Origin of the sequence: Enterobacter wuhouensis (assembly GCF_004331265.1) — a bacterium.
In the GTDB taxonomy this organism is placed as follows: domain Bacteria; phylum Pseudomonadota; class Gammaproteobacteria; order Enterobacterales; family Enterobacteriaceae; genus Enterobacter; species Enterobacter wuhouensis.
Genome location: NZ_SJOO01000012.1, coordinates 55954 through 113624, shown reverse-complemented (window position 1 = coordinate 113624; position 57671 = coordinate 55954). Strand labels below are relative to the sequence as shown.

47 protein-coding genes (2 of these 47 only partly in view) are annotated in these 57671 nt (G+C 55.3%); 31 read left to right on the top strand and 16 right to left on the bottom strand.

Going from position 1 to position 57671, the window contains the following annotated elements; translation table 11 throughout:
- Nucleotides 1-1597 carry the 5' portion of a 30S ribosomal protein S12 methylthiotransferase accessory factor YcaO gene (gene ycaO, locus E0L20_RS20515; RefSeq protein ID WP_207389461.1) on the bottom strand. 164 nt of this gene lie to the left of the window's left edge, so only the first 1597 of its 1761 coding nucleotides appear in the window; the start codon lies at nt 1595-1597; its stop codon lies off the left edge, out of view.
- A gap of 127 nt (nt 1598-1724) precedes the next feature.
- Between ycaO and E0L20_RS20510 the strand changes: the two genes are divergently transcribed.
- The 13 genes from E0L20_RS20510 to E0L20_RS20450 all read left to right on the top strand — a co-directional run bounded on the left by E0L20_RS20510 (nt 1725) and on the right by E0L20_RS20450 (nt 16653).
- The gene (locus E0L20_RS20510; protein ID WP_131635560.1) at nt 1725-2417 is read left to right on the top strand and encodes a DUF421 domain-containing protein; all 693 of its coding nucleotides are present in this window, start codon (nt 1725-1727) and stop codon (nt 2415-2417) included.
- A 162-nt stretch (nt 2418-2579) separates the two neighbouring features.
- Entirely contained in the window at nt 2580-3668 is a 1089-nt protein-coding gene (gene serC / locus E0L20_RS20505; protein ID WP_131635559.1) for a 3-phosphoserine/phosphohydroxythreonine transaminase, read from the top strand.
- Nucleotides 3669-3738: 70 nt separating this feature from the next.
- Nucleotides 3739-5022, top strand: coding sequence for a 3-phosphoshikimate 1-carboxyvinyltransferase (aroA, locus tag E0L20_RS20500; RefSeq protein WP_131635558.1), 1284 nt, complete (start codon nt 3739-3741; stop codon nt 5020-5022).
- Nucleotides 5023-5207: 185 nt separating this feature from the next.
- The gene (gene cmk, locus E0L20_RS20495) at nt 5208-5891 is read left to right on the top strand and encodes a (d)CMP kinase (RefSeq protein WP_119934853.1); all 684 of its coding nucleotides are present in this window, start codon (nt 5208-5210) and stop codon (nt 5889-5891) included.
- Nucleotides 5892-6002: 111 nt separating this feature from the next.
- Nucleotides 6003-7676: a 30S ribosomal protein S1 gene (gene rpsA / locus E0L20_RS20490; protein ID WP_010429251.1), complete on the top strand. Its 1674-nt coding sequence runs from the start codon at nt 6003-6005 to the stop codon at nt 7674-7676.
- A 170-nt stretch (nt 7677-7846) separates the two neighbouring features.
- Nucleotides 7847-8134 (top strand): integration host factor subunit beta, encoded by a 288-nt coding sequence (gene ihfB, locus E0L20_RS20485; protein ID WP_014069584.1) that lies wholly within the window; start codon nt 7847-7849, stop codon nt 8132-8134.
- A 211-nt stretch (nt 8135-8345) separates the two neighbouring features.
- Nucleotides 8346-10610 (top strand): ComEC family protein, encoded by a 2265-nt coding sequence (locus E0L20_RS20480; protein WP_131635557.1) that lies wholly within the window; start codon nt 8346-8348, stop codon nt 10608-10610.
- Nucleotides 10611-10646: 36 nt separating this feature from the next.
- A complete protein-coding gene (msbA, locus tag E0L20_RS20475; protein WP_131635556.1) occupies nt 10647-12395 on the top strand; it encodes a lipid A ABC transporter ATP-binding protein/permease MsbA in 1749 nt (582 codons plus the stop codon).
- Nucleotides 12392-13369, top strand: a complete 978-nt coding sequence (gene lpxK, locus E0L20_RS20470; RefSeq protein ID WP_131635555.1) for a tetraacyldisaccharide 4'-kinase — start codon at nt 12392-12394, stop codon at nt 13367-13369. Before msbA ends, lpxK begins: the two co-directional genes overlap by 4 nt.
- A gap of 44 nt (nt 13370-13413) precedes the next feature.
- A complete protein-coding gene (locus E0L20_RS20465; protein WP_131635554.1) occupies nt 13414-14643 on the top strand; it encodes a winged helix-turn-helix domain-containing protein in 1230 nt (409 codons plus the stop codon).
- Nucleotides 14644-14688: 45 nt separating this feature from the next.
- Nucleotides 14689-14871 carry a protein YcaR gene (ycaR, locus tag E0L20_RS20460; protein WP_006174474.1) on the top strand — a complete coding sequence of 61 codons (183 nt, stop codon included), beginning with the start codon at nt 14689-14691 and terminating at the stop codon, nt 14869-14871.
- Nucleotides 14868-15614, top strand: coding sequence for a 3-deoxy-manno-octulosonate cytidylyltransferase (kdsB, locus tag E0L20_RS20455; RefSeq protein ID WP_131635553.1), 747 nt, complete (start codon nt 14868-14870; stop codon nt 15612-15614). The genes ycaR and kdsB overlap by 4 nt, the downstream gene beginning before the upstream one ends.
- A 145-nt stretch (nt 15615-15759) precedes the next feature.
- Nucleotides 15760-16653 (top strand): YcbJ family phosphotransferase, encoded by an 894-nt coding sequence (locus tag E0L20_RS20450; protein ID WP_131635552.1) that lies wholly within the window; start codon nt 15760-15762, stop codon nt 16651-16653.
- Here the strand turns inward: E0L20_RS20450 and elyC are convergent.
- A complete protein-coding gene (gene elyC, locus E0L20_RS20445; protein ID WP_131635551.1) occupies nt 16630-17409 on the bottom strand; it encodes an envelope biogenesis factor ElyC in 780 nt (259 codons plus the stop codon). The two genes, E0L20_RS20450 and elyC, sit on opposite strands and share 24 nt — an antisense overlap.
- A gap of 124 nt (nt 17410-17533) precedes the next feature.
- Between elyC and cmoM the strand changes: the two genes are divergently transcribed.
- The 7 genes from cmoM to E0L20_RS20410 all read left to right on the top strand — a co-directional run bounded on the left by cmoM (nt 17534) and on the right by E0L20_RS20410 (nt 28171).
- A complete protein-coding gene (gene cmoM, locus E0L20_RS20440; RefSeq protein ID WP_131635550.1) occupies nt 17534-18313 on the top strand; it encodes a tRNA uridine 5-oxyacetic acid(34) methyltransferase CmoM in 780 nt (259 codons plus the stop codon).
- 3 nt (nt 18314-18316) lie between these two features.
- Nucleotides 18317-19639, top strand: coding sequence for a chromosome partition protein MukF (mukF, locus tag E0L20_RS20435; RefSeq protein WP_131635549.1), 1323 nt, complete (start codon nt 18317-18319; stop codon nt 19637-19639).
- On the top strand, nt 19620-20324 hold the full coding sequence (gene mukE, locus E0L20_RS20430; protein WP_131635548.1) for a chromosome partition protein MukE: 705 nt from the start codon (nt 19620-19622) through the stop codon (nt 20322-20324). Before mukF ends, mukE begins: the two co-directional genes overlap by 20 nt.
- Nucleotides 20324-24772, top strand: coding sequence for a chromosome partition protein MukB (gene mukB / locus E0L20_RS20425; protein WP_131635547.1), 4449 nt, complete (start codon nt 20324-20326; stop codon nt 24770-24772). The genes mukE and mukB overlap by 1 nt, the downstream gene beginning before the upstream one ends.
- A gap of 180 nt (nt 24773-24952) precedes the next feature.
- Nucleotides 24953-26776 (top strand): L,D-transpeptidase, encoded by a 1824-nt coding sequence (gene ldtD, locus E0L20_RS20420; RefSeq protein ID WP_131635546.1) that lies wholly within the window; start codon nt 24953-24955, stop codon nt 26774-26776.
- 175 nt (nt 26777-26951) lie between these two features.
- Nucleotides 26952-27503, top strand: a complete 552-nt coding sequence (mepK, locus tag E0L20_RS20415; RefSeq protein WP_100165162.1) for a peptidoglycan L,D-endopeptidase MepK — start codon at nt 26952-26954, stop codon at nt 27501-27503.
- Between the two features lie 20 nt (nt 27504-27523).
- Nucleotides 27524-28171: an MBL fold metallo-hydrolase gene (locus E0L20_RS20410; protein ID WP_131635545.1), complete on the top strand. Its 648-nt coding sequence runs from the start codon at nt 27524-27526 to the stop codon at nt 28169-28171.
- A gap of 53 nt (nt 28172-28224) precedes the next feature.
- On the opposite strand, the gene E0L20_RS20405 is transcribed toward E0L20_RS20410, so the two are convergent.
- The 4 genes from E0L20_RS20405 to pncB form a co-directional block, all read right to left on the bottom strand.
- Entirely contained in the window at nt 28225-29415 is a 1191-nt protein-coding gene (locus tag E0L20_RS20405) for an amino acid aminotransferase (RefSeq protein WP_131635544.1), read from the bottom strand.
- A 184-nt stretch (nt 29416-29599) separates the two neighbouring features.
- On the bottom strand, nt 29600-30679 hold the full coding sequence (locus E0L20_RS20400; RefSeq protein ID WP_131635543.1) for a porin: 1080 nt from the start codon (nt 30677-30679) through the stop codon (nt 29600-29602).
- A gap of 605 nt (nt 30680-31284) precedes the next feature.
- A complete protein-coding gene (asnS, locus tag E0L20_RS20395; RefSeq protein ID WP_042319454.1) occupies nt 31285-32685 on the bottom strand; it encodes an asparagine--tRNA ligase in 1401 nt (466 codons plus the stop codon).
- 168 nt (nt 32686-32853) lie between these two features.
- Nucleotides 32854-34056 carry a nicotinate phosphoribosyltransferase gene (pncB, locus tag E0L20_RS20390; protein ID WP_131635542.1) on the bottom strand — a complete coding sequence of 401 codons (1203 nt, stop codon included), beginning with the start codon at nt 34054-34056 and terminating at the stop codon, nt 32854-32856.
- Nucleotides 34057-34310: 254 nt separating this feature from the next.
- Here pncB and pepN point away from each other — a divergent pair, with 254 nt between their 5' ends.
- A complete protein-coding gene (pepN, locus tag E0L20_RS20385) occupies nt 34311-36923 on the top strand; it encodes an aminopeptidase N (RefSeq protein WP_131635541.1) in 2613 nt (870 codons plus the stop codon).
- A 51-nt stretch (nt 36924-36974) separates the two neighbouring features.
- On the opposite strand, the gene ssuB is transcribed toward pepN, so the two are convergent.
- Genes ssuB through ssuE form a run of 5 tightly spaced genes read right to left on the bottom strand, consistent with a single transcriptional unit; the run spans nt 36975 to nt 41215 of the window.
- The gene (gene ssuB, locus E0L20_RS20380) at nt 36975-37745 is read right to left on the bottom strand and encodes an aliphatic sulfonates ABC transporter ATP-binding protein (RefSeq protein ID WP_131635540.1); all 771 of its coding nucleotides are present in this window, start codon (nt 37743-37745) and stop codon (nt 36975-36977) included.
- Nucleotides 37742-38533, bottom strand: coding sequence for an aliphatic sulfonate ABC transporter permease SsuC (ssuC, locus tag E0L20_RS20375; protein WP_131635539.1), 792 nt, complete (start codon nt 38531-38533; stop codon nt 37742-37744). The genes ssuB and ssuC overlap by 4 nt, the downstream gene beginning before the upstream one ends.
- A 9-nt stretch (nt 38534-38542) precedes the next feature.
- On the bottom strand, nt 38543-39688 hold the full coding sequence (ssuD, locus tag E0L20_RS20370) for an FMNH2-dependent alkanesulfonate monooxygenase (RefSeq protein WP_131635538.1): 1146 nt from the start codon (nt 39686-39688) through the stop codon (nt 38543-38545).
- A complete protein-coding gene (locus tag E0L20_RS20365) occupies nt 39685-40647 on the bottom strand; it encodes a sulfonate ABC transporter substrate-binding protein (RefSeq protein ID WP_131635537.1) in 963 nt (320 codons plus the stop codon). Before E0L20_RS20365 ends, ssuD begins: the two co-directional genes overlap by 4 nt.
- Entirely contained in the window at nt 40640-41215 is a 576-nt protein-coding gene (gene ssuE, locus E0L20_RS20360) for an NADPH-dependent FMN reductase (protein WP_131635536.1), read from the bottom strand. Before ssuE ends, E0L20_RS20365 begins: the two co-directional genes overlap by 8 nt.
- 249 nt (nt 41216-41464) lie before the next feature.
- On the opposite strand from ssuE, the gene pyrD reads away from it, so the two are divergent.
- Nucleotides 41465-42475: a quinone-dependent dihydroorotate dehydrogenase gene (gene pyrD / locus E0L20_RS20355; protein ID WP_131635535.1), complete on the top strand. Its 1011-nt coding sequence runs from the start codon at nt 41465-41467 to the stop codon at nt 42473-42475.
- 166 nt (nt 42476-42641) lie between these two features.
- Nucleotides 42642-43184: a cell division protein ZapC gene (zapC, locus tag E0L20_RS20350; protein ID WP_131635534.1), complete on the top strand. Its 543-nt coding sequence runs from the start codon at nt 42642-42644 to the stop codon at nt 43182-43184.
- Here zapC and E0L20_RS20345 read toward each other — a convergent pair.
- Nucleotides 43181-44290, bottom strand: coding sequence for a YcbX family protein (locus tag E0L20_RS20345; protein ID WP_131635533.1), 1110 nt, complete (start codon nt 44288-44290; stop codon nt 43181-43183). The genes zapC and E0L20_RS20345 overlap by 4 nt on opposite strands.
- A 99-nt stretch (nt 44291-44389) precedes the next feature.
- On the opposite strand from E0L20_RS20345, the gene rlmKL reads away from it, so the two are divergent.
- From rlmKL to rmf, 6 genes are all read left to right on the top strand, one after another.
- A complete protein-coding gene (gene rlmKL, locus E0L20_RS20340) occupies nt 44390-46498 on the top strand; it encodes a bifunctional 23S rRNA (guanine(2069)-N(7))-methyltransferase RlmK/23S rRNA (guanine(2445)-N(2))-methyltransferase RlmL (RefSeq protein WP_131635532.1) in 2109 nt (702 codons plus the stop codon).
- Nucleotides 46499-46510: 12 nt separating this feature from the next.
- The gene (locus E0L20_RS20335; protein ID WP_131635531.1) at nt 46511-48418 is read left to right on the top strand and encodes an ABC transporter ATP-binding protein; all 1908 of its coding nucleotides are present in this window, start codon (nt 46511-46513) and stop codon (nt 48416-48418) included.
- Between the two features lie 13 nt (nt 48419-48431).
- Nucleotides 48432-49685: a membrane integrity-associated transporter subunit PqiA gene (pqiA, locus tag E0L20_RS20330; RefSeq protein WP_131635530.1), complete on the top strand. Its 1254-nt coding sequence runs from the start codon at nt 48432-48434 to the stop codon at nt 49683-49685.
- A gap of 4 nt (nt 49686-49689) precedes the next feature.
- The gene (gene pqiB / locus E0L20_RS20325) at nt 49690-51330 is read left to right on the top strand and encodes an intermembrane transport protein PqiB (protein ID WP_131635529.1); all 1641 of its coding nucleotides are present in this window, start codon (nt 49690-49692) and stop codon (nt 51328-51330) included.
- The gene (gene pqiC / locus E0L20_RS20320) at nt 51327-51893 is read left to right on the top strand and encodes a membrane integrity-associated transporter subunit PqiC (protein ID WP_131635528.1); all 567 of its coding nucleotides are present in this window, start codon (nt 51327-51329) and stop codon (nt 51891-51893) included. The genes pqiB and pqiC overlap by 4 nt, the downstream gene beginning before the upstream one ends.
- 254 nt (nt 51894-52147) lie before the next feature.
- Complete coding sequence (gene rmf / locus E0L20_RS20315; protein WP_010429337.1) at nt 52148-52315, top strand: ribosome modulation factor; 168 nt, start codon at nt 52148-52150, stop codon at nt 52313-52315.
- A gap of 70 nt (nt 52316-52385) precedes the next feature.
- On the opposite strand, the gene fabA is transcribed toward rmf, so the two are convergent.
- Entirely contained in the window at nt 52386-52904 is a 519-nt protein-coding gene (gene fabA / locus E0L20_RS20310; protein WP_131635527.1) for a bifunctional 3-hydroxydecanoyl-ACP dehydratase/trans-2-decenoyl-ACP isomerase, read from the bottom strand.
- Between the two features lie 68 nt (nt 52905-52972).
- Nucleotides 52973-54733, bottom strand: a complete 1761-nt coding sequence (locus E0L20_RS20305) for an AAA family ATPase (RefSeq protein ID WP_131635526.1) — start codon at nt 54731-54733, stop codon at nt 52973-52975.
- Between the two features lie 185 nt (nt 54734-54918).
- Between E0L20_RS20305 and matP the strand changes: the two genes are divergently transcribed.
- A complete protein-coding gene (matP, locus tag E0L20_RS20300; protein ID WP_131635525.1) occupies nt 54919-55371 on the top strand; it encodes a macrodomain Ter protein MatP in 453 nt (150 codons plus the stop codon).
- 64 nt (nt 55372-55435) lie between these two features.
- Here the strand turns inward: matP and ompA are convergent, their stop codons facing one another.
- Nucleotides 55436-56491 (bottom strand): porin OmpA, encoded by a 1056-nt coding sequence (gene ompA / locus E0L20_RS20295; protein ID WP_131635524.1) that lies wholly within the window; start codon nt 56489-56491, stop codon nt 55436-55438.
- Between the two features lie 355 nt (nt 56492-56846).
- Nucleotides 56847-57356 carry an SOS-induced cell division inhibitor SulA gene (gene sulA, locus E0L20_RS20290; protein ID WP_131635571.1) on the bottom strand — a complete coding sequence of 170 codons (510 nt, stop codon included), beginning with the start codon at nt 57354-57356 and terminating at the stop codon, nt 56847-56849.
- A 217-nt stretch (nt 57357-57573) separates the two neighbouring features.
- On the opposite strand from sulA, the gene E0L20_RS20285 reads away from it, so the two are divergent.
- Nucleotides 57574-57671, top strand: partial view of a TfoX/Sxy family DNA transformation protein gene (locus E0L20_RS20285; RefSeq protein WP_131635523.1) — the 5' end (the start) only. It continues 529 nt past the right edge of the window; the window shows 98 of its 627 coding nt (coding positions 1-98); it begins with the start codon at nt 57574-57576; its stop codon lies beyond the right edge, outside the window.

Here is a 57671-nt window from a genome sequence, read left to right as displayed (position 1 = left end):
CATACATACGAACAAACGCATTCAGATACTGCAGCGGCTCGCGGTCGTCTTCCTGTGCGAGCAGTAGCAGGGTTTGCAGACAGCGGTAGTAGTTGGTGCGCTCGGCGGAGAAGACGGACTGGTTGAATTCCATCGTCCACTCGGTCCAGGCCAGAGCCTGATCCAGATCGCCACCCGCAAGGGCCAGCATCGCTTTCAGCTCACCGATACGCAGCGTGTACCAGCCGTTGTCTTTACCGGTTGCCAGGCCCAGCAGCTCACGCACGCGGGTGAAGTCATCGTGGCCCTCTTCGTCCAGCTGGGCGATGAGGTTCAGGTAATCTTCTTTTTCCCACTCGCTGCCCGGTAAGGCCAGCAGGGTTTCACGCAGGTGTGCGCCCATGCTGTTGTTCGCCAGCCACAGATCTTCCGCCGGATAGATGTCGGACATGCCCGGCACAATAATACGGCACGCGTAGACGCCCAGGTGTTCGTAGTCAGCAATATAGACTTCCCGATCTTCCGCGTTGAAGATAGCCATCAGCGTGGCGAACTCTTCTTCGGTGGTGCCTGCAAAGCTCCAGTCAACGAACGGATAGTCCGCGTCCTGCTTGAACATATCCCAGGAGATCGAGCCGCTGGAGTCGATGAAGTGGGTTTCCAGGTTGGTGTGCTCGGCCACTTCTTCGTCGTCGAAGGTTGGCGGGGTGAACACGTCCAGATCCTTCAGGCTACGACCCTGCAGCAGTTCGGTCACGGTACGTTCCAGCGCCACGCCGAAGTCCGGGTGTGCGCCGAAGGAGGCGAAGCAGGTGCCGTTAGCCGGGTTGAACAGCACGACGCAGATAACCGGATATTTACCGCCCAGCGAGCCGTCGTAGGCAAAGATTGGAAAACCTTCCGCTTCCAGTTTGGCGATGGATTCTACCACGCCAGGGTAGCGCGCCAGCACGTCGGCCGGAATTTCAGGCAGGCTGATTGATTCGGCGATGATGCGGTTTTTGATGTGGCGTTCGAAGACTTCGGACAGACCCTGCACGCGCGCTTCGTTGCGGGTGTTACCGGCAGACATGCCGTTGGACACATACAGGTTGCCAACGATGTTCATCGGGATATACACGGTCTGCTCATCAGACTGACGGGTGAACGGCAGGGCGCAAATACCGCGGTCTTCGTTACCAGACTGCAGGTCAATCAGCATGCTGGCGGTCAGTTCGTTTTCCGGATCGTAGAACGCGCGCAGACGTCCATCGAGAATGCCTTCCGGCAGTTCATCGTCTTCGGTCAGCGGGAACCATTTTTCATTCGGGTAGTGAACGAAGGGGCCGTTGGCGATGGTTTCACCCAGCCAGAAGTCGGCGAAGAAATAGTTGGTCGACAGACGTTCAAAATACTCACCCAGCGCAGAGGCCAGCGCCGCTTTTTTCGTCGCGCCTTTACCGTTGGTGAAGCACAGCGCACAGTCTTTGTCGCGAATATGCACGGACCAGACGTGAGGCACCGGATTCAGCCAGGAGGCCTCTTCGATATTAAAGCCGAGGTCGGTCAGTTTCTGCTGGAAGCGAGCGATGGAATCTTCCAGAGCGGCGTCTTTGCCGGGGATAAACGTTTGGGTCATGGCGTTCACTTTTATCGTACGTAAAGCGCGCAATGATACGGGTTTTGCGTGACGGGTGCTATCTTCGGCGAAAATAAATGGCTGGGCTATGCTTAGTGACAGTAACCTACTGTTAAGGCATAGAAAAATGAAAGCTTTCGATCTCCAGCGGATGGCGTTTGACAAAGTTCCCCCCGAGTTTCTGTGGGAAGTGGCGCTGCGCAGCCTGTATACCTTTGTTCTCGTCTTCCTGTTTCTCAAAATCACCGGGCGGCGCGGCGTTCGGCAGATGTCACTGTTTGAAGTGCTCATCATCCTGACGCTGGGCTCGGCGGCGGGGGACGTGGCGTTTTATGACGATGTGCCGATGGTGCCGGTGTTTATCGTCTTCGTCTCGCTGGCATTGCTGTACCGGCTGGTGATGTGGCTAATGTCGAAAAGCGAAAAACTGGAAGATCTTCTCGAAGGCAAACCGGTGGTGATTGTAGAAGACGGGCAGCTGGCCTGGCAGAATGTTAAAAGTGCCAACATGACCGAGTTTGAGTTCTTTATGGAGCTGCGCCTGAGCAGCGTGGAACAGCTGGGACAGGTGCGGCTGGCGATAATGGAAACCAATGGGCAAATCAGCGTCTATTACTATGCTGACGACGACGTTAAGCCCGGCCTGTGTATCCTGCCGGATATGCTGATTGAGCGGTTCAGGGTCGTACCTGAAACCGGGGAGTATGCCTGTATAAAATGCAGCCATGTCGTGGGGATGCATGCGGGCGATCATCAATTATGCCCTCGCTGTGCAAATCCCGAATGGACGAAGGTTAGCCGGGCTAAACGTCTTACCTGACAGCCAATTTGTCGGTTTTGTGACACCGAGATGGCAGATTGTTTTGTGTGACGTGCGCCACATTTTACGGGTCATAAGTTTTAGACATTGCGGCGCGTGTCACTGAATGATAAAACCGATATCCACAGTTATAACTTATGGCTTTTAGCGTGGTGAGGGGAAATGGCTCAAGTCTTTAATTTCAGTTCAGGTCCGGCAATGTTACCGGCGGATGTACTTAAACAGGCTCAGCAGGAGCTGTGTGACTGGAACGGTCTGGGTACGTCGGTGATGGAAATCAGCCACCGTGGTAAAGAGTTTATTAAGGTGGCGGAAGAGGCAGAAAAGGATTTTCGCGATCTGCTGAACATTCCCTCGAACTACAAAGTATTGTTCTGCCACGGCGGCGGGCGCGGTCAGTTTGCCGGGATCCCGCTGAACATTCTGGGCGATAAAACGACGGCTGACTACGTTGACGCGGGCTACTGGGCGGCCAGTGCGATTAAAGAAGCGCACAAGTACTGCACACCGAACGTTATCGATGCCAAAGTGACCGTTGACGGCCTGCGTGGCGTTAAGCCGATGAGCGAGTGGCAGCTTTCCGGTGACGCGGCATATCTGCATTACTGCCCGAACGAAACCATCGACGGTATCGCTATTCATGAAGAGCCAAACTTTGGCGAGAATGTGGTGGTAACGGCAGATCTCTCATCGACCATTCTGTCCACGCCGCTGGACGTCAGCCGTTACGGCGTAATCTACGCCGGTGCACAGAAAAACATCGGCCCGGCGGGCCTGACCATCGTTATCGTACGTGAAGATCTGCTGGGCAAAGCGCATAAGTCTTGTCCGTCGATTCTCGATTATACCGTGCTGAACGACAATGATTCGATGTTCAACACCCCACCAACCTTTGCCTGGTATCTCTCTGGCCTGGTCTTCAAATGGCTGAAGCAAAAGGGCGGCGTTGCGCAGATGGACAAGATTAACCAGCAGAAGGCTGAACTGCTGTATGGCGTGATTGATAAAAGCGATTTCTACCGCAACGACGTGGCGAAAGCCAACCGTTCCCGCATGAACGTGCCGTTCCAGCTGGCAGACAGCAGCCTGGATAGCGTATTCCTGGAAGAGTCGTTCGCTGCGGGCCTGCACGCGCTGAAAGGCCACCGCGTGGTGGGGGGCATGCGTGCTTCAATCTACAACGCGATGCCGCTGGAAGGCGTTAAGGCCCTGACCGATTTCATGATCGACTTTGAACGTCGCCACGGTTAATCGCGCTGTTTTCACCCCCGCAGCCGCTGCTGCGGGGTTTTTATTATGTTGAGTTGAGAGTTTAGTTTTCATGGAATCCCTGACGTTACAACCTATCGCGCGGGTAGATGGCACCATCAATCTGCCTGGTTCAAAAAGTGTCTCGAACCGCGCTCTGCTGCTGGCAGCTCTGGCACACGGCACCACCGTCCTGACAAACCTGCTGGACAGCGATGACGTTCGCCATATGCTCAATGCGCTGAAAGCGTTGGGAGTTCACTACACGCTGTCTGCTGACCGTACCCGTTGTGAAGTGATCGGCAACGGTGGTGCATTGCAGTGTACGGAAGCGCTTGAGCTGTTCCTGGGCAACGCGGGGACCGCGATGCGTCCGCTGGCGGCGGCCCTGTGTCTGGGAAGCAATAACATCGTGCTGACCGGCGAACCGCGTATGAAAGAGCGCCCGATTGGCCATCTGGTTGACGCCCTGCGTCAGGGCGGCGCGCAGATTGAGTACCTGGAGCAGGAAAACTATCCGCCACTTCGCCTGCGCGGCGGTTTCACCGGCGGCAGCGTTGAGGTTGACGGCAGCGTCTCCAGCCAGTTCCTGACCGCGCTGCTGATGACCGCACCGCTGGCCCCGCAGGATACGGTTATCAGCATCAAGGGCGATCTGGTTTCTAAACCGTATATCGATATCACGCTGCACCTGATGAAAACTTTCGGCGTTGAGGTTGAAAACCAGTCTTACCAACGCTTCGTGGTTCGCGGCGCGCAGCGGTACCAGTCTCCGGGCAACTACCTGGTTGAGGGCGATGCCTCCTCGGCATCCTACTTCCTCGCCGCGGGCGCCATTAAAGGCGGCACGGTAAAAGTGACCGGTATCGGTCGTAACAGCGTGCAGGGTGATATCCGCTTTGCTGACGTGCTGGAAAAAATGGGCGCGGTTGTCACCTGGGGCGATGACTTCATCTCCTGCACCCACGGCGAGCTGAACGCCATCGATATGGACATGAACCATATCCCTGATGCGGCGATGACCATTGCCACGGCGGCGCTGTTTGCCAAAGGCACGACGACGCTGCGTAACATCTACAACTGGCGCGTGAAGGAAACTGACCGTCTGTTCGCAATGGCGACCGAGCTGCGTAAGGTCGGGGCAGAGGTAGAAGAGGGTGAAGATTATATTCGCGTGACCCCGCCGGCAAAACTGCAGTTTGCCGAAATCGGCACTTATAACGATCACCGTATGGCAATGTGCTTCTCGCTGGTGGCGCTGTCCGATACGCCTGTCACTATCCTCGATCCAAAGTGTACCGCCAAGACTTTCCCGGACTACTTCGAGCAGCTGGCGCGCATCAGTACGCTGGCCTGATAACATCATGCCGCATCATCGGGTGCGGCATTTCCTTACGCTTCCTGACGTTCATTCCTGCCCATTTCTTCTACACTCAGCTTCAATCATTCCGTAATTTGCACGCAAAGGTAACAGTTGCGCACGTTGGCGCGTATAATGCGCGGCGTTCATGTTAACGGTATGCCTTAATTAAGGAGAAAACGATGACGGCAGTTGCCCCGGTAATCACCATTGATGGGCCTAGTGGCGCAGGGAAAGGTACTCTGTGTAAAGCGATGGCGGAAGCATTGCAATGGCATCTTTTAGATTCGGGAGCAATCTATCGCGTGCTGGCTCTGGCTGCGCTGCACCACCACGTGGATGTTGCGTCAGAAGAGGCGCTGGTACCGCTGGCTGCGCATCTTGATGTGCGTTTTGTCTCCACCGACGGCAACCTCGAAGTGATCCTTGAAGGGGAAGACGTTAGCGGTGAAATCCGTACTCAGGACGTCGCTAACGCGGCCTCCCAGGTTGCCGCATTCCCACGCGTTCGCGAAGCGCTGCTGCGTCGCCAGCGTGGCTTCCGTGAGGCCCCGGGTCTGATTGCCGATGGGCGCGATATGGGAACCGTCGTTTTCCCTGATGCGCCAGTAAAAATTTTCCTTGACGCTTCCTCGGAAGAACGTGCTCAACGCCGCATGCTTCAGTTGCAGGAGAAAGGGTTTAGTGTTAACTTTGATCGCCTTTTATCCGAGATAAAAGAGCGCGATGACCGCGATCGTAACCGCGCCGTCGCCCCACTTGTTCCTGCAGAAGATGCATTAGTTCTGGATTCAACCAGTTTAACTATTGAGCAAGTGATTGAAAAAGCGCTACAATATGCGCGCCAAAAACTGGCACTCGCGTAATCGCGACCGATTTAGCAGTACCCCCGCTGCAATGGATTGACGGCGGGTATGTGAAACAACCCCATCCGGCACGGAGCCAGGTGGACGTTAATATTAACCTGAAGATTAAACATGACTGAATCTTTTGCTCAACTATTTGAAGAATCCTTAAAAACAATCGAAACCCGTCCGGGTTCCATCGTTCGTGGTGTTGTTGTTGCTATCGACAAAGACGTAGTACTGGTTGACGCCGGTCTGAAATCTGAGTCCGCCATTCCGGCAGAGCAGTTCAAAAACGCCCAGGGCGAGCTGGAAATCCAGGTTGGTGACGAAGTTGACGTTGCTCTGGATGCAGTAGAAGACGGCTTCGGTGAAACCCTGCTGTCCCGTGAGAAAGCTAAACGTCACGAAGCTTGGATCACGCTGGAAAAAGCTTACGAAGAAGCTGAAACTGTGGTCGGTGTTATCAACGGCAAAGTTAAAGGCGGCTTCACTGTTGAGCTGAATGGTATTCGTGCGTTCCTGCCAGGTTCACTGGTAGACGTTCGTCCAGTCCGTGACACCCTGCACCTCGAAGGCAAAGAGCTTGAGTTCAAAGTAATCAAGCTGGACCAGAAGCGTAACAACGTTGTTGTATCCCGTCGTGCCGTTATCGAATCCGAAAACAGCGCAGAACGCGATCAGCTGCTGGAAAACCTGCAGGAAGGCATGGAAGTCAAAGGTATCGTTAAGAACCTCACTGACTACGGCGCATTCGTTGACCTGGGCGGCGTTGATGGCCTGCTGCACATCACCGACATGGCGTGGAAACGCGTTAAGCACCCAAGCGAAATCGTGAACGTTGGCGACGAAATCACTGTTAAAGTGCTGAAGTTCGACCGCGAACGTACTCGTGTATCCCTCGGCCTGAAACAGCTGGGCGAAGATCCATGGGTAGCTATCGCTAAGCGTTACCCAGAAGGTACTAAACTGACTGGTCGCGTTACCAACCTGACCGACTACGGCTGCTTCGTTGAAATCGAAGAAGGCGTTGAAGGCCTGGTGCACGTTTCCGAAATGGACTGGACCAACAAAAACATCCACCCATCCAAAGTTGTTAACGTTGGTGATGTAGTGGAAGTGATGGTTCTGGATATCGACGAAGAACGTCGTCGTATCTCCCTGGGCCTGAAACAGTGCAAAAACAACCCATGGCAGCAGTTCGCGGAAACCCACAACAAGGGCGACCGTGTTGAAGGTAAAATCAAGTCTATCACTGACTTCGGTATCTTCATCGGCCTGGACGGCGGCATCGATGGCCTGGTTCACCTGTCTGACATCTCCTGGAACGTTGCAGGCGAAGAAGCAGTACGTGAATACAAAAAAGGCGACGAAATCGCTGCAGTTGTTCTGCAGGTTGACGCAGAGCGTGAGCGTATCTCCCTGGGCGTTAAGCAGCTTGCAGAAGATCCGTTCAACAACTGGGTTGCACTGAACAAGAAAGGCGCAATCGTAAACGGTAAAGTGACTGCAGTTGACGCTAAAGGCGCAACCGTAGAACTGGCTGACGGCGTTGAAGGTTACCTGCGCGCTTCCGAAGCTTCACGTGACCGCGTTGAAGATGCAACTCTGGTTCTGAGCGTTGGCGACGACGTTGAAGCTAAGTTCACCGGTGTTGACCGTAAGAACCGTGCAATCAGCCTGTCTGTTCGTGCTAAAGACGAAGCTGATGAGAAAGATGCAATCGCAACTGTTAACAAACAGGAAGATGCAAACTTCTCTAACAACGCAATGGCTGAAGCTTTCAAAGCAGCTAAAGGCGAGTAAGATCAAGTTCTCAGCATCATTTGAGCTGTAACGCATTTACAGCGATAAGGATGAGGAGCAGACTTGACAGATTACAGGATTCGTCCTGTAATCAATAACAAAGGGCGGCTACGGCCGCCCTTGTTTAATGAGCTGTTCAGCTAATTGGTTTGAAAGGAACCGGAGGAATCATGACCAAGTCAGAATTGATTGAAAGACTTGCCAGTCAGCAGCCGCATGTCCCAGCGAAGGCTGTGGAAGATGCTGTTAAAGAGATGCTGGAGCATATGGCCACCACTCTTGCCCAGGGCGAGCGCATTGAAATCCGCGGTTTCGGAAGTTTTTCTCTGCACTATCGTGCTCCACGTACCGGGCGTAACCCGAAAACTGGCGATAAAGTCGAGCTGGAAGGCAAGTACGTTCCACACTTTAAGCCGGGTAAAGAACTGCGCGATCGCGCCAACATTTACGGCAACTGAGTTTAGCCATTAGGTTAAACTGGGTTTAAAAGAAAGCACCTGCGGGTGCTTTTTTTGTTTTTCTCCCGGCGCTTTCTGAATCCGTGCCGCACTTCTTGTGTTGTTTTTCTGCAAGCGGTGAAATAGCGCTCAGCCTTTATCGTAACCTTTCGTTTTTCCGTCTGACGACCCGCTTTGCTATCCGCATACTTCCCAAAAATGGGAGGAAAACATGGGGATACCCGTCATTAGCGCTTGTGCCATTCTGGCAATTATTCCGTTGTATTGGTTACCCGTTTTGCCGGGTCTGCAGACTGTGTGGACGATGATGGCTGCTGGGGTAGTCTTTGCCATTCACAAAAAAAGAGCGCTGCGTTGTGCAGGCGTTGGAATACTCTTTTTTTGCTGGGGTATGCTGGCTGCACATGAAGGCGTCTGGCCGATGCAACACCTAACGGCCGGGCCGCAGAAAGCCGAGGTGATAATTACCGCCACCGATGGCGCAACGACGCATCAGGCAAAAATTGTTGCACTCAATGGCAAGCGCTGGTGGGCGTCTACGGGGGTGACGCTCTACGGCAATTATCTGCCGCAAAAAGTGTGCGCCGGGCAGCGCTGGGCCATGACGCTTCGGCTCAGGGCTGCGCATGGCGAACTGAATGACGGTGGTTACGATCCCCAGCAAAGCGCTTTTGCACGCCATCAAACGCTGAGCGGGCGGTTTACCCAGGCGGAGGTGATTGACGGTCGCTGTAGCATGCGCGCCCAATATCTGCTGTCGCTGCAGAATACGCTCTCTGCATACCCGTGGGGAGGCGTGATCCTGGGGCTTGGAATGGGGGAGCGTCTGGATGTACCGCGGGAAATAAAAAACCTGATGCGTGAAACCGGTACGCTGCACCTGATGGCGATTTCGGGTTTGCATATCGCGCTCGCGGCATCCCTGGTCTGGCTAATTGCCCGCGGGGTCCAGTTTTTAATGCCATGCCGCTGGATCGGCTGGCAGATGCCGGTCCTCGCCGGGCTACTCTTTGCCGTTTTCTACGCGTGGCTAACCGGACTACAGCCTCCCGCCTTGCGCACGGTAATCTCCCTTGCCGCGCTGGCTGCGCTGCGAATGAGTGCTCGACAGTGGTCTCCATGGCAGGTCTGGCTATGCTGTGTTGCGGCGATCCTGATATGCGATCCTCTCTCTGTGCTTTCTCAGAGCCTGGCTTTGTCGGCGTTTGCCGTGGCCGCGTTGATTTTCTGGTTTCAGTGGCTGCCTTTCCCAAACAGGCAATGGGCTCGTCGACTGCGGCCGCTGGTGAACCTTGTCTATCTGCAGATCGGAATGTTGCTGCTGCTGATGCCCCTTCAGGTGCTGATTTTCCATGGATTTAGCCTCTCTTCACTGGTAGCGAATCTCTTTGCCGTTCCCCTTGTCACGTTCATCTCCGTACCGCTGATATTGTCCGGCATGCTGTTACATTTGTTCCCGCTGGTATCTCTGGAAACGTCCATCTGGTTTATGGCAGAAAGATCCCTTGCCGCACTGTTCTGGCTGCTGATGCGTTTGCCGGATGGCTGGCAGAGCGTTGATCAACGCTGGCAATATCTGACGCTGCTGCCCTGGTTTGCAATTATCGGTTGGCGCTTTCGCGCATGGAAAATGCTACCGGCAGCGTGCATTGCCGGTAGCGTTGTTCTGGCATTCCCTGTCTGGAATACGGCAAAAAACGATAGCTGGACGTTGCACATGCTGGATGTGGGGCAGGGGCTGGCGATGGTTATTGAACGCCACGGCAAGGCAATTTTATATGACACCGGCCTGGCGTGGCCTGGGGGAGACAGTGCACAGCAACTCATTATCCCCTGGCTTCGCTGGCATCATCTCCAGCCAGAGGGCGTCATTCTGAGTCACGAGCACCTCGATCACGCGGGGGGATTGACGTCACTTCAGAGGGCCTGGCCAGAAATGTGGATAAGAAGCCCGCTGCGCTGGGCGGGCCATCTTCCCTGCTTTCGAGGGCAGACGTGGCAATGGCAAGGATTAACTTTTACCGCCCACTGGCCACCGGAAGCCTATGCTGCAAAGGGCAATAATCGTTCCTGCGTGGTGAAAATTGATGATGGTGAGCAGAGTGTTTTACTCACAGGGGACATTGAAGCCCAGGCCGAACACGCTATGCTTAGCCATTACTGGCGATTTCTGGCCTCCACGCTTATTCAGGTTCCCCATCATGGGAGCAATACGTCATCGTCAACGCCGCTGGTGCAGCGCGTGGAAGGAAAAATTGCGTTAGCTTCAGCTGCGCGTTACAACGCGTGGCGATTCCCGTCAGTTAAAGTGGTCAGACGTTACAGAAAAGAGGGCTATATCTGGCATGATACCCCCCGCTCTGGACAAATATCGGTGACGTTTTCACGCCATAACTGGCAAATCCGACGTCTGCGAGATCAATATTTACCTCGTTGGTATCATCAGTGGTTTGGCGCGCCAGTAGATAACGGGTAGAATATGCGGCTATTTCAACAAATGCTGGTTTTTTGAATGCATAACGACAAAGATCTCTCCACGTGGCAAACATTCCGCCGACTATGGCCGATGATTGCGCCCTTTAAACCAGGCTTGATCGTGGCGGGCATAGCGTTAATCCTCAACGCAGCCAGCGATACTTTTATGCTATCGCTTCTCAAACCGTTACTGGACGACGGTTTTGGTAAAACGGATCGCTCAGTGTTGCTATGGATGCCTCTGGTGGTTATCGGACTGATGGTCTTACGCGGTATCACCAGCTATATTTCCAGCTACTGCATTTCCTGGGTTTCAGGGAAAGTGGTGATGACCATGCGCCGCCGTCTGTTTAGTCACATGATGGGGATGCCGGTCTCGTTTTTTGACAAGCAATCTACCGGCACGCTGCTGTCTCGTATTACCTATGACTCAGAGCAGGTGGCTTCCTCATCCTCCAGCGCGCTCATTACGGTCGTGCGTGAAGGCGCGTCCATCATTGGCCTGTTCGCGATGATGTTCTACTACAGCTGGCAGCTGTCGATCATCCTTATCGTTCTGGCACCGATTGTGTCTATTGCTATTCGCGTGGTGTCTAAGCGCTTCCGCAATATCAGCAAGAACATGCAGAATACGATGGGGCAGGTGACGACCAGCGCAGAACAGATGCTGAAAGGGCATAAGGAAGTGTTGATCTTCGGCGGTCAGAAAGTCGAAACCAAACGCTTTGATAAGGTCAGCAACAAAATGCGCCTGCAGGGGATGAAAATGGTTTCGGCCTCTTCCATCTCCGACCCGGTGATTCAGCTGATTGCTTCCCTGGCGCTGGCATTTGTGCTGTATGCCGCAAGCTTCCCAAGCGTTATGGAAACACTGACGGCGGGTACTATCACCGTCGTCTTCTCCTCCATGATTGCGCTGATGCGTCCGCTGAAATCGCTGACGAACGTTAACGCCCAGTTCCAGCGCGGGATGGCCGCTTGCCAGACGCTGTTCAGCATTCTGGACTCAGAGCAGGAAAAAGATGAAGGGACGCGCGCGATTGAGCGTGCTAAGGGTGACGTTGAGTTCCGCAATGTCACCTTTACCTATCCTGGCCGTGAAACGCCGGCTCTGCGCAATATCAACCTGACCATTCCGGCGGGCAAAACCGTTGCGCTGGTTGGGCGTTCAGGTTCGGGTAAATCCACTATTGCCAGCCTGATTACCCGCTTCTATGACATCAACGAAGGTGAAATCCTGCTGGACGGTCACGACCTGCGGGAATATACCCTGCAGTCGCTGCGTAATCAGGTGGCGCTGGTTTCTCAGAACGTGCATCTGTTTAACGATACGGTCGCGAACAATATTGCCTATGCGCGTACGGAAGAGTACAGCCGCGAGCAGATTGAGAACGCTGCCCGCATGGCGTATGCAATGGACTTCATCAACAAGATGGATAACGGCCTGGATACGATTATCGGTGAAAACGGGGTTCTGCTCTCCGGCGGCCAGCGTCAGCGTATCGCCATCGCCCGTGCGCTGCTGCGTGATAGCCCGATTCTGATTCTGGATGAAGCGACTTCCGCGCTGGATACGGAGTCTGAACGCGCTATTCAGTCCGCACTGGATGAACTGCAGAAAAACCGTACGTCACTGGTGATTGCTCACCGCCTGTCGACCATTGAACAAGCCGATGAAATTGTCGTTGTTGAAGATGGCGTGATCGTGGAGCGCGGAAGCCACGCTGATTTGCTGGCGCATCGCGGTGTGTATGCTCAGCTTCACAAGATGCAGTTCGGCGCATGATCGCACGCATCTGGTCCGGTGAGTCACTGCTGTGGCTGCTGCTTCTCCCGCTCTCCTGGCTCTATGGCCTGGTGAGCGGTGCCATTCGTCTGCTGTATCGACTGGGGCTGAAGCAGGCCTGGCGCGCACCGGTTCCGGTTGTGGTTGTGGGGAACCTCACTGCGGGGGGGAATGGCAAAACGCCGGTCGTTATCTGGCTGGTAGAGCAACTCCAAAAACGCGGTATTCGCCCGGGCGTTGTGTCGCGAGGTTATGGCGGTAAAGCCGCGCAGTACCCGCTGTTATTGAAAGCGGATACAACGACCGCCGAAGCCGGTGATGAACCGGTTTTAATTTATCAGCGCACGGGCGCCCCGGTTGCCGTATCCCCGGTGCGCAGCGACGCCGTTAAAGCGCTTCTATCCGGGCACGGTGTGCAAATTATCATCACCGATGATGGCCTGCAGCATTATGCCCTTGCGCGCGATAAAGAGATTGTGGTCGTTGACGGGGTTCGTCGTTTTGGTAACGGCTGGTGGCTTCCCGCAGGGCCGATGCGCGAACGCGCATCGCGCCTTAAGTCCGTTGATGCGGTGATTGTTAACGGCGGTGCGGCAAAAGCGGGTGAAATTCCTATGCATCTGCAGCCTGGCAACGCGGTCAACCTGCTGACCGGCGAACGCAAGGCCGTTGATCAACTGCCAGCTCTGGTGGCGATGGCGGGCATTGGCCATCCTCCGCGTTTCTTTGCGACGCTCGAACAATGCGGTGCGCGGCTGGAAAAACGCGTTTCGCTGGCCGATCATCAGGCGTTACTGGCGGAGCAGGTTGATGCGCTCACCGCGCCGGGCCAGACCTTGATCATGACGGAAAAAGATGCGGTTAAGTGCCGTGCCTTTGCGAAGGAAAACTGGTGGTACCTGCCGGTTGACGCTGAGCTCAGCGGCGAGCAGCCGGAACAATTGCTCAAGGAACTTATTGCGTTAGTGCGTTAACGGCACACGCGGTTCTGGCGGCGCTTTGACTGACAGGAAAACGCATGTCTTTACCGCAACTCTCGCTTTCAGCTGCACGAAATCTCCACCTTGCCGCGCAGGGGTTGCTCAAAAAGCCCCGCCGCCGCGCGCAGCCCGCCGATATCCTTTCTACCGTGCAACGCATGTCGTTGTTGCAAATCGACACAATCAATATTGTTGCGCGCAGTCCTTACCTGGTGCTGTTCAGCCGCCTGGGGAACTATCAGCCGCAGTGGCTGGATAATGCCCTGAGCAGGGGCGAACTCATGGAGTACTGGGCGCACGAGGCCTGCTTCCTGCCGCGCAGTGATTTTGCACTGGTGCGTCACCGTATGCTTTCCCCGGACAAGATGGGCTGGAAGTATCGCCAGGAATGGATGCAGGAGCACGCTGCGGAAATCGAACGGCTTATTGCGCACATTCAGGAAAACGGTCCGGTACGCTCCGCCGATTTTGAGCACCCGCGAAAAGGGGCAAGCGGCTGGTGGGAGTGGAAGCCGCACAAACGTCATCTTGAAGGGCTGTTTACCTCTGGCAAAGTCATGGTGATAGAGCGGCGTAATTTTCAGCGCGTCTATGACCTGACGCACCGCGTGATGCCTCACTGGGATGACCAGCGCGATCTGCTCACCCAGGACGCGGCAGAAGCCATCATGCTGGAAAATAGCGCCCGCAGCCTGGGGATTTTCCGCCCCCAGTGGCTGGCGGATTATTATCGGCTGCGCCAGCCCGCCTTAAAGCCCCTGCTTGAGAAGTGGCAAGACGAAAAGCGCATCGCTCCCGTGACGGTCGATACTCTGGGTGAAATGTGGCTTCACGCGGATTTACTCCCGCTATTACCTCAGGCTCTGGAAGGGAAACTTCAGGCGACCCACAGCGCAGTGCTGTCACCGTTTGATCCGGTTGTCTGGGACAGAAAACGGGCCGAACAGCTGTTTAATTTTAGCTACCGGCTGGAATGCTATACCCCCGCGCCGAAACGTCAGTTTGGCTATTTCGTTTTACCACTGCTGCATAAAGGGCAGCTGGTCGGGCGCATGGACGCAAAAATGCACCGTAAAACCGGCACGCTTGAAGTCATTGCGCTCTATCTTGAAGCGGGCGTTAAGGTGACGGCGACCCTGGAGAAAGGATTAACCTCCGCAATTAGCGAATTTGCACGCTGGCAGGGAGCACACGGCGTGACGCTGGGCCGTATACCCGAGGGGCTGTTTACATCCTGTCGAAGTGGCTGGGAAACAGGCACTCCCTGAAAAAGGAATGTGTTAAGCTTTAGCGATTACCCATACGGAGGAACTATGGATCACCGTTTACTTGAAATTATTGCCTGCCCGGTGTGCAACGGCAAACTCTACTATAGCCAGGACAAACAAGAGCTGATTTGCAAGCTGGACAGCCTGGCTTTCCCGCTGCGTGACGGTATTCCGGTTCTGCTGGAAAACGAAGCCCGTTCCCTGGTGGCAGAAGAGAGCAAACCATGAGTTTTGTCGTCATTATCCCGGCGCGCTATGCGTCAACGCGCCTGCCGGGTAAACCACTGGTGGACATCAACGGCAAGCCGATGATCGTGCACGTGCTTGAGCGAGCGCGTGAATCCGGTGCAGATCGCGTGATTGTGGCAACCGATCACCCTGACGTGGCGAAAGCGGTTGAAGCCGCGGGGGGGGAAGTCTGCATGACCCGCGCCGACCATCAGTCCGGCACCGAGCGTCTGGCAGAGGTGGTTGAAAAATGCGGATTCAGCGACGATACGGTCATCGTTAACGTGCAGGGCGATGAGCCGATGATCCCGGCGGTCATTATTCGCCAGGTTGCAGAAAATCTCGCGCAGCGTCAGGTTGGAATGGCGACGCTTGCGGTGCCTGTTCATCATGCGGAAGAGGCTTTCAATCCCAATGCCGTGAAGGTGGTGATGGACGCAGAAGGCTACGCGCTGTACTTCTCTCGGGCCACCATTCCATGGGACCGCGATCGCTTTGCGGCGTCAAAAGAGACGATTGGTGATACCATTTTGCGTCACCTCGGCATCTATGGCTACCGCGCGGGCTTTATTCGCCGCTACGTTACCTGGGCACCGAGCCCGCTCGAGCATATCGAAATGCTGGAGCAGCTCCGCGTGCTTTGGTATGGCGAAAAGATCCACGTTGCCGTTGCCGAGGAAGTACCCGGCACGGGTGTTGACACCCCAGAAGATCTTGAGCGCGTTCGCGCAGAGCTGCGTTAACGCTATCCACATCCCTCCATTCGGGGGGATGTTCTCCCGCCGGCGTATTTTTCCTATTTCTTTTCCATAATTGATCTCTTCCGGGTGACATCTGCTCTCTGCACGCTCATTATAAAAGCAGTAGTCTTAATGGGGGTAATCTCATATGGAACAGCTGCGTGCCGAACTTAGCCACCTGCTCGGCGAGAAGTTAAGCCGGGTTGAGTGCGTGAGTGAAAAGGCAGATACCGCACTCTGGTCGTTATACGACAGTCAGGGAAACCCAATGCCGCTCATGGCAAGAAGCTTTACCTCGCCGGGCGTCGCCAGACAGCTCGCGTGGAAAATGTCTTTGCTGGCGCGGGAAGGGACAGTCCGTATGCCAACGGTCTACGGCGTGATGACGCATGAAGAACACCCCGGTCCGGATGTGCTGCTGATTGAACGCCTGCGCGGCGTCTCTGTGGAGGCTCCTGCGCGATCGCCCGAACGGTGGGAGCAGCTTAAAGACCAGATTGTTGAAGCGCTGCTGGCCTGGCATCGGCAGGATAGTCGCGGGCTCGTTGGCCCGGTTGACAGCACGCAGGAAAACCTGTGGCCGCTCTGGTATCGCCAGCGCGTCGAAGTCCTGTGGGGAACGTTGAACCAGTTCAACAACACCGGTTTAACCATGCAGGATAAACGTATTTTATTCCGCACCCGGGAATGCCTACCCGCCCTGTTTGAAGGTTTTAACGACAACTGCGTGCTAATACACGGCAATTTTACCCTACGCAGCATGTTGAAGGATCCCCGAAGCGACCAGCTGCTGGCGATGGTCGGCCCGGGCATCATGCTTTGGGCGCCGCGCGAGTATGAGTTATTCAGGCTTAGCGACAGCGGCTTTGCAGAAGGGCTGCTGTGGCACTATCTGCAGCGCGCCCCCGTCGCGGAAGCATTTCTGTGGCGGCGCTGGCTCTACCTGCTCTGGGATGAAGTGGCGCAGCTGGTGAATACCGGACGGTTCAATCGCGCCAACTTCGATCTCGCCACAAAATCACTCTTGCCCTGGCTCGCCTGACGCTCCCTTAAGCCACTGCCAGACTCTCCCGAGCGTTTCGTAACCGACGCGATCGCTATGCATCAACCATATGGGGGACGGGATCGCCCGTTCCCACGGGTTGAGCGGCGCATCGATGGCTATCTGATTTGCTGGTGCGGGCAGCGGGTGCAAGCCTTGCTTTTCAAAGAAAATCATCGCTCTCGGCAGGTGTGAGGCGGAGGTGACCAGTAAAAACGGCGCATCCCCGATAGCCTGCTTCACCGCCGCGGCCTCCTCTTCCGTATCTTTAGGGCTATCCAGCGTGATGATTGAGGCGCGCGGCACGCCAAGCGACTCCGCGACCCTTGCACCGGCTTCAGCCGTACTGACCGGGTTCGTTTTGGCCGCAGCACCGGTGAAGATCATTTTCGCCCCGGGGTTGGCGAGCCACAGACGAATACCCTCGTTTAACCGTGGAAGGCTATTGTTAATAAGGTTCGAACTGGGCGCCCAGTTTGGGTCCCAGGTGTAGCCACCGCCCAGCACCACGATGTAGTCCACTTTCTGATTTCCCTGCCAGGTCGGGTAGGTCTTTTCGATCGGGCGCAGTAAGCCATCGGCGACCGGTTGCAGGCTTAATAACAAAAGTACAAGCCAACCCAGCGTTACGATCGATTTGCCACTTTTCTGAAAACGGCTGAACCAAACCAGCACCAGGCCCAGCGCGATGAGCAGTAGCAGCAGCGGAAGAGGGAGTAGCATCCCGCCCACGTATTTTTTCAGTGTGAAAAGCATCCTTTTTGGTTCCTTTTTTAACCATACAGCAGGCTATTAGTCGTGATATTACACCAGAGAGGTTCATTCTCCGCGCGGGTGTGACAAAATAGCGGTTTTGCAGTGAATGAGTGGAACCCTCCCAATGCGGGATCGCAATTTTGATGACATCGCGGAAAAGTTTTCGCGCAACATTTATGGCACCACCAAAGGCCAGCTTCGTCAGACGATCCTCTGGCAGGATCTGGACAAGCTGCTTGCCGAATTTGGTGACCGCAGGTTGCGCGTGCTTGATGCCGGTGGCGGGGAAGGTCAGACGGCAATTCTGATGGCGCAGCGGGGCCATCACGTCACACTTTGCGATCTCTCTGCCGAGATGGTTGCGCGCGCCGAGCGAGCAGCAGAAGAGAAAGGTGTGAGCGACAACATGCATTTTATACATTGCGCCGCTCAGGACATTCCCCAGCATTTGGAAACGCAGGTTGATCTGATATTGTTTCATGCTGTGCTCGAATGGGTCGCTGAGCCGCAAGCCATGTTAAAAACGCTGTGGTCGATGCTGTGCCCGGGCGGTGCGCTATCGCTGATGTTCTACAATGCCAACGGCCTGCTGATGCGAAACGTGCTGGTGGGCAATTTTGGCTATGTGCAGCAGGGTATGTACAAAAAGAAACGACGCACGCTTTCACCGGATTTCCCGCGAGAACCGCAGCAGGTCTATGGCTGGCTGGAGGAGATCGGCTGGGAGATCACCGGTAAAACAGGCGTGAGGGTGTTTCATGATTATCTGCGTGATAAACAAAAACAGGATGACTGTTTAGACGCCTTAACAGAAATAGAAACGCGGTATTGCCGCCAGGAGCCTTATCTGAGCCTTGGCCGCTATATACACGTCACCGCGCGCAAGCCGCAGATGCAAGGATAATCTATGAGTGAATTTTCCCAGACAGTCCCCGAACTGGTTGCCTGGGCCAGGAAAAACGATTTCTCCATCTCGCTGCCGGTAGACAGACTCTCTTTCCTGCTGGCGGTTGCCACGCTGAACGGCGAACGGCTCGATGGCGAAATGAGTGAGGGTGAACTGGTGGATGCGTTCCGCCACGTCAGTGATGCGTTTGAGCAAACCAGCGAAACCATTAGCGTGCGTGCCAACAACGCAATCAACGATATGGTGCGTCAACGTCTGCTGAACCGCTTTACCAGCGAGCAGGCGGAAGGAAACGCCATCTATCGTTTGACGCCTCTGGGCATCGGCATTACCGATTACTACATTCGCCAGCGCGAATTTTCGACGCTGCGTCTATCCATGCAGCTGTCTATTGTAGCGGGCGAGCTTAAGCGCGCTGCCGACGCGGCGGATGAAAACGGGGACGAGTTCCACTGGCACCGCAACGTTTATGCGCCGCTGAAATATTCGGTTGCCGAGATTTTCGACAGTATCGATCTGACCCAGCGCCTGATGGACGAACAGCAGCAGCAGGTGAAAGACGATATTGCGCAGCTGCTGAACAAAGACTGGCGCGCGGCCATCTCCAGCTGTGAACTCTTGCTGTCAGAAACCTCCGGTACGCTGCGCGAGCTGCAGGATACGCTGGAGGCGGCGGGGGACAAGCTGCAGGCAAACCTGCTGCGCATCCAGGATGCCACGCTGGCGCATGACGATCTCCATTTTGTCGACCGTCTGGTCTTTGACCTGCAGAGCAAGCTCGATCGCATTATCAGCTGGGGCCAGCAGTCTATCGACCTGTGGATTGGCTACGACCGTCACGTGCACAAATTCATCCGTACCGCGATCGATATGGATAAAAACCGCGTCTTTGCGCAGCGTTTGCGCCAGTCGGTACAGACCTATTTCGATGCGCCGTGGGCGCTGACCTACGCCAACGCCGATCGTCTGCTGGATATGCGCGACGAAGAGATGGCGCTGCGCGATGAAGAGGTCACCGGTGAACTGCCGCCGGATCTGGAATTCGAAGAATTCAACGAAATTCGCGAGCAGCTTGCGGCGATGATCGAAGAACAGCTCGCTGTCTACAAAACCAGACAAGTGCCGCTGGATCTTGGCCTCGTGGTGCGCGACTATCTGGCGCAATATCCGCGTGCGCGCCATTTCGATATCGCCCGCATTGTTGTAGACCAGGCCGTGCGCCTGGGTATCGCGCAAGCAGATTTCACCGGCCTGCCGCCGAAGTGGCAGCCGATTAACGATTACGGAGCCAAGGTACAGGCGCATGTCATTGACAAATATTGAACAAGTGATGCCACTTAAGCTGGCACAGGCGCTGGCGAATCCGTTATTTCCGGCGCTGGACAGCCAGCTGCGTGCCGGTCGTCACATTGGTCTTGACGAGCTGGATAATCACGCCTTTTTGATGGACTTCCAGGAGTATCTGGAAGAGTTTTATGCGCGCTATAACGTTGAGCTTATTCGCGCGCCGGAAGGTTTCTTCTATCTTCGCCCGCGCTCCACGACGCTGATTCCGCGTTCCGTACTCTCCGAGCTGGATATGATGGTCGGCAAAATTCTCTGCTACCTGTATCTCAGCCCGGAACGCCTGGCGAATGAAGGGATCTTCACTCAGCAGGAGCTTTACGATGAACTGCTTGCGCTCGCGGATGAGGGCAAACTGCTCAAGCTGGTGAACAACCGCTCTACGGGGTCGGATCTTGACCGTCAGAAATTACAGGAAAAGGTTCGCTCTTCCCTGAACCGTCTGCGTCGTCTGGGCATGGTCTGGTTTATGGGCCACGACAGCAGCAAATTCCGCATCACGGAATCTGTCTTCCGCTTCGGCGCCGACGTGCGTGCGGGTGACGATGCGCGAGAAGCGCAGCTGCGCATGATCCGCGACGGCGAAGCGATGCCGGTGGAAAACCATTTGCAGCTCAATGACGAGCATGAAGAGAATCAGCCGGATAGCGGGGAGGAAGAGTAATGATTGAACGCGGTAAATTTCGCTCACTAACGCTGATTAACTGGAACGGTTTCTTTGCCCGAACCTTCGATCTGGATGAGCTGGTGACGACGCTCTCCGGCGGTAACGGTGCGGGTAAATCCACCACCATGGCGGCATTTGTTACGGCGTTAATCCCCGATTTGACGCTGCTGCACTTCCGTAACACCACCGAAGCGGGCGCGACAAGCGGCTCTCGCGATAAGGGCCTGCACGGTAAGCTCAAAGCCGGCGTCTGCTATTCGGTGCTGGACGTGATCAACTCGCGTCACCAGCGCGTGGTGGTGGGCGTGCGTCTGCAGCAGGTTGCCGGTCGCGATCGTAAAGTGGATATCAAACCCTTTGCCATTCAGGGGCTGCCGACCTCCATGCAGCCCACGGCGCTGCTGACGGAAACCCTGAACGAACGTCAGGCGCGCGTGCTGACGCTGCAGGAGCTGAAGGATAAGCTTGAAGCCATCGAAGGCGTGCAGTTCAAGCAGTTCAACTCCATTACCGACTACCACTCCCTGATGTTCGACCTGGGCGTGGTGGCGCGTCGTCTGCGTACCGCCTCGGACCGTAGCAAATACTACCGTCTGATCGAAGCCTCCCTGTACGGCGGTATCTCCAGCGCCATTACACGCTCCCTGCGCGACTATTTGTTGCCAGAAAACAGCGGCGTGCGTAAGGCCTTCCAGGACATGGAAGCCGCGCTGCGTGAAAACCGCATGACGCTGGAAGCGATTCGCGTGACCCAGTCCGACCGTGACCTCTTTAAGCACCTGATCAGCGAAGCCACCAACTACGTGGCCGCGGACTATATGCGCCACGCCAACGAGCGTCGCGTACACCTTGATCAGGCCTTAGAGTACCGTCGCGAGCTGTTTACCTCCCGCAAGCAGCTGGTGGCAGAGCAGTACAAGCACGTCGAAATGGCCCGCGAGCTGGGCGAGCAGAACGGTGCAGAAGGGGATCTGGAAGCCGATTACCAGGCCGCCAGCGATCACCTGAACCTGGTGCAGACCGCGCTGCGTCAGCAGGAAAAAATCGAGCGCTACGAAGCGGACCTCGATGAGCTGCAAATTCGTCTTGAAGAACAAAATGAAGTGGTGGCCGAAGCCGCCGACATGCAGGAAGAGAACGAAGCCCGCGCCGAAGCCGCCGAGCTGGAAGTGGACGAGCTGAAAAGCCAGCTTGCCGATTACCAGCAGGCGCTGGACGTGCAGCAGACGCGCGCCATTCAGTACACTCAGGCACTGCAGGCCTTACAGCGTGCGAAAGAGCTGTGCCATCTGCCGGATTTAACGCCTGAGAGCGCGGACGAATGGCTGGACACTTTCCAGGCCAAAGAGCAGGAAGCGACCGAAAAGCTGCTTTCCCTTGAACAGAAAATGAGCGTGGCACAAACGGCGCACAGCCAGTTTGAACAGGCCTACCAGCTGGTGGTGGCGATTAACGGCCCGCTGGCGCGTAATGAAGCCTGGGACGTGGCCCGCGAGCTGCTGCGCGACGGCGTCAACCAGCGCCATCTAGCCGAGCAGGTTCAGCCGCTGCGCATGCGTCTGAACGAGCTGGAACAGCGCCTGCGAGAGCAGCAGGAAGCCGAGCGTCTGCTGGCAGAATTCTGCAAGCGTCAGGGTAAACAGTACGATTTTGACGAGCTTGAGGCGCTGCACCAGGAGCTGGAGGCCCGCATTGCCGCGCTGTCTGACTCGGTATCCAACGCCAGCGAACAGCGCATGACGCTGCGTCAGGAGATGGAGCAGCTCCAGTCCCGTTCGCAAAGGCTGCTGCAGCGTGCCCCGGTCTGGCTTGCAGCGCAAAGTAGCCTGAACCAGCTTAGCGAGCAGTGCGGCGAAGAATTCGAGTCCAGCCAGGACGTCACCGAGTATCTGCAGCAGCTGCTTGAGCGCGAGCGCGAAGCGATTGTAGAACGTGACGAAGTGGGCGCGCGTAAACGTGACGTCGACGATGAAATTGAGCGCTTGAGCCAGCCGGGCGGTGCGGAAGATGCGCGCCTGAACACCCTGGCCGAGCGTTTCGGCGGCGTCCTGCTGTCCGAAATTTACGATGACGTAGGTCTGGATGATGCGCCGTACTTTTCCGCGCTGTACGGCCCGTCGCGTAACGCGATTGTGGTTCCGGACCTGTCGCTGATTTCCGAGCAGCTTGCCGGACTGGAAGATTGCCCGGAAGATCTCTATCTGATCGAAGGCGATCCGCAGTCGTTCGATGACAGCGTGTTCAGCGTTGACGAGCTGGAAAAAGCGGTGGTGGTGAAAATCGCCGATCGTCAATGGCGCTACTCTCGCTTCCCGGAACTGCCCCTGTTTGGCCGCGCCGCGCGTGAAAACCGTATTGAAAGCCTGCACGCCGAGCGTGAAACGCTGTCTGAACGTTTTGCGACGCTGTCGTTTGACGTACAGAAAACCCAGCGCCTGCACCAGGCCTTTAGCCGCTTTATTGGCAGCCATCTTGCGGTCGCTTTTGAAGCCGATCCGGAAGCTGAAATTCGCAAGCTCAATACCCGCCGCGGCGAGCTTGAGCGTGCCATTGCTAATCATGAAAATGATAACCAGCAGAGCCGCGTCCAGTTTGAACAGGCGAAAGAGGGCGTTGCTGCGCTTAACCGCATCCTGCCGCGCCTGAACCTGCTGGCGGATGAGACGCTGGCCGATCGCGTGGATGAGATCCAGGAGCGCCTGGATGAAGCGCAGGAAGCCGCGCGTTTCGTGCAGCAGCACGGCAACCAGCTGGCGAAGCTTGAACCGGTCGTCTCGGTGCTTCAGAGCGACCCGGAGCAGTTTGAGCAGCTTAAAGAAGACTACGCCTGGTCGCAGCAGGTGCAGCGTGAAGCGCGCCAGCAGGCGTTTGCCCTGACGGAGGTGGTGCAGCGTCGCGCCCACTTTGGTTACTCCGATTCAGCAGAAATGCTGAGCGGTAACAGCGATCTGAATGAAAAGCTGCGCCAGCGCCTTGAGCAGGCTGAGGCCGAGCGTACCCGCGCTCGTGAAGCCATGCGTACACACGCTGCACAGCTGAGCCAGTACAGCCAGGTCATGGCCTCGCTGAAAAGCTCCTTCGACACCAAAAAAGAGCTGTTAAACGATCTGCACAAAGAGCTGCAGGATATCGGGGTGCGTGCCGACAGCGGTGCGGAAGAACGCGCGCGCATTCGTCGCGATGAACTGCACAGCCAGCTCAGCAACAACCGCGCCCGCCGCAATCAGCTGGAAAAAGCGCTGACCTTCTGCGAAGCGGAGATGGACAACCTGACGCGTCGCCTGCGCAAGCTGGAGCGCGACTATCACGAAATGCGCGAGCAGGTCGTGACCGCGAAGGCGGGGTGGTGCGCGGTGATGCGCATGGTGAAAGACAATAACGTTGAGCGTCGTCTGCACCGCCGCGAGCTGGCGTACCTTTCCGCCGATGAACTGCGTTCCATGTCGGATAAGGCGCTGGGTGCACTGCGTCTGGCGGTTGCGGATAACGAGCACCTGCGCGACGTGCTGCGCATGTCCGAAGATCCGAAGCGCCCGGAGCGCAAAATTCAGTTCTTCGTAGCCGTTTACCAACATCTGCGCGAGCGTATTCGTCAGGATATCATCCGTACAGACGATCCGGTCGAAGCCATCGAACAGATGGAGATCGAGCTGGGCCGCCTGACGGAAGAGCTGACCTCCCGCGAGCAGAAGCTGGCGATCAGCTCCCGCAGCGTGGCGAACATCATCCGCAAAACCATTCAGCGCGAGCAGAACCGTATCCGCCAGCTGAACCAGGGCCTGCAGAGCGTGTCGTTTGGGCAGGTAAACAGCGTGCGTCTGAACGTGAACGTGCGCGAAGCGCATTCAACCTTGCTGGACGTACTGTCTGAGCAGCATGAACAGCACCAGGATCTGTTTAACAGCAATCGCCTGACCTTCTCCGAAGCGCTGGCGAAGCTGTATCAGCGCCTGAATCCGCAAATCGACATGGGTCAGCGTACTCCGCAGACCATCGGTGAGGAGCTGCTGGATTACCGTAACTACCTGGAAATGGAAGTTGAGGTTAACCGTGGTTCCGACGGCTGGCTGCGCGCTGAGTCTGGCGCACTTTCTACCGGTGAAGCGATCGGTACCGGTATGTCGATTCTGGTGATGGTTGTTCAGAGCTGGGAAGATGAAGCGCGTCGCCTGCGCGGAAAAGATATCTCCCCATGCCGTTTGCTGTTCCTGGATGAGGCGGCTCGTCTTGATGCTCGCTCTATCGCCACGCTGTTCGAACTGTGCGATCGCCTTGATATGCAGCTCATCATCGCGGCACCAGAGAATATCAGCCCGGAAAAAGGAACCACCTATAAGCTGGTGCGTAAAGTGTTCCAGAATAGCGAACACGTTCACGTGGTGGGTTTACGCGGCTTTGCGCCGCAGCCGCCGGAGTCGTTGCAGGGTACGGCTGACGCTTCCTGAGGCGTTTTGTTACAAAGAGCGGCGCAGTAGCGCCGCTTTTTTTTTACACTTCGCTTGTGCTTACGGCTGCGTTATCTTTAAACTTCTTTACATAAGGTAAGGCAACAGATTTTCTGCCTACCTATAATGAAAGAAAGCCCCAATGTGATGGGCATGTCGTGAGAAAACAGGGGGCAAGGGATGTTGCTAATGAAAGATCGTGGTCGTCGGCTGTCAGCTCTGAGTTTTTGCCTGGCAGTGATATTTGCTCCACTGTTCACCGCGCAGGCTGATGAGCCTGAAGTTGTTCCGACCGACAGTTCCGCAACGACGGGTGCGCAGCCTACGTCGTTGTCGCAGCCGCTGGATCAGTCGCCAGCGACGGCCATTATGGCCGGTATTAAGCCGTTGCCAGAAGGTATCGACATCGGGGCGCTGAGCCAGCAGCTCCAGTCCGGACTGCCGTCTGGCTATACGCCTGCGTATATCAATCAGCTTACGCTGCTCTATGCCGCTCGCGATATGAAACCTATGTGGGAAAATCGCGATGCGGTACGCGCCTTCCAGCAGCAGCTGGCAGAAGTGGCGATTGCCGGCATTCAGCCGCAGTTTACGACCTGGGTCGAGCTTCTGACCGACCCGACGGTGACGGGGCAGGCGCGCGATGTGGTCCTTTCTGATGCCATGATGGGCTACCTCCAGTTTGTGGCCGGCATTCCGGTGAATGGCAACCGCTGGTTGTACAGTGAGAAACCCTACAAGCTGGCGACCCCGGCGCTGTCGGTTATTAACCAATGGCAGCTGTCGCTGGATAATGGCGATCTGCCGCGCTTTGTCGCAAGCCTGGCGCCTACGCATTCACAGTACGCCACAATGCATCAATCGCTACTCGCGCTGGTGGCTGATTCTCGCCCGTGGCCGCAAATGCGGGGAACCGCGACGCTTCGTCCGGGGCAGTGGAGCAGCGATGTGCCTGCGCTGCGTGAAATCCTTAAACGTTCTGGCATTCTCGATAACGGGCCAAAGATTGCCCTTCCCGGAGACGACGCGCAGGATGTGGTGGTTAGCCCGTCCACGCCGGTGAAAGAGAAGCGAGCCGTTGCGTTGAATAATAAGCCGGCGGCCTACGACCGCGAGCTGGTCGCGGCGGTCAAGCAGTTTCAGGCCGCTCAGGGGCTGGGAGCCGATGGGGTGATTGGTCAGTCAACGCGCGACTGGTTGAACGTTTCCCCTGCGCAGCGGGCCGGGGTGCTGGCCCTCAATATTCAGCGTTTACGCCTGCTGCCGGGCACAGTATCCACCGGTATCATGGTTAATATTCCGGCCTATTCTCTGGTCTATTATCTGAACGGTAGCGAAGCGCTGGCCTCGCGCGTGATTGTCGGGCGGCCGGATCGTAAAACGCCGATGATGAGCAGCGCGCTGAATAACGTGGTGGTGAACCCGCCGTGGAACGTTCCGCCTACGCTGGCCCGCAAGGATATTCTGCCTAAGGTCTGGAACGATCCGGGGTATCTGGAACGTCACGGCTACACGGTGATGCGCGGCTGGAACAGCAAAGAGGCGATCGACCCGTATATGGTCGACTGGTCGACAATTACCGCATCGAACCTGCCTTTCCGCTTCCAGCAGGCGCCTGGTGCGCACAACTCGCTGGGACGTTACAAGTTCAATATGCCAAGTTCAGATGCGATTTATCTGCACGACACGCCGAACCACAACCTGTTCCAGAAAGATACGCGAGCGCTCAGTTCCGGCTGCGTGCGCGTGAATAAAGCCTCTGAGCTGGCGAATATGCTATTGCAGGATGCGGGCTGGAACGACACGCGTATCTCAGATGCGCTGAAGCAGGGGGATACCCGTTACGTCAACATCCGACACAATATTCCGGTCAATCTTTACTATCTGACCGCGTTTGTAGGCGAAGACGGGCGAACCCAGTATCGTACAGATATTTACAATTATGATCTCACGGCGCGATCCGGCGCACAAATTTTGCCAAAAGCTGAACAATTAATCAGGTAAATGAAGCAGTTCGGGAAAATGTATTGTCGTAAGTTATGGTGAATACGGGGCAATATGGCTGTAGGCCGCGTATTTGCTGGGGGTGGGCGCCTTGACGTACCAGGCTTTGCCAGTTAAGGTGCCCTTCGTGCGCTAAGCATATTGACGATTTCATTGACCTGTAGACCTGATTATCATGGACAAATTTGACGCTAATCGCCGCAAACTGCTGGCGTTAGGTGGCGTTGCGCTGGGCGCAGCCGCCATCCTTCCGACGCCAGCATTTGCCACCCTCTCGACACCACGTCCGCGTATTTTGACGCTCAACAATCTTCACACCGGTGAGTCGCTTAAAGCGGAGTTCTTCGATGGCAGAGGCTATATTCAGGATGAATTAGCAAGGTTAAATCATTTTTTCCGCGACTTCCGCGCGAATAAAATTAAGGCCATCGACCCAGGATTATTCGATCAGTTATTCCGCCTTCAGGGCCTGCTGGGAACCAGCAAGCCTGTGCAGCTCATTTCTGGATACCGTTCTCTGGATACCAATAATGAACTGCGTGCCCACAGCCGTGGGGTAGCGAAAAAAAGCTATCACACCAAGGGGCAGGCAATGGATTTCCATATTGAAGGCGTTTCGTTAGCCAATATTCGCAAAGCTGCGTTATCTATGCGCGCAGGTGGTGTAGGATATTACCCACGTAGCAACTTTGTGCATATTGATACCGGTCCGGTAAGGCACTGGTAATAACGAAACACAGGAGCAGTATGAACTATCGTATTATTCCGGTTACCGCGTTCTCCCAGAATTGTTCATTAATCTGGTGCGAGCAAACCAAACTGGCCGCGCTTGTCGATCCCGGTGGTGACGCCGAAAAAATCAAGCAGGAGGTTGCTGCAAGCGGCGTTACGCTGATGCAGATCCTTCTCACTCATGGTCATCTCGATCATGTGGGCGCAGCGGCTGAACTGGCTGAATACTACGGCGTGCCGACGATCGGCCCGGAAAAAGAAGATGAGTTCTGGCTGCAGGGTTTACCTGCCCAAAGCCGCATGTTTGGCCTTGATGAGTGTCAGCCACTGACGCCCGATCGCTGGCTGAACGAAGGAGAGCGCGTTAACGTAGGGAATGTGACTTTACAGGTGTTGCATTGTCCTGGGCATACGCCAGGCCATATCGTCTTCTTTGACGACCAGTCGCGCCTGCTGATTTCCGGCGATGTGATTTTCAAAGGCGGCGTAGGACGCAGCGATTTCCCACGCGGCGATCACGGTCAGCTGATCCAGTCGATAAAACAGAAGCTATTGCCGCTGGGCGATGACGTGACGTTTATCCCTGGTCATGGGCCAATGTCAACGCTGGGCTACGAGCGGTTGCATAACCCCTTCCTTCAGGATGAGATGCCTGTCTGGTAAATCGGATGAAATAAAAAAGCCTGCATAACGCAGGCTTTTTTTATGAGCGTAAATTACAGTACGGCGACAATCGCTTCGCACAGCGGCGCCATGTTATCAGGGGTCATGCCTGCAACGTTCACGCGGCCAGACGCTACGGCGTACACGCCAAACTCTTCGCGCAGACGCAGAACCTGCTCTTTGGTCAGGCCGCTGAAGGAGAACATGCCGTTCTGCTTGATGATGAAGCTGAAGTCGCGGTCAGCGCCTTTCTCTGCCAGGGTGTTCACAAACAGCAGGCGCATGCGCTGAATGCGCTGGCGCATATCGTTCAGCTCTTGCTCCCAGATCGCGCGCAGGGCATCGTTGCTCAGAATAGTAGCAACAACTGACGCACCGTGTGCCGGTGGGTTAGAGTAGTTAGCGCGGATCACGGACTTCATCTGGCTGAACGCGCGATCAACGGTCTCTTCGTTTGCCGCAACCAGCGTACAGGCACCTACACGCTCGTTGTACAGGCCAAAGTTCTTGGAATAAGAACTCGCAACAATCAGTTCCTGATGCACTGCAGCGAATGCGCGCAGGCCTTCAGCATCTTCTTCCAGACCACGAGCAAAGCCCTGGTACGCAAAGTCGAACAGCGGCAGCCAGCCTTTTTCAACGGAAAGTTTAGCCAGCTGTTCCCACTGCTCAAGCGTTGGATCAATACCGGTTGGGTTATGACAACAGCCGTGGAACAGCACTACGTCACCCGCCTGCGCTTCGCTCAGGCTGGCCAGTAGGCCGTCAAAGTCGAGAGAGTGGTTTGCCGCGTCGTAGTAAGCATATTCGCGCACTTCCAGACCCGCAGAGTTAAACACGCTCTTGTGGTTCGGCCAGCTTGGGTTGCTGACCCATACGCGCTTAACAGAGGTATTTTTTGCAAGGAAATCCGCCGCCACGCGCAGCGCGCCGGTACCGCCAGGGGTTTGTGCTGTGCGAGCGCGCTTGCTGCTCACGATTTCGCTGCCTTTACCGAACAGCAGTTCCTGGGTGCAGCGACCAAACTCAGGGATACCATCGATACCGAGGTAGTTCTTGGTGGTTTCATTTTCCAGCAGATACTGCTCGGCTTTCTTAACGCTGGTCAGTACCGGAGTTTTGCCGGTTTCATCTTTATATACACCAATACCCAGGTTGATTTTGCCAGGGCGGTCGTCGGCACGAAACAGATCGGCCAGGCCCAGAATAGGGTCGGCAGGAGCGGCGGTAATGTTCTCAAACATGACGAAGTTCCATTGTGATTACAGAAGTGAAATCCGCTATCAGGTTAACGGTAGATTTACAAAATGCCAACCGTTTGCGACGAAAAGCGTGCGGCTTTTCAAAAGTCGCCATTATTTTCTGTCAGGCATAAAAAAACAGGGCCGAAGCCCTGTTCATTAAGCATATAACAACGTGGTGTACTGATTAGAACTGGTAGGTTACGCCAACGGTAGCCTGGTTGTCAGAGCCAACCCAGCTGGTGGACGCATCTTTGTCGTCCAGCAGGTTGAAGCGGTAGTCACCGTACACGTTGAAGTTCTTGTTGAAGTAGTAAGTCGCACCGGTGGTGATGTATTTCGCCAGGTCACGGTCGCCGATGCCGTTCAGGTCTTTACCTTTGGACTGAACGTAAGAAACGGAAGGACGCAGGCCGAAGTCGAACTGGTACTGTGCGATAACTTCGAAGTTCTGAGTTTTGTTAGCAACATCGTACACAGTCGCAGTGCTATCGCCCAGGATGCTCATGTTGCGGGTTTCAGCGTAAACGGTCGCCAGGTAGATGTTGTTCGCGTCATATTTCGCGCCAACTGCCCAGGACTCAGCTTTATCGCCTTTACCATCTTCTTTCTGGTCCAGGGTACGGTTTGCAGTGCTGTATGCACCGATCAGACCGAAGCCTTCGCCGAACTCGTAGCCCAGGGACAGACCAACGCCGTCACCGTTCGCTTTACGCAGATCGCTACGGTCGTTTTTACCCTGATACTGAACGCCAAAGTTCAGACCATCAACCAGACCGAAGAAGTTGTTGTTGCGGTAGGTCAGCAGGCCAGTAGAACGGCTGGTCATGTAGTTATCAACATAGCCGCCACCCCAGGTTTCGCCAGAGAAGGACGGAGCCATATCGGTGTAAGATTCTACGTCGTAAACGATACCGTAGTTACGACCGTAGTCCAGAGAACCTGCTTCAGAAACTTTGATACCCGCGAATGCCAGACGAGTTACGTTGGTCTGGTCGCCTTCTGCAGCGCCAGCGCGCGCACGGTATTCCCACTGACCGTAACCGATCAGGTCATCGTTAATCTGAGTTTCGCCTTTGAAGCCGATCTGGCCGTAAGAGGAGTCAGCGTTTTTGTGTTCGCCAGAAGTGGTGAAGCCGTGCTCACCAACAACTTTACCGTAGAAGTCCAGTTTGTTGCCGTTTTTGTTATAGATTTCTGCAGCGTTTGCTGCACCGGCTACCAGCAGGGCAGGGATAACCACTGCCAGGATATTGCGCTTCATCATTATTTATTACCCTCATTGGTTTTTTTATGACACTCGCCACTGCCGTCAATAAATTCTGTCAATAAATATTTCCGGAACTATTGATGAGAGTTTGGTGTCTTTATGTATCTGACAGGCATCTTTCCATTCATAGAACCGTTTCGCTAGCCTGAAAGTGCTACAATCCTCAAGATTCGGTAACAAAAAGAAATTATGTGTAACCAAATGTGTATTTTTGGGAACTTTGTGAACCACCTCAAATTTCAGAACTGATTGGCTAATTTAACGAATAAATCATTCCTATATATATGAATTGCTTATGTTTAATTTGGATAAAGGCAATTCATATCAACAGAAGTTAAACGACAGGTTTTTTCTTATGACCGTAAAAAGACTTCTGGATGGCTAAGAGATTGGCTGAAATTTGTGCTATTGCTTGAGGATGTAATAAACGCAATGAGAGTGCGGTTTATTTTTTGTTCACAGGTGTTTCGTGGAAATAAAACGTAACAGGTAGTGGTTGTAACGGGGTTGTGGTTTAAAAATGCTGACTTTTCGCTGACGAAAACTGACACAGCAGAATAAAATAATGGCCAGCGTCTGCTGGCCATTATTAATTGTGTCGATTAGAAGCTGGCGTTACGCGGGGTACGTGGGAAAGGAATCACGTCGCGTACGTTCTGAACGCCGGTTACATAGGCAATCAGGCGTTCAAAGCCCAGACCAAAACCAGAGTGCGGCACGGTGCCGTAACGGCGGAGATCGCGATACCAGCCGTAGTCAGCCGGATTCAGTCCCATCTCTTCCATGCGGGCATCCAGCACGTCCAGACGCTCTTCACGCTGAGAGCCACCGATGATTTCACCAATGCCCGGAGCCAGTACGTCCATCGCGGCAACGGTTTTACCGTCTTCGTTAAGGCGCATATAGAAGGCCTTAATGTCTTTCGGGTAGTTTTTGACCACAACCGGTGCTTTGAAGTGTTTCTCTGCCAAATAACGTTCGTGCTCGGAAGAGAGATCCACGCCCCAGTAAACCGGGTTCTCAAACTTCTCGCCGCATTTTTCGAGGATAGCGACCGCATCGGTATAGTCTACCTGCGCGAAGTCAGCGGAGACGAAGCGCTCCAGACGAGCAATCGCATCGTTGTCGACGCGCTCGGCGAAGAATTTCATGTCGTCAGCACGTTCTTCAAGAACGGCTTTGAACACGTACTTCAGCATCGCTTCTGCCAGACCGGCAACATCGTTCAGATCGGCAAACGCTACTTCCGGCTCCAGCATCCAGAATTCCGCCAGGTGACGGCTGGTGTTCGAGTTTTCAGCACGGAAGGTTGGGCCGAAGGTGTAGATCTTAGACAGCGCGCAGGCGTAAGTTTCGCCGTTGAGCTGGCCGGAAACCGTCAGGAAGGCCTCTTTACCAAAGAAGTCTTTGTCATAGTCCACTTTGCCTTCCGGCGTGCGCGGCAGGTTTTCCATATCCAGCGTAGAAACGCGGAACATTTCACCGGCACCTTCGGTATCGGAAGCCGTGATCAGCGGGGTGGACACCCAGAAGTAACCCTGCTCATCGAAGAAGCGATGCAGCGCCTGGGCCAGAGTGTGGCGCACGCGGGCAACCGCACCGATCAGGTTGGTACGCGGACGCAGGTGCGCAACTTCACGCAGATACTCGATGCTGTGGCGTTTAGCCGCCATCGGATAGGTATCCGGATCTTCCACCCAGCCGGTCACTTCAATGGCTGATGCCTGAATTTCGAAACTCTGGCCCTGGCCCGGTGAAGCCACGACAACGCCGGTAACGATAACGGAACAGCCCGTTGTCAGGTGCAGAACGTCATCATTGTAATTGGGCAGAGAATTATTAATGACGGCCTGTACAGGATCAAAGCAGGAACCGTCATAGACGGCGAGGAAGGAGATACCAGCTTTAGAATCTCGACGAGTACGCACCCATCCGCGCACGGTGACTTCTTGGTCAACGGCGACGCGGCCCTGGAGTACGTCGGCTACAGGCACAACGCTCATAAATATTCTCTCTGTTAATAGTCGGAAAAAATAACCACTTGTCCGCCCACGTAGGGGGGATATCTATGTTACCTGGCATCTGGCATCAGACAAGCAGATTTCGCAGTCTTAAGAGAAGAAATAAGAAATAAATAAGGGAAGGGGAGCCATAAAGGCTCCCTGAGGCGGTTAACTGGCTTTTTTAACCTGAGGCAGATCGAAGGCTTTGCGTAACGCGCGGACAAACGCTTTGTCATGGCAGATGGTTTTGCCCGGGCTGTCTGAGAGCTTTGCCACCGGCTTGCCGTTACATTCCACCAGCTTAATGACGATATTCAGCGGTTTTACCTGAGGGATGTCGCAGCTCAGGCGCGTACCGATCCCGAAGCTCAGGTTCACCCGCGATGAGAAGTGGCGGTAAAGGTCGACGGCTTTCGCCAGATCGAGGTTATCGGAGAAAACCAGCACCTTGCTCATCGGGTCGATACCCAATTTTTGGTAATGGGCGATGGCTTTTTCACCCCATTCCACCGGGTCCCCGGAGTCATGACGTAATCCCTGGTAGCGCTCGGCGAACTCAGGGCCGAAGTCGCGCAGGAAGGCATCCATCGTAATGCAGTCGGTAAGGGCGATCCCCAGCTTATCCGGGTATTCGTCCAGCCATGCGGCCAGCGCGGCGCGCTGGCTGTTGGCGAGATCGGGGCTGATCTGCTGGTGCGCCTGGAACCACTCGTGCGCCTGTGTGCCCATCGGGGTGAGATGGAGACGACGCGCCAGATCGTAGTTACTGGTGCCAACAAACCACGGCTCCTGTTGCAGGCGTCTGACGATCGCCTCCTGAACCTCGCGGGAGAAGCGGCGGCGCGTGCCAAAATCCATCAGGCGGAAGCGGGACATATCCAGCCCTTCGGTCAACCGGGAAAACTCAACGAGCTTGTTTTCCAGAGAGGCGACCGCCTGCGTCACGCCGGTCTCAGGTGAGCGATAGCGATGCGCCAGCTCGCTGATCACCGCCAGAAGCGGAACTTCCCACATGATCACTTCACGCCACGGCCCCTGAAGGCGAATATCCAGCTTGCCGTTGTCATTGGTAATGGTGACCTGTTCCGGCTTATAGCGGAAATCGCGCAGCCAGTTCAGATAGTCGGCTTTGAAGAAGGGCAGGCCCGAAAGCCACTGGTATTCGTCGTCCTGCAGCGTCAGATGCTGCATAGCATCGACCTGTTCACGAATGGAGTCTGCGTAGATACCCAGCAAGTCGTCGCCCCGGCAGCGAAATTCAGCCGCAACGTGGACGTCATGGTAATGGTGAAAAACGGCTTGCTGCATATGCAGTTTATACGCGTCGGTATCCAGCAACGTATGCAGAACAGGAGAAGCGAATTGAGTCATAGGTGCGCAGTAGCATCCTCTCACGGGAGCGTTTAGTACAATAAACAACTCCGGAGTATACCTGTTTTAGTGATTTATTGAACCCCGATCACAACATAAGCTGCCTTTATGGTCGAGGGCATTTCGTGCCTCGTGTTATATAAATGTAGCGAAAAAGGGGTTTGTAACTGAAAAGATGAACATTCTGCGTAGCGCGTTTTACACAACAGGAATATATTGAAACGTTACTCGACAAACGATGCATAAGGTTTTCTATGACACAACAGCCACAAGCTAAATACCGCCACGACTACCGTGCGCCGGAATACCTGATTAGCGATATCGATCTGACTTTTGACCTGGATGCCACTAAAACCGTTGTGACGGCGGTCAGCCAGGTAGCGCGCCAGAGCGCGACTGCGGTGCCGCTGCGTCTGGATGGTGAAGACCTGACGCTGGTCTCCCTGCATGTTAATGATGAAGCCTGGACCGACTATAAAGAAGAAGGCAACCAGCTGGTGATTAACGGCCTGCCGGAACGCTTTACGCTGCGCATCGTGAATGAAATTAGCCCGGCCGCTAACACCGCGCTGGAAGGGCTTTACCAGTCTGGCGTGGCGCTGTGTACGCAGTGTGAGGCTGAGGGCTTCCGCCACATTACCTGGTATCTGGATCGCCCGGACGTGCTGGCGCGCTTTACCACAAAAATCATCGCCGACAAAACCTTGTATCCGTTCCTGCTCTCCAACGGCAACCGCGTGGGCGAAGGCGAGCTGGAGAATGGCCGTCACTGGGTGCAGTGGCAGGACCCGTTCCCGAAACCGTGCTACCTGTTTGCGCTGGTGGCGGGTGACTTTGACGTGCTGCGCGACACCTTTAAAACCCGTTCAGGCCGCGACGTGGCGCTGGAGCTGTTCGTTGACCGCGGTAATCTCGACCGTGCGCCGTGGGCAATGACGTCCCTTATTAACTCCATGAAGTGGGACGAGGAGCGTTTCGGCCTCGAGTACGATCTCGACATCTATATGATCGTCGCCGTCGACTTCTTCAACATGGGCGCGATGGAAAATAAAGGCCTTAACGTCTTTAACTCCAAATACGTGCTGGCGCGCACCGATACCGCTACCGATAAAGACTATCTCGATATCGAGCGCGTGATTGGTCACGAGTATTTCCATAACTGGACCGGTAACCGCGTGACCTGCCGCGACTGGTTCCAGCTGAGCCTGAAAGAGGGCCTGACCGTCTTCCGCGACCAGGAGTTCAGCTCCGATCTGGGTTCGCGCGCGGTGAACCGCATCAACAACGTGCGCACCATGCGCGGGCTGCAGTTTGCAGAAGATGCCAGCCCGATGGCGCACCCGATTCGCCCGGATAAAGTCATCGAGATGAACAACTTCTATACCCTGACGGTGTACGAGAAGGGCGCTGAAATTATCCGCATGATCCACACCCTGCTGGGCGAAGAGAACTTCCAGAAAGGGATGCAGCTGTACTTCGAACGTCACGACGGCAGCGCCGCCACCTGCGACGACTTTGTGCAGGCGATGGAAGACGCGTCCAATGTCGATCTCTCTCACTTCCGCCGCTGGTACAGCCAGGCCGGTACGCCGATCGTGACCGTCAAAGACGACTACAATCCGGAAACCGAGCAGTACACCCTGACCATCAGCCAGCGCACGCCGCCAACGGCCGAGCAGGAAGAGAAACATCCGCTGCACATTCCGTTCAGCATTGAGCTGTACGATAACGAGGGTAAAGTTATCCCGCTGCAGAAGGGCGGCCACCCGGTGCATCAGGTGCTGAACGTGACCCAGGCAGAGCAGACCTTCATCTTTGATAACGTCTATTTCCAGCCGGTCCCAGCGCTGCTGTGCGAGTTCTCCGCGCCGGTGAAGCTGGAGTATAAGTGGAGCGATCAGCAGCTAACGTTCCTGATGCGCCACGCGCGCAACGATTTCTCCCGCTGGGACGCCGCGCAAAGCCTGCTGGCGACCTACATCAAGCTGAACGTGAACCGTTTCCAGCAGGGCCAGCCGCTGACGCTGCCGGTGCATGTGGCCGATGCGTTCCGCGCGATCCTTCTGGACGAAAACATCGATCCGGCGCTGGCGGCTGAAATTCTGACGTTGCCGTCCGCGACGGAAATTGCCGAGCTGTTTGACATCATCGACCCGATTGCGATCGTAGCGGTGCGTGAAGCGCTGACCCGCACGCTGGCCACCGAGCTGGCGGACGAGTTCCTGGCCATTTACAACGCTAACAGGCTGGATGCGTACCGCGTGGAACATGCGGATATCGGCAAACGTTCCCTGCGCAATACCTGCCTGCGCTATCTTGCCTTCGGTGACGTTGAGCTGGCAAACGCCCTGGTGAGCAAGCAGTATCACGACGCAGACAACATGACCGATGCGCTGGCTGCCCTGGCCGCAAGCGTTGCCGCCGAGCTGCCGTGCCGCGATGCGCTGATGCAGGAGTACGATGACAAGTGGCATCAGGATGGTCTGGTGATGGATAAGTGGTTTATTCTGCAGTCCACCAGCCCGTCTGCCGATGTGCTGAGCACCGTGCGCGGCCTGCTGAAGCACCGCTCGTTCACCATGAGCAACCCGAACCGCGTCCGCTCCCTGATTGGCGCGTTTGCCAGCAGCAACCCGGCCGCTTTCCACGCGGAAGACGGCAGCGGGTATCAGTTCATGGTGGAAATGCTGACCGAGCTGAACAGCCGTAACCCGCAGGTGGCGTCTCGTCTGATTGAGCCGCTGATCCGCCTGAAGCGCTACGACGCGCAGCGTCAGGCGAAGATGCGCGCCGCGCTTGAGCAGCTGAAAGGGCTGGAAAACCTGTCTGGCGATCTTTACGAGAAGATTGCTAAGGCGCTGGCCTGATAGAAAGCTTAACCCTCCCTCTCCCTGTGGGAGAGGGCCGGGGTGAGGGCATCAGGCATTAGCCGTAATCAACGCGCGCTCATTCACGCCGCGCTTCATCACCCGATCCAACACCTCCGCTTCCAGCTCCGCCAGCCTTGCCGAGCCTACGCGACGAGGCCGCGGGATATCTACCGTCAGATCCAACCCGATTTTCCCTTCTTCTATGAGCAGCACCCTGTCCGCCATCGCGACCGCTTCGCTGACGTCGTGCGTCACTAAAAGCACGGTAAACCCATGGTCTTGCCAGAGGGACTCAATCAAATCCTGCATCTCTATTCGCGTCAGGGCATCGAGCGCACCGAGCGGTTCATCGAGCAGCAGCAGGCCCGGACGGTGTATCAGCGCCCGCGCCAGCGCCACGCGCTGTTTTTGTCCGCCCGACAGCGCCGCAGGCCACTCCCCGGCACGGTTTTCCAGCCCGACGGCGGCCAGCGCCTGACGTGCGCTATCCCGCCAGCTTCCTTTCAGCCCCAGGCCAACGTTGTCGATAACCGTTTTCCACGGCAGGAGTCGCGCGTCCTGGAACATCATGCGCGTGTCATCCTGAATCTTCGCCAGCGGCGTTGTTCCTGCCAGGATTTCACCGCCGTTAGGCGCCTCAAGCCCGGCCAAAAGACGCAGCAGGGTGCTCTTGCCGCCGCCGCTGCGGCCAACTACGGCCACAAACTGCCCTGCGGGAATATGCAGATCCAGCCCGTTGAGAATGGTATTTTCGCCGTAGCGTTTGGTGACGCCGTTCAGCAGCAGCGGCGTCCCCTGGTTCAGTCGTGCTGTATTCATGCTTTCGCCTCCTGAAGAGTGTAGGCTGGGTTCCAGCGCAGCCAGCTGCGCTCCAGCCACTGGGCGCTAACGTCGGCAAGTTTGCCGAGCAGGGCATAAAGAATAATGGCAACCACCACCACGTCGGTTTGCAGGAATTCCCGGGCGTTCATCGCCAGATAGCCAATGCCCGAGTTGGCCGAGATGGTCTCCGCCACAATCAGCGTTAGCCACATCAGGCCGAGCGCAAAACGCCCCCCGACCATAATGGAGGGCAGGGCGCCCGGCAGGATCACGTGTATAAAGAGAGAAAAGCCCGATAAGCCGTAGCTGCGCGCCATCTCGACCAGACCGCGATCGATATTGCGGATGCCGTGCCAGGTGTTGATGTAGATCGGGAACAATGTGCCCAGCGCCACGAGGAAGATCTTGGCGCTCTCATCAATACCAAACCACAGGATAACAAGCGGGATCAGCGCCAGATGCGGCACGTTGCGCAGCATCTGAATAGAGGTATCCAGCAGCCGCTCGCCCCAGCGGGAAAGCCCGCTGATCAGGCCCAGCACCAGGCCGATGCTGCCGCCGATGGAGAAGCCAATCAGCGCGCGCCACGAGCTGATCGCCAGATGCTGCCACAGCTCACCGCTCACGCTTAGCGACCAGAACGCCTCTACAACGCCCTCCGGAGAGGGCAGAATGCGGCTCGACAGCCAGCCGGTGGACGACGCAAGCTGCCAGACAGCAATAATGCCGACGGGCAAAAACCACGGCGCGGCGCGCAGCAGCCATTTTTGTGAGGTGGCAGACATGGTCACTCCTTAGCTCTGTGCGGCTTTGCGTGGAATAAACTCGTTCGCCACGGCTTCGCCCTGAAGCTGAAGCCGCTGCGGCTGCGGAATTTCCGGAATGGCAACATCCAGATGCGGGAATAACAGCTCGCCCACCTTGTACGCCTCTTCCAGATGCGGATAACCGGAGAGAATAAAGCTGTCGATGCCCAGGTCGGCGTATTCATTGATACGCGCTGCGACGGTAGGGCCATCGCCTACGAGTGCAGTTCCCGCGCCGCCGCGAACGAGGCCGACGCCCGCCCACAGATTCGGGGCGATCTCCAGGTTTTCGCGCTTGCCGTTATGCAGCGACGCCATCCGGTGCTGTCCAACGGAGTCGGTTTTGGCAAACGCGGCCTGCGCTTTAGAAATTGTCTCATCGTCAAGATGGGAGATTAAACGGTCGGCTGCCCGCCAGGCTTCCTCGTTGGTTTCGCGCACAATCACGTGCAGACGAATGCCAAAGCGTACCTTACGGCCGTGCGCGGCGGCTTTGGCGCGCACCTGCTCAATTTTCTCTTTGACAAGCTCCGGCGGCTCGCCCCAGGTGAGATAGAGGTCAACCTGCTCTGCTGCCAGATCTTGCGCCACATCCGATGACCCGCCGAAATAGAGGGGAGGGCGCGGCTGCTGTACCGGCGGGAAGTAGAGCTTCGCGTCGCGAACGTGAATATGCTTGCCTTCAAAGGTAACGGTTTCACCTTCCAGCAGACGCCGCCAGACGCGGGTGAACTCGGCGGAGGCTTCATAGCGCTCGGTGTGATCGAGGAACACGCCGTCGCCCGCCAGCTCCTGCGGATCGCTGCCGGTGACCAGGTTGAACAGCGCGCGTCCGTTTGACAGCCTGTCCAGCGTTGCCGCCTGACGCGCCGCGACCGTTGGAGAAACCACGCTCGGGCGAAGCGCAACCAGGAACTTCAGACGCTGGGTGACGGGGATCATTGAAGCGGCGACCAGCCAGGCATCTTCACAGGAGCGGCCCGTTGGGATCAGCACTCCGGTAAAGCCGATTCGGTCTGCTGCCTGCGCAATCTGCTGCAGATAGCCGTGGTCAACCGGGCGTGAGCCCTCTTCAGTGCCAAGATAGTGCCCATCACCGTGGGTGGGTAAAAACCAGAATAGATTCAGACTCATGATTTGGCTCCTTCTTTGCCTGCGGGCTGCCAGATGCGGTCGCGAATATCGACCTGCTTTGGCACCAGATGATTTTGATAAAAGAGATCGGCGGTTTGCTGCTGAAGCGCGGCAACGTGCGCGTCCACGGGGGTAATGGTGGTCGGCGGACGGTGGTTGAGGTAGCTCGCAATCACCGGCTCAGGCAAGCCCATGGTTTTCGCCAGCAGGGCAATACTCTCCTGACGCTGGCTTTGGGTCAGCGCATCGGCCTGGGTAAAGGTATCCAGTACGCCCTGAATAAACGCGCCGTTTTTTTCCGCATAAGGACGTGCGGCCAGGTAGAACGAGCCGGTCTGCTTCAGCGTGGTACCGTCTTTCAGCACGCGAACGCCGCCCTGCAGTAATGCGGCGGAGTAGTACGGATCCCAGATGGCCCAGGCATCAACGTTCTTCTGCTGGAATGCGGCGCGCGCGTCGGCAGGCGTCAGGTAAACAGGCTGAATGTCGGTGAACTTAAGCCCGGCTTCTTGCAGGGCACGCAGCAGCAGGTTGTGTGAGCTGGAACCTTTCTGGAAAGCAACTTTATGCCCTTTAAGATCGGCGACGGTTTTGATCTCACTGTTTTCAGGCACCAGAATGACTTCGGCTTTTGGCTTTGCGGGTTCGACGCCCACGTAAACCAGGTCCGCCCCGGCAGCCTGCGCAAAGATAGGCGGTATGTCGCCCGTGCTGCCCAAATCAATACTGCCGACGTTTAATGCCTCCAGCATCTGTGGGCCTGCGGGAAACTCCACCCAGGAGAATTTGGTGTCCGGGTAGCGCTTCTCCAGCAGCTGATGGCTTTTCGCCAGCACCATGCTGACGCTGCCTTTTTGATAGCCGATGCGCAGGCTTTCTGGCGCGGTTTCTGCCGCCTGAGCCAGGGACGAGAGGGCCATCAGCCCGACCAGGCCGATACGGGTTAATGTCTTAAACATGGGCGATTCCTTGCGGTTGACCGTATGCCGGTGCCTGAATGTCTTTGCGGTGCAGCGCCTGCCAGAAGGTTTCCAGCGCGTTATCGAGGCGGGTTTGCAGATTCGGCGTAAAGTGGGGTTTATGCTGGTAGTCGATGACCTGCGAGTCATCAGCAAAGACGCCGTGGAGGATTTCCTGCGCCTTTAACGCATTGAGCACGGGCTTCAGCGCATAATCCACCGCCAGCAGATGGGCTACCGTGCCGCCGGTTGCCAGCGGCAGTACAACCTTGCCGTCCAGGGCTCGCTCGGGAAGCAGATCCAGCAGCGTTTTTAGCGCGCCTGAAAAGGAGGCTTTATATATGGGCGTTGCCACAATAAGCCCGTCAGCGTCGTTGAGCTGCTCAATCAGCGCCTTGAGCGCGGGGCTATCAAAACGGGCGTAGAGCAAATCTTCGGGTTCGAAGTTATGCAGATTCCAGTGGCACACTTCGACATCCAGGGCGTTGAGCTTTTCGCGGGCGTATTCCAGCAGCGCGCTGGAACGAGAGGGAAACCGTGGACTTCCGGCCAGAGTAATGACGCGCATGTTTGCTCCTTATAACCAATTGTTTGCTTTTATCTAACATTCATAACAATTTTCAGGAGTGTGACATTGCAGAGTTATTCCACTAAATGATTTATCTGCAATTAAAATGCAAAAAAGTGCATAAGAAATGGGCAGCGAGGTAAACGATTGCGTTTTACGCTGGTTTTTTTGCCACAGGTCAATTCCCTTTCTGGGCGGGATCGCACATAATCCCCTCCCGGTCTGCACACCGGGAATCCAGGAGAGTTCATGTACTACCCCTTCGTTCGTAAAGCCCTTTTCCAGCTCGATCCTGAGCGCGCTCATGAATTTACATTCCAGCAATTACGTCGTATTACAGGCACGCCTCTGGCCGCGCTGGTACGCCAAAACGTGCCGGAAAAACCCGTCCACTGCATGGGCCTGACGTTTAAGAATCCACTGGGTCTGGCGGCCGGTCTGGATAAAAATGGCGAGTGCATTGATGCCCTGGGCGCGATGGGCTTTGGCTCAATTGAAATCGGTACCGTCACGCCGCGCCCGCAGCCGGGAAATGATAAGCCGCGCCTGTTCCGCCTGGTGGAGGCTGAAGGGCTGATCAACCGCATGGGCTTCAACAACCTCGGCGTGGATCATCTGGTTGAGAACGTCAAAAAATCTCATTTTGACGGTGTCTTGGGTATCAATATTGGCAAAAATAAAGACACGCCCGTCGAGCAGGGTAAAGATGACTATCTGATTTGTATGGAAAAAGTCTATGCCTACGCAGGCTATATTGCGGTGAATATTTCTTCACCCAATACCCCGGGTCTGCGCTCTTTGCAATATGGTGACGCGCTGGACGATCTTCTGAGCGCCATTAAAAATAAACAAAATGCGCTGCAGGCGATCCACCATAAATATGTTCCCGTGGCGGTTAAGATCGCGCCGGATCTTTCTTTAGAAGAATTGATCCAGGTCGCCGATAGTTTAGTACGCCATAATATTGATGGCGTCATCGCAACCAATACGACTCTCGATCGCTCCCTGGTTCAGGGAATGAAAAATTGCGATGAAGCGGGTGGCTTAAGCGGACGTCCGGTACAATTAAAAAGCACTGAAATTATTCGTGCCCTGTCTGCCGAATTAAATGGTCGCCTGCCGATTATTGGCGTGGGCGGAATCGACTCCGTGATAGCTGCGCGTGAGAAGATGGCGGCTGGCGCCTCGCTGGTGCAAATTTATTCTGGTTTTATTTTCAAAGGCCCGCCGCTCATTAAAGAAATCGTCACTCATATCTAAACTTTTACCTTAATCAGACAACCAGGGCTTTATTTCCGGCCCTGGTTGTTTTATATTCCGTCATTGTTGCTTATTTAGACATTATGGTCTTTTATTAATGTTGATATAAACGAGGCGGCAAACAGGACATTTTTAGAACAGGGTGTTTGGGGGACGGGAGAGACACATGCGAATTAAACCTGACGATAACTGGCGCTGGTATTTTTGCGACGAGCACGATCGAATGATGCTCGATTTAGCCAATGGCATGTTGTTCCGCTCTCGTTTTGCGCGCCGAATGTTGACCCCGGATGCCTTCTCGCCTTCGGGTTTTTGCGTTGAAGACGCTGCCCTTTATTTCTCCTTTGAAGAAAAATGCCGCGACCTGATGCTTTCCAAAGAGCAGCGCGCCGAGCTGGTATTAAATGCGCTGGTGGCGATCCGTTTCCTGAAGCCGCAGATGCCAAAAAGCTGGCACTTTCAGGCACACGGCCTCTGCTGGTCGCCTGTCACGGGTGATGCAGCCAGCGTTAACCTGAGTGATACCGCAGAAGAGGTGAATTTGCTGGTGGTTGAGCCTGGCGAAAATGCGGCGCTCTGTCTGCTGGCGCAGCCCGGCGTGACCATTGCCGGGCGCATGATGCAGCTTGGTGATGCCATTAAGGTCATGAACGACAGGCTGAAACCGCAGCTTCGCGTTGATGCATTCAGCCTGGAGCAGGCCGTTTAAGCTTTCAGCTGCACGGAGGTTTTCGGAACGCAGCTGCAGCACAGGATTGTACCATCCTCGCCAATAGCTGATTTCTTCAGCGCGCTGACTTCGCCTTCGACCAGCGTAATACGACAGCAACCGCAGATACCCGCACGACAGGAATACGGCACGCGGATCCCCGCCTGCTCCAGCTGCTCAAGTAAAACCTGCTGATTGTTTCCTCGGATGAGCTGACCCTGCCAGTGAATGTCCACTGCCGAGCTGACCTCAGTCACAACGTCTACGGACTCTTCTTCCTGACCTGCGCCATAAACGCGTGCGGGCCCGCGGGCGAGTATTTCCACCTCGTCCCCGACGCGGATCGCTCCGCTTGAGCGCGGAATGAGGTTCTGACCGAAATCCACATCCCCATTGTCCTGCGCGGTGCGGAATGACTGCAGGGTTTTCAGCGGTTCGCCAGACGGATGTTTTTGTCCCTTCTCGGGGCTTACCGTTGTGAAAATGCAGCGGCTGCACGGCTTCACGACGTCGAAAATGACGCTGCCAATGCGGATCACTTTCCAGGTATCTTCTTCCCAGGCGTCAACGCCCGTCACGACCAGGTTTGGGCGAAACTGCTCTATCTGGACGCTGGCCTTACAGCGGTTTTGCAGATCGCGCAGCGAGGCTTCGTTGGTAAGCAGAAACGGGAAGCCATCGGCAAAGGAGAGGGGAACGGCGTCATGACGCTTCACGCGACGCGTCAGTTCGGGACCAACCCAGCGCAGCTGTACGTCGCGGGAGAAGAAACCGCTCAGCCAGCGGTTAATATCATCCGGGGCGATGCGCGCGGTAAAATGATTGCCCCAGACTTCCGTTGGCGCATCGACAGGCGCAAAATCAGCAAAGCGAATCACCGCGCTGGAACCGTCCGGCGCGGTAAGGTGCAAACCGTCATGAAGCGGGGAAGGGGTGAAGCGCACCATCTGTGGAAACTGACGGGCCGTAATAAACGTACCGTCGGGCTCGGTGACCATAAAGATACGATCGAAGGCAAATCCGCTCATGTCGGCCAGCGCGTGCGAAACGCCAATACCGCGCATTGATTTCACCGGATGGATAAAAAGCCTGGATAAGGTCGCCACTGCACACTCCCACAAATGAAAATAAGCCTTCAACTTTATGACATACACGCCATATTAGCTATAATGCGCGACAATTTTCTAAGAGTTAAAAGTGACGATATGAATTCTCTGTTTGCCAGTACGGCCCGTGGGCTGGAAGAGCTGTTAAAAACTGAACTGGAAGGCCTGGGCGCGCAAGAGTGCCAGGTGGTTCAGGGTGGTGTCCATTTTGAGGGCGACACGCGGCTTATTTACCAGAGCCTGATGTGGAGCCGTCTGGCGTCGCGCATCATGCTGCCGATGAAGGAGTGCAAGGTCTATAGCGACCTGGACCTCTATACCGGCGTACAGATGATCGACTGGACAGAGATCTTCACGCCAAACGCCACCTTTGCGGTGCATTTCAACGGCGTGAACGACGAGATCCGCAACAGCCAGTACGGCGCGCTGCGCGTAAAAGATGCCATCGTGGACTGCTTCACGCGTAAAAATAAGGAACGCCCGAACGTCGATCGCGAAAATCCGGATCTGCGTATTAACGTCTGGCTGAACGGCGACACGGCGAGTATATCTCTCGATCTGAGCGGTGCGGGCCTGCACCTTCGCGGCTACCGCGATCGTACCGGTATGGCACCCATCAAAGAAACCCTGGCCGCCGCGATTGTCATGCGCTCAGGCTGGCAGCCGGGCACCCCGCTGCTCGACCCAATGTGCGGTTCCGGTACGCTGCTGATTGAAGCCGCGATGCTGGCAACCGACCGCGCGCCGGGGCTGCACCGCGGCCACTGGGGCTTTAAAGGCTGGGCGCAGCATGATGAAGCGCTCTGGAAAGAGGTCAAAGACGAGGCTCAGACCCGCGCCCGTAAAGGCCTGGCGGAGTACACGTCCCATTTCTACGGTTCGGACAGCGATGCACGCGTGATTGAACGCGCGCGCAGCAACGCCCGTCGCGCAGGTATTGGGGAGCTGGTCACCTTTGAGGTGAAAGACGTAGCGAACCTGACCAATCCGCTGCCAAAAGGCCCGTACGGCACGGTGATCAGCAACCCGCCGTACGGCGAGCGTCTGGACAGCGAGCCTGCGCTGATTGCCCTGCACAGCCTGCTGAGCCGCAATATGAAGGACTACTTCGGCGGCTGGAATCTCTCCCTGTTTAGCGCCTCGCCGGAGCTGCTGAGCTGCCTGCAGCTGCGCGCCGATCGCCAGTTTAAGGCGAAGAACGGCCCGCTGGACTGCGTGCAGAAAAACTACCATCTTGCAGAAAAAGCGGCGGACAGCAAGCCGTCCGGGGTGGCGGAAGATTACGCCAACCGCCTGCGCAAGAACCTGAAGAAATATGAAAAATGGGCGAAGCAGGAAGGCATTGAGTGTTATCGCCTGTATGACGCCGACCTGCCGGAGTACAACGTGGCGGTTGACCGCTACGCCGACTGGGTTGTGATTCAGGAATATGCCCCACCGAAAACCATCGATGCGCAAAAAGCGCGTCAGCGTATGTTGGACGTGATTGCTGCCACCATCGCCGTGCTCGGCATCACGCCGAACAAGCTGGTGCTGAAAACTCGTGAACGGCAGAAGGGCAAAAACCAGTATCAGAAGATGAATGAGAAGGGCGACTTTATCGAAGTGGGCGAGTACAACGCTCGCCTGTGGGTTAACCTGACCGACTATCTGGATACCGGCCTGTTCCTGGACCACCGTATCGCCCGCCGCATGCTGGGCCAGATGAGCAAGGGTAAAGACTTCCTCAACCTGTTCTCCTATACCGGCAGCGCGAGCGTTCACGCCGGTCTCGGCGGCGCGCGCAGCACCACTACCGTGGATATGTCCCGCACCTACCTGGAGTGGGCGGAGCGTAACCTGCGCCTGAACGGCCTGACCGGCCGCCAGCATCGTCTGATGCAGGCCGACGTGCTGGGCTGGCTGCGCGATACCGACGAGCAGTTCGACCTGATCTTCATCGATCCGCCGACCTTCTCCAACTCCAAGCGCATGGAGGACAGCTTTGACGTTCAACGCGATCACCTGCGCCTGATGACCGATCTGAAGCGCCTGCTGCGTAAAGGCGGCACCATCATGTTCTCGAACAACAAACGCGGCTTCCGCATGGATCACGACGGTCTTGCTGAACTGGGACTGAAAGCACAAGAAATCAGCCAAAAAACGCTGTCTCAGGACTTCGCCCGTAACCGTCAAATCCATAACTGCTGGTTGATTACCGCGGTCTGAAAGGAAAAATAAATGTCATTAATTAGCATGCACGGCGCGTGGCTCTCTTTTAGCGATGCGCCACTTCTCGATGATACTGAACTGCATATTGAAGACAACGAACGCGTCTGTCTGGTAGGCCGTAACGGCGCGGGTAAATCCACGCTGATGAAAATCCTCAATCGTGAACAGGGCCTGGATGACGGTCGTATCGTTTACGAGCAGGATCTGATCGTCTCCCGCCTGCAGCAGGACCCTCCGCGTAACGTGGCGGGCACGGTTTACGATTTCGTCGCGGAAGGGATTTCTGAACAGGCTGAATACCTGAAGGGCTATCACGAGATTTCACATCTGGTGATGACCGATCCGAGCGAAAAAAACCTTAATGAAATGGCGCGTCTGCAGGAGCTGCTGGATCACCACGGCCTGTGGCAGCTCGAAAGCCGCATCACCGAAGTGCTGGACCAGCTTGGTCTGGACGCGGACACGGAGCTGGCGTCGCTCTCCGGCGGCTGGCTGCGTAAAGCCGCGCTGGGGCGTGCGCTGGTCAGCGGGCCGAAAGTGCTGCTTCTGGACGAACCGACCAACCACCTGGATATCGAAGCGATTGACTGGCTGGAAGGGTTCCTGAAGACCTTTAACGGCACCATTATCTTTATCTCGCACGACCGTTCGTTTATCCGCAACATGGCGACCCGCATTGTTGACCTCGATCGCGGCAAGCTGGTGACCTATCCCGGCGATTACGATACCTATCTGCTGGAAAAAGAAGAAAACCTGCGCGTGGAAGAGCTGCAAAACGCGGAGTTTGACCGCAAGCTGGCACAGGAAGAGGTCTGGATCCGTCAGGGCATCAAAGCGCGTCGTACCCGTAACGAAGGCCGCGTGCGCGCCCTGAAGGCAATGCGTAACGAACGCAGCGCCCGCCGCGAAGTGATGGGCAGCGCGAAGATGCAGGTTGAAGAGGCGTCCCGCTCGGGCAAAATTGTGTTTGAGATGGAGGACGTGAATTACCAGGTCGACGGCAAAGTGCTGGTGAAAGACTTCTCCGCTCAGGTGCAGCGAGGCGACAAAATTGCCCTGATTGGCCCGAACGGCTGCGGTAAAACCACGCTGCTTAAGCTGATGCTGGGCCAGCTGCAGGCAGACAGTGGCCGCGTTCACTGCGGGACAAAGCTGGAAGTGGCCTACTTCGACCAGCACCGTGCCGAGCTGGACCCGGACAGAACGGTGATGGATAACCTCGCTGAAGGTAAGCAGGAGGTGATGGTTAACGGTAAGCCGCGTCACGTTCTGGGCTACCTGCAGGACTTCCTGTTCCATCCTAAACGCGCCATGACGCCGGTGCGCGCGCTATCGGGCGGAGAGCGTAACCGTCTGCTGCTGGCGCGTCTGTTCCTGAAACCAAGTAACCTGTTGATTCTCGATGAACCAACCAACGACCTGGATGTCGAAACGCTGGAGCTGCTGGAAGAGCTGATCGACGGATACCAGGGCACCGTGATGCTGGTGAGCCACGATCGTCAGTTTGTTGATAACACCGTGACCGAATGCTGGATTTTCGAAGGTGAAGGCCGGATTGGTCAATATGTCGGCGGCTATCACGATGCGCGAGGCCAGCAATCGCAGTCTTTGGCGCAAAAACAGGCTAAATCCAAAATTGCACCGGAACCTGTTGCCGCAAAAGCAGAAACTGTCAAAAAAACGCCTGCTAAAATGAGCTATAACCTGCAGCGCGAACTGGAAGGGCTGCCTCAGCGTCTGGAAGAACTGGAGGCGGCGCTCGAAGCGTTGCAAGTTCAGGTCGCTGATGCCTCATTCTTTACGCAGTCGCACGACTATACTCAGAAAATATTGGCTGAACTGTCCGCGGCTGAAAAAGCCCTGGAAGAAGCATTTGAGCGCTGGGAGTACCTTGAGTCTCTGAAAAACGGCGCATAAACAGGGATAACATATGTGTGACCAGCACCATGCCGACAGGCATATATTATGCTCGCAATGCGATATGCTCGTGGCGTTGCCAGAGCTTGGTCACGGACATAAGGCAACCTGTCCGCGCTGCGGCGCAACGTTGACAACCGAGTGGGATGCGCCAAGGCAGCGTCCCACCGCTTATGCGCTGGCAGCCCTCTTCATGCTGCTGCTCTCTAATCTCTTCCCCTTCATCTATATGAAGGTGGGAGGGATGACCAGCCAGGTGGATTTGCTTGAGATCCCGGGCGTAATGTTCTCCGAAGATTACGCCAGCCTTGGCACCTTTTTCCTTCTGTTCGTACAAATTGTTCCGGCGTTGTGCCTGGTGGTGATCCTGCTGCTGGTCAACCGTGTCCGGATGCCCACCTCCCTCAAAATTAAACTCGCGCGCGTTCTGTTCCAGCTTAAAAGCTGGGGAATGGCCGAAATATTTCTGGCGGGGATACTGGTCAGCTTCGTCAAGCTGATGGCCTACGGCGACGTGGGGATAGGCAGCAGCTTTATCCCCTGGTGCCTCTACTGCGTACTCCAGCTGCGCGCCTTCCAGTGCGTTGACCGGCGCTGGGCATGGGATGATATCGCGCCTGCGCCCACGCTGAATCAAAGGGTGAAGGTGGGTGTTACGGGGATCAGACAGGGATTACGTTCGTGCTCCTGCTGCACCGCCGTGCTGCCTGCGGATCTGGACGTGTGCCCGCGTTGCGAAACCAAAGGATATGTACGGCGTAAAAATAGCCTGCAGTGGACCATGGCGCTGCTGGTGACGTCGATCATGCTTTACCTTCCCGCCAACATCCTGCCAATTATGATCACCGATTTGCTCGGCGACAAAATGCCCTCGACAATCCTTGCCGGGGTGGTTTTGCTGTGGGGGGAAGGGTCGTATCCGGTGGCGGGCGTCATTTTTATCGCCAGTATTATGGTGCCGACGTTAAAGATGATTGCGATTGCCTGGCTCTGTTGGGACGCCAAAGGGCATGGCAAACGCGACAGCGAACGCATGCACCTGATTTATGAGGTTGTTGAGTTTGTTGGTCGCTGGTCAATGATTGACGTGTTTGTGATTGCGGTTCTCTCTGCGCTGGTGCGCATGGGAGGGCTGATGAGTATTTATCCCGCAATGGGAGCGCTAATGTTTGCGTTGGTCGTCATTATGACCATGTTTGCGGCCATGACCTTCGACCCTCGTTTATCGTGGGATCGTGAGCCCGAGTCAAGCCATGAGGAAGAGTAAGAGCATGGAAAATAAGAGTGGAGAGGCGAAAGTTCAGAAGGTCAGGAACTGGTCGCCGGTGTGGATTTTCCCCATTGTGACGGCGCTGATCGGTGCATGGATCCTGTTTTATCATTACAGCCATCAGGGACCGGAAGTCACGCTGATCACCACCAACGCTGAGGGTATTGAAGGCGGCAAAACCACCATCAAAAGCCGTAGCGTGGATGTGGGTGTAGTGGAAAGCGCAACCCTGACCGACGATCTGACGCATGTAGAAATCAAGGCGCGTCTGAATGCCGGGATGGAAAAGCTCCTTCACGGTGACTCCGTATTCTGGGTGGTGAAACCGCAGGTTGGCCGCGAAGGGATTAGTGGTTTAGGCACCCTGCTGTCCGGTGCCTACATTGAGCTTCAGCCGGGTACGAAAGGCGTTCAGCCGGGACAATATCAGCTCCTTGATTCTCCACCGCTTGCGCCGCCTGATGCAAAAGGTATCCGCGTTATTCTCGACAGTAAAAAGGCGGGCCAGCTTTCACCTGGCGATCCTGTGCTGTTCCGTGGCTATCGCGTGGGGTCGGTGGAAACCAGTACGTTCGATCCGCAAAAGCGTACCATCAGCTACCAGCTCTTTATTAACGCACCAAACGATCGTCTGGTGACCAGCAACGTACGTTTCTGGAAAGACAGTGGGATCGCCGTGGATCTGACTTCTGCGGGCATGCGTGTGGAAATGGGCTCCCTGACCACCCTGTTTGGCGGCGGTGTTAGTTTCGACGTGCCTGAAGGGCAGGATTTGGGTCAGCCGGTGGCTGAGAAATCGGCGTTCCGACTTTTTGACGATCAAAAAAGCATTCAGGACGCGCTCTATACCGATCATATCGACTATCTGATGTTCTTCAAAGATTCCGTCCGTGGCCTGCAGCCGGGCGCACCGGTTGAATTCCGCGGCATCCGTCTCGGTACCGTAGGGCAGGTCCCTTACTTCGTGCCTGGCCTTAAGCAGATGCTGGATGACGACTACCGTATTCCGGTGCTGATCCGCATTGAGCCAGAACGTTTGATCAATCAGATTGGCAAAGATCAGGATATCGGCGAACATATTTCCGATCTGATGAATCGTGGTTTGCGCGGCTCGCTGAAAACCGGCAACCTGGTGACAGGCGCGCTGTATGTGGATATGGACTTCTATCCAAAAGCGCCGGCTATTACCGGTATCCGTGAATTTGGTGGCTACCAGATTATTCCAACGGTCAGCAGCGGTCTGGCGCAGATCCAGCAGCGTCTGATGGAAACGCTGGATAAGATTAACAACCTGCCGCTGAATCCAATGATTGAATCCGCGACCCGTTCGCTGAGCGAAAGCCAGGCGACAATGCGCCGTCTGCAAACCACGCTGGATAATGTCAATAAGATCACCGCAAGCCAGTCCATGCAGCAGCTGCCGCAGGATATGCAGAAAACATTGCGTGAACTCAACCGCAGCATGCAGGGCTTCCAGCCTGGCTCGGCGGCGTATAACAAGATGGTGGCAGATATGCAGCGCCTGGATCAGGTCCTGCGTGAGCTGCAGCCGGTACTGAAAACGCTAAACGAGAAGAGCAACGCGCTGGTGTTTGAAGCGAAAGATAAAAAGGATCCTGAGCCGAAGAGGGCGAAACAATGAAAAAATGGCTAGCGATTGTCGGAGCGATGGTATTAACGGCCTGTAGCTCGGGCAGTGAAAACAAAAGCTACTACCAGCTGCCGTTGACCGTGCAGGCCGGTACGCAAACCAGCGCGTCGCAGGGTAACCGCCTGTTATGGGTTGAGCAGGTTTCAGTGCCCGATTACCTCGCTGGAAACGGCGTGGTGTATCAAACCAGCGACGTTCAGTACGTAATTGCCAACAACAACCTGTGGGCCAGCCCGCTGGATCAGCAGCTGCGCAATACGCTGGTGGCTAACCTCAGCAGCCAGCTTCCGGGCTGGGTCGTCGCTTCACAGCCGCTGGGGAGCGATCAGGACACGCTTAACGTCACCGTGACAGGCTTCCACGGCCGCTACGACGGCGTGGTCGTGGTCAGCGGCGAGTGGCTGCTTAATCATCAGGGACAGCTCATCAAGCGTCCTTTCCATCTTGAAATGAAGCAGCAGAAAGATGGTTACGATGAAATGGTGAAAGTTCTGGCACAAGGCTGGGCGCAAGAGTCGACCAGCATCGCCAGGGAGATTTCCCGTCTCCCATAAGTAAAATTCATGGTAAAAAGCCGCCTTCAGCGACTCGCTGATTGCGGCTTTTTTTTCGTTTTGAGTTCAGGCTGTTACTTGTGCCACGTCACACTTTTTGTACAAATGAACTTTTGGCTAGTTCACAAATATGACACCCGTATGAATTTTGAACGTTGACGCTGAGACAGATTCGGGGTATTCGTTAACTGTGCTTGCACACTTTGCAATCACTGTTTTCTTTCCACCAGACAAAAGAATGAGGGAAACGAGGCATGAAGAGACAGAAACGAGATCGCCTGGAAAGGGCTCATCAACGTGGTTATCAGGCTGGCATCGCCGGACGTTCGAAAGAAATGTGTCCCTATCAAACTCTGAATCAGAGGTCGCAATGGTTAGGGGGCTGGCGAGAAGCCATCGGAGACAGGGCAGTACTTGCTTGATAGCGTCTCTTTAAAAAGAAACCTCCGCACTGCGGAGGTTTCGCCTTTCTGACGCTGCTTAAAGCAGAGGTTAGAAAGCAGAGGTATCCTGGAACAGGCCCACTTTCAGATCGTTAGCGGTATAGATCAGACGACCGTCAACCAGCACTTCCCCATCCGCCAGGCCCATAATCAGACGACGGTTAACGATGCGCTTGAAGTGGATACGGTAGGTGACTTTCTTCGCGGTAGGCAGAACCTGACCGGTAAATTTGACCTCGCCTACGCCCAGCGCGCGGCCTTTGCCTTCGCCACCCAGCCAGCCGAGATAGAAACCAACCAGCTGCCACATGGCATCCAGGCCCAGACAGCCAGGCATTACCGGATCGCCAATAAAGTGGCAACCGAAGAACCACAGGTCCGGGTTGATATCGAGTTCCGCTTCTACGTAGCCCTTATCAAAGTTGCCGCCGGTTTCGGTCATTTTTACGACACGGTCCATCATCAGCATGCTAGGGGCCGGTAACTGCGGGCCGTTTGCGCCAAACAGTTCACCGCGACCAGAGGCAAGAAGGTCTTCTTTTGTATAGGATTCGCGTTTATCTACCATGTTCTCAGTAAGCCTTATTTTATTGAAGGACGCAGGATAGCTAACACGTGTACGCTGAACAAGTCCGATCAGTTCGGACTAAACCAACTCAGCCAGCGCAACGGCCATGGATAACGATGACGAGCATCCTGCTGTGTCGCCTGAGCAATACGTTCCTGGATAGTCTGCATCAGGGTCGTTTGCCCCTCACCGTCCCACACAAGGTTTGTCAGTAAGGGTAGTGCATCCTCAATACCTTCGATGGCCCAGATGAAGAATTGTTCCTGTTCGACGGCTTCCAGGAGCGACTGGCTGAGGCTTAAATGACGTACGTTGGGGGCCGGGATGATCACACCCTGTTTGCCGTTCAATCCACGCTGCTGGCAGATAGAGAAGAATCCTTCGATTTTCTCGTTCAGACCCCCAACGGGCTGAGCACGACCAAACTGATCAACCGAGCCGGTGATCGCGATGTTCTGGTTGACGGGCACTTCTGCCAGGGCGCTAATGAGGGCGCACAGCTCGGCCATAGAGGCGCTATCGCCATCCACTTCGCTGTAGGACTGCTCAAACGTCAGCGAGGCGGAGAAGGGGATCTGTTGCTCAAGCTGGAGTTCGGACATCAGAAATGCCTGCATGATCATCATGCCCTTGGCGTGAATATTGCCGCCAAGCTCGGCTTTGCGTTCAATGTCAGTAAATTCGCCGTCACCAATGTGCACAACGCAGCTGATTCGGGATGGCTCTCCGAACGCGCGCGGGTGGCCAGGGAATTCAATCACCGACAGGGCGTTTATTTGACCAATGCGTTCGCCTTCAGTCTCGACCAGGATTTGTTCCAGCAGAATTTCATCCTGCATGCGGTCGGCAAGATAGCCTTCGCGCCACTCTCGCTGGGCCAGCATCTGAACGAGTTGTTCACCGGTGAAGCTACCGTTACCGCTGACCACGCCGACTTCACGCAGCTGTTTACCGATCCAGAGAGGGCAGAGCGGCAGAGTCTCCTGGTCGCCGGTGTAGCGTACCGCCTCACGGATTAAACCAGGCCAGGCATCTGCAGCAGGGGTAGGAAGGGCAAACCGTTCAGCGACGGCCATCACCCACTGACACCACTGTGCCATGTCATCAGCGTCGGCAATCTGAATGTTGTCTTCATACTCGCTGTAGACCGCCTGTTCTGCCAGCTCCGGCTCCATTTCCTGGAAATCAGCCAGTGATTCGCGATCGCCCGTCAGCACGACGGTAAGCGACAGCGGCATAGACGGGACAGAAACCGGCAGAGGGCGTGACTCATCATAGCCAACCCAATCAAAACGTTGCTGACTCACAATCGTTTTCAGGCGCATCCACAGCAGCGGCTGGGAAAGAAGGGTTCGCAGGGAAATGATCAGCACGCCGCCATTCGCGCGATGCACTAAGCCCGGCGTCAGGGACAGCTCGCCGTTAAACTGGCGAAGACAGCCAAAGAGTTGTTCTGCCTCTGTCCAGCTAGCGGTAACCACTTCGCCAGCAGCAGCAAAACGCCCATCGGCCTTCTGCGCAGGTTCAAAAGTGACATCATGTCCGGAAATACGATACTGGCCGCCATAAACGGTATCCGCCTGTGGCTGTAGCTGGCGCACGGCATCACCCAGAAGCGTCAAATACTCGGCTTCTTCCGGGGCTTTGAGCAGCATGAAGGGGGATGTTGCCCACGGGCTTAACACCTGCTCCAGCGCGTAATGCAGACGCGGTTGTGTATCGCTAAGTATAAATTCGTGTTCTTTTGTGAGGTCTGGCTGTGTAAACAGCTCCTGATAGCTCTCGGTATCCGGAACCAGGTCACGCCATGCAAGTTTCGTAATGGTCAAAGTTGATGTTTTTTAGTCAGATGTAAAACCGTGGAGTATACCGTAAGCCGGGGTCTCTTCCCAACAGGATTGGGGAATTTGGCGAGGGAATCCTCTGCGATGTTTCACAGGATATGATTTCTTTTCAGCAGATTGCCAAAAAACTGATATTCTGAACAGAGTTACGAGGTAACACTGAGATCGCAATGAAATATCAACAACTGGAAAATCTCGAAAGCGGCTGGAAATGGAAGTACCTGGTCAAAAAGCACCGTGAAGGGGAGCTGATCACCTGCTACATCGAAGCCAGCGCAGCGCAAGACGCCGTGGATATTTTGCTGACGCTCGAAAATGAACCGGTACAGGTTAATAGCTGGATAGAGAAACACATTAATCCGGCACTGCTTAACCGGATGAAGCAAACTATCCGCGCGCGCAGGAAACGGCATTTTAATGCCGAGCATCAGCATACCCGCAAAAAGTCTATCGATCTGGAGTTTATTGTCTGGCAACGCCTTGCCGGTCTGGCGCAACGGCGTGGAAAAACACTGTCGGAAACGGTCGTACAGCTGATAGAAGATGCCGAACATAAAGAGAAATATGCCAGCCAGATGTCGACGTTGAAGAATGACCTTCAGGCTTTGCTGGGTAAAAAATAAGCTTTTACGCTTCTTCAGACAATAAAAAACCCCGCATAGCGGGGTTTTTTTATAAGACGATAACTTATGCCGCTGGCTGAGTTACAACGTCTTTGATGCCTTTAACTTCGATCTCTACGCGACGATCTGGAGCCAGGCAGTCGATCAGTGCAGCGCGAGCTTTCACGTTGTCACAGGTGTTGCCAGTAACTGGGTTAGATTCGCCCATACCGCGTGGGGAGATCTTGTTAGCTGGGATACCTTTAGATACCAGGTAATCAACAACGGACTGAGCACGTTTCTCAGACAGTTTCTGGTTGTAAGCGTCAGAACCGATACGGTCGGTGAAGCCCAGAACCACTACAGAACCATCTTTAGGATCCAGGTTGCTCAGCTGGGTGTACAGCTGATCCAGTGCCTGCTGACCTTCTGGTTTCAGGGTAGCTTTGTTGAAGTTGAACAGAACGTCAGACTTCAGAGTGAAGTGCTTGGTCTGTACTTCTGGAGCTGGAGCCGGCGCTGGAGCAACGATTGGCGCTGCATCTTCCTGCTGGCCGAAGCGGTAGGAAACACCTACGCTCAGCATGCCGTTGTCTGGACGAACACCAACGGTGTTGCCGTCGCCGATGTTGTTAACCCACTGGTATTCCAGACGGGTAGCGATGTCACGGGTCATAGCCCACTCAACGCCACCAGCGAATACTGGGGAAACACCGGTGTCGTGGTTGTCGCCAGCAACATTGTTGCTAGAGTCTGCACGCCATACCATGCCGCCCAGACGGGTGTACACGTCCAGATCGTCAGTTACTGGGTAACCCAGTTTAGCGGTCAGCTGAACACCCTGAGCTTTGAAAGCGCCATTGGTGTTGTTGCCTTTGTATGGCATACGACCTAACCAGTCGTAACCCATTTCAAAGCCAACATACGGGTTAACCTGATAGCCACCGAACGCACCTGCACCAAGCTGGCTCTCATGAGTAGGGCCATCGTTGTTCAGTTCGCTGTTGTACCAGCCGGTGTCATGGAACTGAGACCAGCCCAGTTTACCACCTGCATACCAGGTATTATCTTTCGGAGCGGCCTGCGCTACGGTAGCGAAGCCAGCCAGTGCCACTGCAATCGCGATAGCTGTCTTTTTCATTTTTTGCGCCTCGTTATCATCCAAAATTTGCCATGAAGATCTCTTTCGAGAAATCACGGTTAAATCCTTCACCGGGGGGCGTGGTCAAATATAAATCTACCGATATCTTCGGCTTAGGCCGAGCACCCCTGGCGATGTAAAGTCTACAACGTAGCTGAAAACTTACAAGTGTGAACTCCGTCAGGCATATGAAAAAAAAAGTTCCGTATACCTATTATTTAACATTTTTCGAACAGAATTTGTGCAGTAAAATTAAGAGGAACCGCACCAGACAAGCCTTTCCGCAGTTTTGGCGACGGGAACTAATTCCACTTCCTGTGGTCAAAAAAAATTCCAGGAAAACTCTTAAATTTGCTCAATGATACAAATTTGAGTGAATTTTTAGGCCAGAACGTTGTCCTTTGCGATATGAATCTGGGTGAACCGGACGCATGATGAACCCGATCGCATGTCCTTCTTCCGCTGCTTCAGTCAGACGAAAATGTTCCTCTTCCGTTAACTCCTCAGGCAACCATCCAATCACGACGCTGTAATTTCCGGTGCGCAAGGCGCGGATCATTGATTCAACCGTATCGCACGGCGAGAGTTGGTTAATTTGCATAACTTTCGTCAGCGGCAGGCCCGCAGACTGAACCCATTCCCGGCTCAATTTTTGCTGCGGCGTCAGCCAGAGCTGCCAGCGTGACTGCTGGCCAAGCTGTTGTAATAACGGCAGTAACAGAAGTTGGGTTAACAGAGGCTGGTCTTCACGATAAACCACTTCACTGATAAGACCCGTCGAGAGGCGCCCGACGGATTTCTGCGCAACACCGTCAGCGGTAGTAGAGAAAGATGTTGAGCGATTTGCATAGCCTGAAGTGTACATATTCATTCCAGCCCTGTAGTTACTGTATGAATATACAGTAACCCCTGTATGCCTAAAGATCAACTTCATTTTCGGAAAGCGACTCGCAAAATTCGTTCATTATTGGCTTCCCTGAAAAAATCATCTTGCTCATTGGCAATAAGTTGCCTATTTTCCTGCTAACGGATCCGCTAGTAAGAAATTCTGCTGTTATTGTATGATTTTTTTAGGAATTATTATGAAAAAGATATCTTATGAACGGATTTATAAGTCGCAAGAATACCTGTCCCCGTTGGGTGAAATCCACCATCGTGCGCTTTTCGGTGGCTATACCCT

Bases quoted from the DNA above. Each gene is read 5' to 3' on its own strand.
- E0L20_RS20510 (WP_131635560.1), top strand. From the start codon at position 1,725: ATGAAAGCTTTCGATCTCCAGCGGATGGCGTTTGACAAAGTTCCCCCC.
- serC (WP_131635559.1), top strand. From the start codon at position 2,580: ATGGCTCAAGTCTTTAATTTCAGTTCAGGTCCGGCAATGTTACCGGCG.
- aroA (WP_131635558.1), top strand. From the start codon at position 3,739: ATGGAATCCCTGACGTTACAACCTATCGCGCGGGTAGATGGCACCATC.
- cmk (WP_119934853.1), top strand. From the start codon at position 5,208: ATGACGGCAGTTGCCCCGGTAATCACCATTGATGGGCCTAGTGGCGCA.
- rpsA (WP_010429251.1), top strand. From the start codon at position 6,003: ATGACTGAATCTTTTGCTCAACTATTTGAAGAATCCTTAAAAACAATC.
- ihfB (WP_014069584.1), top strand. From the start codon at position 7,847: ATGACCAAGTCAGAATTGATTGAAAGACTTGCCAGTCAGCAGCCGCAT.
- E0L20_RS20480 (WP_131635557.1), top strand. From the start codon at position 8,346: ATGGGGATACCCGTCATTAGCGCTTGTGCCATTCTGGCAATTATTCCG.
- msbA (WP_131635556.1), top strand. From the start codon at position 10,647: ATGCATAACGACAAAGATCTCTCCACGTGGCAAACATTCCGCCGACTA.
- lpxK (WP_131635555.1), top strand. From the start codon at position 12,392: ATGATCGCACGCATCTGGTCCGGTGAGTCACTGCTGTGGCTGCTGCTT.
- E0L20_RS20465 (WP_131635554.1), top strand. From the start codon at position 13,414: ATGTCTTTACCGCAACTCTCGCTTTCAGCTGCACGAAATCTCCACCTT.
- ycaR (WP_006174474.1), top strand. From the start codon at position 14,689: ATGGATCACCGTTTACTTGAAATTATTGCCTGCCCGGTGTGCAACGGC.
- kdsB (WP_131635553.1), top strand. From the start codon at position 14,868: ATGAGTTTTGTCGTCATTATCCCGGCGCGCTATGCGTCAACGCGCCTG.
- E0L20_RS20450 (WP_131635552.1), top strand. From the start codon at position 15,760: ATGGAACAGCTGCGTGCCGAACTTAGCCACCTGCTCGGCGAGAAGTTA.
- elyC (WP_131635551.1), bottom strand. From the start codon at position 17,409: ATGCTTTTCACACTGAAAAAATACGTGGGCGGGATGCTACTCCCTCTT.
- cmoM (WP_131635550.1), top strand. From the start codon at position 17,534: ATGCGGGATCGCAATTTTGATGACATCGCGGAAAAGTTTTCGCGCAAC.
- mukF (WP_131635549.1), top strand. From the start codon at position 18,317: ATGAGTGAATTTTCCCAGACAGTCCCCGAACTGGTTGCCTGGGCCAGG.
- mukE (WP_131635548.1), top strand. From the start codon at position 19,620: ATGTCATTGACAAATATTGAACAAGTGATGCCACTTAAGCTGGCACAG.
- mukB (WP_131635547.1), top strand. From the start codon at position 20,324: ATGATTGAACGCGGTAAATTTCGCTCACTAACGCTGATTAACTGGAAC.
- ldtD (WP_131635546.1), top strand. From the start codon at position 24,953: ATGTTGCTAATGAAAGATCGTGGTCGTCGGCTGTCAGCTCTGAGTTTT.
- mepK (WP_100165162.1), top strand. From the start codon at position 26,952: ATGGACAAATTTGACGCTAATCGCCGCAAACTGCTGGCGTTAGGTGGC.
- E0L20_RS20410 (WP_131635545.1), top strand. From the start codon at position 27,524: ATGAACTATCGTATTATTCCGGTTACCGCGTTCTCCCAGAATTGTTCA.
- E0L20_RS20405 (WP_131635544.1), bottom strand. From the start codon at position 29,415: ATGTTTGAGAACATTACCGCCGCTCCTGCCGACCCTATTCTGGGCCTG.
- E0L20_RS20400 (WP_131635543.1), bottom strand. From the start codon at position 30,679: ATGATGAAGCGCAATATCCTGGCAGTGGTTATCCCTGCCCTGCTGGTA.
- asnS (WP_042319454.1), bottom strand. From the start codon at position 32,685: ATGAGCGTTGTGCCTGTAGCCGACGTACTCCAGGGCCGCGTCGCCGTT.
- pncB (WP_131635542.1), bottom strand. From the start codon at position 34,056: ATGACTCAATTCGCTTCTCCTGTTCTGCATACGTTGCTGGATACCGAC.
- pepN (WP_131635541.1), top strand. From the start codon at position 34,311: ATGACACAACAGCCACAAGCTAAATACCGCCACGACTACCGTGCGCCG.
- ssuB (WP_131635540.1), bottom strand. From the start codon at position 37,745: ATGAATACAGCACGACTGAACCAGGGGACGCCGCTGCTGCTGAACGGC.
- ssuC (WP_131635539.1), bottom strand. From the start codon at position 38,533: ATGTCTGCCACCTCACAAAAATGGCTGCTGCGCGCCGCGCCGTGGTTT.
- ssuD (WP_131635538.1), bottom strand. From the start codon at position 39,688: ATGAGTCTGAATCTATTCTGGTTTTTACCCACCCACGGTGATGGGCAC.
- E0L20_RS20365 (WP_131635537.1), bottom strand. From the start codon at position 40,647: ATGTTTAAGACATTAACCCGTATCGGCCTGGTCGGGCTGATGGCCCTC.
- ssuE (WP_131635536.1), bottom strand. From the start codon at position 41,215: ATGCGCGTCATTACTCTGGCCGGAAGTCCACGGTTTCCCTCTCGTTCC.
- pyrD (WP_131635535.1), top strand. From the start codon at position 41,465: ATGTACTACCCCTTCGTTCGTAAAGCCCTTTTCCAGCTCGATCCTGAG.
- zapC (WP_131635534.1), top strand. From the start codon at position 42,642: ATGCGAATTAAACCTGACGATAACTGGCGCTGGTATTTTTGCGACGAG.
- rlmKL (WP_131635532.1), top strand. From the start codon at position 44,390: ATGAATTCTCTGTTTGCCAGTACGGCCCGTGGGCTGGAAGAGCTGTTA.
- E0L20_RS20335 (WP_131635531.1), top strand. From the start codon at position 46,511: ATGTCATTAATTAGCATGCACGGCGCGTGGCTCTCTTTTAGCGATGCG.
- pqiA (WP_131635530.1), top strand. From the start codon at position 48,432: ATGTGTGACCAGCACCATGCCGACAGGCATATATTATGCTCGCAATGC.
- pqiB (WP_131635529.1), top strand. From the start codon at position 49,690: ATGGAAAATAAGAGTGGAGAGGCGAAAGTTCAGAAGGTCAGGAACTGG.
- pqiC (WP_131635528.1), top strand. From the start codon at position 51,327: ATGAAAAAATGGCTAGCGATTGTCGGAGCGATGGTATTAACGGCCTGT.
- rmf (WP_010429337.1), top strand. From the start codon at position 52,148: ATGAAGAGACAGAAACGAGATCGCCTGGAAAGGGCTCATCAACGTGGT.
- fabA (WP_131635527.1), bottom strand. From the start codon at position 52,904: ATGGTAGATAAACGCGAATCCTATACAAAAGAAGACCTTCTTGCCTCT.
- matP (WP_131635525.1), top strand. From the start codon at position 54,919: ATGAAATATCAACAACTGGAAAATCTCGAAAGCGGCTGGAAATGGAAG.
- ompA (WP_131635524.1), bottom strand. From the start codon at position 56,491: ATGAAAAAGACAGCTATCGCGATTGCAGTGGCACTGGCTGGCTTCGCT.
- sulA (WP_131635571.1), bottom strand. From the start codon at position 57,356: ATGTACACTTCAGGCTATGCAAATCGCTCAACATCTTTCTCTACTACC.